This window comes from Sinomonas cellulolyticus (assembly GCF_014656475.1).
Lineage (GTDB): Bacteria > Actinomycetota > Actinomycetes > Actinomycetales > Micrococcaceae > Sinomonas > Sinomonas cellulolyticus.
Genome location: NZ_BNCM01000002.1, coordinates 226,313 through 281,747 on the forward strand (window position 1 = coordinate 226,313; position 55,435 = coordinate 281,747).

General features: G+C 71.0%; 52 protein-coding genes, 1 tRNA gene, 1 other RNA gene and 4 riboswitches (2 of these 58 cut by a window edge). Of the genes, 30 read left to right on the plus strand and 24 right to left on the minus strand.

Annotated elements, in window-relative coordinates; translation table 11 throughout:
- Window positions 1-559 carry the 3' portion of a TetR/AcrR family transcriptional regulator gene (locus IE231_RS03215; RefSeq protein ID WP_189692505.1) on the plus strand. It extends 86 nt beyond the left edge of the window, so the window shows 559 of its 645 coding nt (coding positions 87-645); its start codon lies off the left edge, out of view; it ends in the stop codon at window positions 557-559.
- Window positions 560-630: 71 nt separating this feature from the next.
- Here the strand turns inward: IE231_RS03215 and IE231_RS03220 are convergent, their stop codons facing one another.
- Together IE231_RS03220 and IE231_RS03225 are read right to left on the minus strand one after the other, a co-directional pair.
- Window positions 631-1,269, minus strand: a complete 639-nt coding sequence (locus IE231_RS03220) for a LytR C-terminal domain-containing protein (protein ID WP_189692506.1) — start codon at window positions 1,267-1,269, stop codon at window positions 631-633.
- A gap of 7 nt (window positions 1,270-1,276) precedes the next feature.
- Window positions 1,277-1,576 carry a type II toxin-antitoxin system VapB family antitoxin gene (locus tag IE231_RS03225; protein ID WP_189692507.1) on the minus strand — a complete coding sequence of 100 codons (300 nt, stop codon included), beginning with the start codon at window positions 1,574-1,576 and terminating at the stop codon, window positions 1,277-1,279.
- A 116-nt stretch (window positions 1,577-1,692) separates the two neighbouring features.
- Between IE231_RS03225 and IE231_RS03230 the strand changes: the two genes are divergently transcribed.
- On the plus strand, window positions 1,693-2,583 hold the full coding sequence (locus tag IE231_RS03230; protein ID WP_189692508.1) for a Cof-type HAD-IIB family hydrolase: 891 nt from the start codon (window positions 1,693-1,695) through the stop codon (window positions 2,581-2,583).
- Between the two features lie 58 nt (window positions 2,584-2,641).
- On the opposite strand, the gene IE231_RS03235 is transcribed toward IE231_RS03230, so the two are convergent.
- On the minus strand, window positions 2,642-3,127 hold the full coding sequence (locus tag IE231_RS03235) for a DUF4188 domain-containing protein (protein WP_189692509.1): 486 nt from the start codon (window positions 3,125-3,127) through the stop codon (window positions 2,642-2,644).
- A gap of 62 nt (window positions 3,128-3,189) precedes the next feature.
- Here IE231_RS03235 and IE231_RS03240 point away from each other — a divergent pair, with 62 nt between their 5' ends.
- A complete protein-coding gene (locus IE231_RS03240; RefSeq protein WP_189692510.1) occupies window positions 3,190-3,765 on the plus strand; it encodes a TetR-like C-terminal domain-containing protein in 576 nt (191 codons plus the stop codon).
- Window positions 3,766-3,844: 79 nt separating this feature from the next.
- Here the strand turns inward: IE231_RS03240 and IE231_RS18170 are convergent, their stop codons facing one another.
- The 4 genes from IE231_RS18170 to IE231_RS03260 all read right to left on the minus strand — a co-directional run bounded on the left by IE231_RS18170 (window position 3,845) and on the right by IE231_RS03260 (window position 7,567).
- Window positions 3,845-5,122 (minus strand): M23 family metallopeptidase, encoded by a 1,278-nt coding sequence (locus tag IE231_RS18170; RefSeq protein ID WP_201896921.1) that lies wholly within the window; start codon window positions 5,120-5,122, stop codon window positions 3,845-3,847.
- 177 nt (window positions 5,123-5,299) lie between these two features.
- Window positions 5,300-5,384, minus strand: a tRNA-Ser gene (locus tag IE231_RS03250).
- Window positions 5,385-5,504: 120 nt separating this feature from the next.
- On the minus strand, window positions 5,505-6,848 hold the full coding sequence (locus IE231_RS03255; protein WP_189692511.1) for a sensor histidine kinase: 1,344 nt from the start codon (window positions 6,846-6,848) through the stop codon (window positions 5,505-5,507).
- On the minus strand, window positions 6,845-7,567 hold the full coding sequence (locus IE231_RS03260) for a response regulator transcription factor (RefSeq protein ID WP_229866464.1): 723 nt from the start codon (window positions 7,565-7,567) through the stop codon (window positions 6,845-6,847). Before IE231_RS03260 ends, IE231_RS03255 begins: the two co-directional genes overlap by 4 nt.
- A 112-nt stretch (window positions 7,568-7,679) precedes the next feature.
- Between IE231_RS03260 and IE231_RS03265 the strand changes: the two genes are divergently transcribed.
- From IE231_RS03265 to IE231_RS03290, 6 genes are all read left to right on the plus strand, one after another.
- The gene (locus IE231_RS03265) at window positions 7,680-8,315 is read left to right on the plus strand and encodes a hypothetical protein (protein ID WP_189692513.1); all 636 of its coding nucleotides are present in this window, start codon (window positions 7,680-7,682) and stop codon (window positions 8,313-8,315) included.
- Window positions 8,316-8,358: 43 nt separating this feature from the next.
- Window positions 8,359-8,455, plus strand: an RNA gene (gene ffs, locus IE231_RS03270) — signal recognition particle sRNA small type.
- A 51-nt stretch (window positions 8,456-8,506) separates the two neighbouring features.
- The gene (locus IE231_RS03275) at window positions 8,507-11,695 is read left to right on the plus strand and encodes a DNA polymerase III subunit gamma and tau (RefSeq protein ID WP_189692514.1); all 3,189 of its coding nucleotides are present in this window, start codon (window positions 8,507-8,509) and stop codon (window positions 11,693-11,695) included.
- 9 nt (window positions 11,696-11,704) lie between these two features.
- Window positions 11,705-12,304, plus strand: coding sequence for a recombination mediator RecR (gene recR, locus IE231_RS03280; RefSeq protein WP_189692515.1), 600 nt, complete (start codon window positions 11,705-11,707; stop codon window positions 12,302-12,304).
- An 81-nt stretch (window positions 12,305-12,385) separates the two neighbouring features.
- Entirely contained in the window at window positions 12,386-13,411 is a 1,026-nt protein-coding gene (locus IE231_RS03285; protein ID WP_189692516.1) for an isopenicillin N synthase family dioxygenase, read from the plus strand.
- A 115-nt stretch (window positions 13,412-13,526) separates the two neighbouring features.
- Window positions 13,527-14,840 carry an aspartate kinase gene (locus IE231_RS03290; RefSeq protein ID WP_189692517.1) on the plus strand — a complete coding sequence of 438 codons (1,314 nt, stop codon included), beginning with the start codon at window positions 13,527-13,529 and terminating at the stop codon, window positions 14,838-14,840.
- Window positions 14,841-14,920: 80 nt separating this feature from the next.
- Here the strand turns inward: IE231_RS03290 and IE231_RS03295 are convergent, their stop codons facing one another.
- Entirely contained in the window at window positions 14,921-15,151 is a 231-nt protein-coding gene (locus IE231_RS03295) for a hypothetical protein (RefSeq protein WP_189692518.1), read from the minus strand.
- A gap of 69 nt (window positions 15,152-15,220) precedes the next feature.
- A complete protein-coding gene (locus IE231_RS03300; protein ID WP_189692519.1) occupies window positions 15,221-15,445 on the minus strand; it encodes a hypothetical protein in 225 nt (74 codons plus the stop codon).
- Between the two features lie 79 nt (window positions 15,446-15,524).
- Between IE231_RS03300 and IE231_RS03305 the strand changes: the two genes are divergently transcribed.
- From IE231_RS03305 to IE231_RS03315, 3 genes are all read left to right on the plus strand, one after another.
- Window positions 15,525-16,001, plus strand: coding sequence for a MarR family winged helix-turn-helix transcriptional regulator (locus tag IE231_RS03305; RefSeq protein ID WP_189692520.1), 477 nt, complete (start codon window positions 15,525-15,527; stop codon window positions 15,999-16,001).
- A gap of 105 nt (window positions 16,002-16,106) precedes the next feature.
- Entirely contained in the window at window positions 16,107-16,622 is a 516-nt protein-coding gene (locus tag IE231_RS03310; protein ID WP_189692521.1) for an SSI family serine proteinase inhibitor, read from the plus strand.
- A gap of 62 nt (window positions 16,623-16,684) precedes the next feature.
- Complete coding sequence (locus IE231_RS03315; RefSeq protein WP_189692522.1) at window positions 16,685-17,632, plus strand: 3-methyladenine DNA glycosylase; 948 nt, start codon at window positions 16,685-16,687, stop codon at window positions 17,630-17,632.
- 230 nt (window positions 17,633-17,862) lie between these two features.
- Here IE231_RS03315 and IE231_RS03320 read toward each other — a convergent pair whose 3' ends face one another.
- Complete coding sequence (locus IE231_RS03320; RefSeq protein ID WP_189692523.1) at window positions 17,863-20,973, minus strand: S8 family serine peptidase; 3,111 nt, start codon at window positions 20,971-20,973, stop codon at window positions 17,863-17,865.
- 302 nt (window positions 20,974-21,275) lie between these two features.
- Here IE231_RS03320 and IE231_RS03325 point away from each other — a divergent pair, with 302 nt between their 5' ends.
- On the plus strand, window positions 21,276-21,425 hold the full coding sequence (locus IE231_RS03325) for a hypothetical protein (protein ID WP_189692524.1): 150 nt from the start codon (window positions 21,276-21,278) through the stop codon (window positions 21,423-21,425).
- A 144-nt stretch (window positions 21,426-21,569) separates the two neighbouring features.
- Here IE231_RS03325 and IE231_RS03330 read toward each other — a convergent pair whose 3' ends face one another.
- Both IE231_RS03330 and IE231_RS03335 read right to left on the minus strand, forming a co-directional pair.
- Window positions 21,570-21,995 (minus strand): YchJ family protein, encoded by a 426-nt coding sequence (locus tag IE231_RS03330; RefSeq protein WP_189692525.1) that lies wholly within the window; start codon window positions 21,993-21,995, stop codon window positions 21,570-21,572.
- Window positions 21,996-22,108: 113 nt separating this feature from the next.
- Complete coding sequence (locus IE231_RS03335; RefSeq protein WP_189692526.1) at window positions 22,109-23,776, minus strand: exo-alpha-sialidase; 1,668 nt, start codon at window positions 23,774-23,776, stop codon at window positions 22,109-22,111.
- A 162-nt stretch (window positions 23,777-23,938) separates the two neighbouring features.
- Between IE231_RS03335 and purS the strand changes: the two genes are divergently transcribed.
- The 4 genes from purS to IE231_RS03355 all read left to right on the plus strand — a co-directional run bounded on the left by purS (window position 23,939) and on the right by IE231_RS03355 (window position 29,800).
- Window positions 23,939-24,217 (plus strand): phosphoribosylformylglycinamidine synthase subunit PurS, encoded by a 279-nt coding sequence (gene purS / locus IE231_RS03340; RefSeq protein ID WP_189692527.1) that lies wholly within the window; start codon window positions 23,939-23,941, stop codon window positions 24,215-24,217.
- 1 nt (window position 24,218) lies between these two features.
- Window positions 24,219-24,995, plus strand: coding sequence for a phosphoribosylformylglycinamidine synthase subunit PurQ (gene purQ, locus IE231_RS03345; protein WP_189692528.1), 777 nt, complete (start codon window positions 24,219-24,221; stop codon window positions 24,993-24,995).
- Complete coding sequence (gene purL / locus IE231_RS03350; protein WP_189692529.1) at window positions 24,992-27,304, plus strand: phosphoribosylformylglycinamidine synthase subunit PurL; 2,313 nt, start codon at window positions 24,992-24,994, stop codon at window positions 27,302-27,304. Before purQ ends, purL begins: the two co-directional genes overlap by 4 nt.
- A gap of 156 nt (window positions 27,305-27,460) precedes the next feature.
- Entirely contained in the window at window positions 27,461-29,800 is a 2,340-nt protein-coding gene (locus IE231_RS03355; protein ID WP_229866465.1) for an HAD-IC family P-type ATPase, read from the plus strand.
- Here IE231_RS03355 and IE231_RS03360 read toward each other — a convergent pair.
- Both IE231_RS03360 and IE231_RS03365 read right to left on the minus strand, forming a co-directional pair.
- The gene (locus tag IE231_RS03360) at window positions 29,778-30,800 is read right to left on the minus strand and encodes a zinc-dependent alcohol dehydrogenase family protein (protein WP_189692530.1); all 1,023 of its coding nucleotides are present in this window, start codon (window positions 30,798-30,800) and stop codon (window positions 29,778-29,780) included. The two genes, IE231_RS03355 and IE231_RS03360, sit on opposite strands and share 23 nt — an antisense overlap.
- Window positions 30,801-30,929: 129 nt before the next feature.
- A complete protein-coding gene (locus tag IE231_RS03365; protein ID WP_189692531.1) occupies window positions 30,930-34,076 on the minus strand; it encodes a pullulanase X25 domain-containing protein in 3,147 nt (1,048 codons plus the stop codon).
- Between the two features lie 116 nt (window positions 34,077-34,192).
- On the opposite strand from IE231_RS03365, the gene IE231_RS03370 reads away from it, so the two are divergent.
- Genes IE231_RS03370 through IE231_RS03380 form a run of 3 tightly spaced genes read left to right on the plus strand, consistent with a single transcriptional unit; the run spans window position 34,193 to window position 35,332 of the window.
- The gene (locus IE231_RS03370; protein ID WP_189692532.1) at window positions 34,193-34,636 is read left to right on the plus strand and encodes a helix-turn-helix transcriptional regulator; all 444 of its coding nucleotides are present in this window, start codon (window positions 34,193-34,195) and stop codon (window positions 34,634-34,636) included.
- Between the two features lie 10 nt (window positions 34,637-34,646).
- Window positions 34,647-35,057, plus strand: a complete 411-nt coding sequence (locus tag IE231_RS03375) for a VOC family protein (RefSeq protein ID WP_189692533.1) — start codon at window positions 34,647-34,649, stop codon at window positions 35,055-35,057.
- Window positions 35,057-35,332 carry a hypothetical protein gene (locus IE231_RS03380; protein ID WP_189692534.1) on the plus strand — a complete coding sequence of 92 codons (276 nt, stop codon included), beginning with the start codon at window positions 35,057-35,059 and terminating at the stop codon, window positions 35,330-35,332. The genes IE231_RS03375 and IE231_RS03380 overlap by 1 nt, the downstream gene beginning before the upstream one ends.
- Here IE231_RS03380 and IE231_RS03385 read toward each other — a convergent pair.
- Window positions 35,295-37,016, minus strand: a complete 1,722-nt coding sequence (locus tag IE231_RS03385) for an LssY C-terminal domain-containing protein (protein ID WP_189692535.1) — start codon at window positions 37,014-37,016, stop codon at window positions 35,295-35,297. The two genes, IE231_RS03380 and IE231_RS03385, sit on opposite strands and share 38 nt — an antisense overlap.
- A gap of 111 nt (window positions 37,017-37,127) precedes the next feature.
- Here IE231_RS03385 and IE231_RS03390 point away from each other — a divergent pair, with 111 nt between their 5' ends.
- Window positions 37,128-37,604: a hypothetical protein gene (locus IE231_RS03390; protein ID WP_189692536.1), complete on the plus strand. Its 477-nt coding sequence runs from the start codon at window positions 37,128-37,130 to the stop codon at window positions 37,602-37,604.
- Between the two features lie 61 nt (window positions 37,605-37,665).
- Here the strand turns inward: IE231_RS03390 and IE231_RS03395 are convergent, their stop codons facing one another.
- From IE231_RS03395 to IE231_RS03405, 3 genes are all read right to left on the minus strand, one after another.
- Window positions 37,666-37,959 carry a DUF503 domain-containing protein gene (locus IE231_RS03395; RefSeq protein ID WP_189692537.1) on the minus strand — a complete coding sequence of 98 codons (294 nt, stop codon included), beginning with the start codon at window positions 37,957-37,959 and terminating at the stop codon, window positions 37,666-37,668.
- 50 nt (window positions 37,960-38,009) lie between these two features.
- Entirely contained in the window at window positions 38,010-38,921 is a 912-nt protein-coding gene (locus IE231_RS03400) for an oxygenase MpaB family protein (protein WP_306341553.1), read from the minus strand.
- A 94-nt stretch (window positions 38,922-39,015) separates the two neighbouring features.
- Window positions 39,016-39,561, minus strand: a complete 546-nt coding sequence (locus IE231_RS03405) for a flavin reductase family protein (RefSeq protein WP_189692538.1) — start codon at window positions 39,559-39,561, stop codon at window positions 39,016-39,018.
- Window positions 39,536-39,647, minus strand: a riboswitch (SAM riboswitch). It overlaps the preceding gene by 26 nt.
- Before the next feature lie 139 nt (window positions 39,648-39,786).
- Window positions 39,787-39,879, plus strand: a riboswitch (SAM riboswitch).
- 5 nt (window positions 39,880-39,884) lie between these two features.
- On the opposite strand from IE231_RS03405, the gene IE231_RS03410 reads away from it, so the two are divergent.
- The 4 genes from IE231_RS03410 to acs all read left to right on the plus strand — a co-directional run bounded on the left by IE231_RS03410 (window position 39,885) and on the right by acs (window position 45,037).
- Window positions 39,885-40,724: an ABC transporter ATP-binding protein gene (locus IE231_RS03410; RefSeq protein WP_189692539.1), complete on the plus strand. Its 840-nt coding sequence runs from the start codon at window positions 39,885-39,887 to the stop codon at window positions 40,722-40,724.
- 62 nt (window positions 40,725-40,786) lie between these two features.
- The gene (locus IE231_RS03415) at window positions 40,787-41,815 is read left to right on the plus strand and encodes an aliphatic sulfonate ABC transporter substrate-binding protein (protein ID WP_189692540.1); all 1,029 of its coding nucleotides are present in this window, start codon (window positions 40,787-40,789) and stop codon (window positions 41,813-41,815) included.
- Window positions 41,812-42,666 carry an ABC transporter permease gene (locus tag IE231_RS03420; RefSeq protein ID WP_189692541.1) on the plus strand — a complete coding sequence of 285 codons (855 nt, stop codon included), beginning with the start codon at window positions 41,812-41,814 and terminating at the stop codon, window positions 42,664-42,666. Before IE231_RS03415 ends, IE231_RS03420 begins: the two co-directional genes overlap by 4 nt.
- Window positions 42,667-42,946: 280 nt before the next feature.
- Window positions 42,947-43,043, plus strand: a riboswitch (SAM riboswitch).
- A 5-nt stretch (window positions 43,044-43,048) separates the two neighbouring features.
- Window positions 43,049-45,037, plus strand: a complete 1,989-nt coding sequence (acs, locus tag IE231_RS03425; RefSeq protein ID WP_306341554.1) for an acetate--CoA ligase — start codon at window positions 43,049-43,051, stop codon at window positions 45,035-45,037.
- A 136-nt stretch (window positions 45,038-45,173) separates the two neighbouring features.
- Here acs and IE231_RS03430 read toward each other — a convergent pair whose 3' ends face one another.
- Complete coding sequence (locus tag IE231_RS03430) at window positions 45,174-45,902, minus strand: NADPH-dependent FMN reductase (RefSeq protein ID WP_229866483.1); 729 nt, start codon at window positions 45,900-45,902, stop codon at window positions 45,174-45,176.
- Window positions 45,903-46,033: 131 nt separating this feature from the next.
- The gene (locus IE231_RS03435; RefSeq protein ID WP_189692544.1) at window positions 46,034-46,513 is read right to left on the minus strand and encodes a hypothetical protein; all 480 of its coding nucleotides are present in this window, start codon (window positions 46,511-46,513) and stop codon (window positions 46,034-46,036) included.
- 94 nt (window positions 46,514-46,607) lie between these two features.
- On the opposite strand from IE231_RS03435, the gene IE231_RS03440 reads away from it, so the two are divergent.
- Complete coding sequence (locus tag IE231_RS03440; protein ID WP_189692545.1) at window positions 46,608-47,597, plus strand: winged helix-turn-helix domain-containing protein; 990 nt, start codon at window positions 46,608-46,610, stop codon at window positions 47,595-47,597.
- 137 nt (window positions 47,598-47,734) lie between these two features.
- On the opposite strand, the gene IE231_RS03445 is transcribed toward IE231_RS03440, so the two are convergent.
- On the minus strand, window positions 47,735-48,949 hold the full coding sequence (locus IE231_RS03445; RefSeq protein ID WP_189692546.1) for an acyl-CoA dehydrogenase family protein: 1,215 nt from the start codon (window positions 48,947-48,949) through the stop codon (window positions 47,735-47,737).
- A gap of 215 nt (window positions 48,950-49,164) precedes the next feature.
- Window positions 49,165-49,273: riboswitch (SAM riboswitch) on the plus strand.
- A 56-nt stretch (window positions 49,274-49,329) separates the two neighbouring features.
- Between IE231_RS03445 and sfnG the strand changes: the two genes are divergently transcribed.
- From sfnG to IE231_RS03465, 4 genes are all read left to right on the plus strand, one after another.
- Window positions 49,330-50,508, plus strand: a complete 1,179-nt coding sequence (gene sfnG / locus IE231_RS03450) for a dimethylsulfone monooxygenase SfnG (protein WP_189692547.1) — start codon at window positions 49,330-49,332, stop codon at window positions 50,506-50,508.
- On the plus strand, window positions 50,508-51,899 hold the full coding sequence (locus IE231_RS03455) for an O-acetylhomoserine aminocarboxypropyltransferase/cysteine synthase family protein (protein WP_189692548.1): 1,392 nt from the start codon (window positions 50,508-50,510) through the stop codon (window positions 51,897-51,899). Before sfnG ends, IE231_RS03455 begins: the two co-directional genes overlap by 1 nt.
- Window positions 51,896-52,402 carry a CoA-binding protein gene (locus IE231_RS03460; protein WP_229866466.1) on the plus strand — a complete coding sequence of 169 codons (507 nt, stop codon included), beginning with the start codon at window positions 51,896-51,898 and terminating at the stop codon, window positions 52,400-52,402. The genes IE231_RS03455 and IE231_RS03460 overlap by 4 nt, the downstream gene beginning before the upstream one ends.
- A 168-nt stretch (window positions 52,403-52,570) precedes the next feature.
- Window positions 52,571-53,974: an NAD-dependent succinate-semialdehyde dehydrogenase gene (locus tag IE231_RS03465; protein WP_189692549.1), complete on the plus strand. Its 1,404-nt coding sequence runs from the start codon at window positions 52,571-52,573 to the stop codon at window positions 53,972-53,974.
- 11 nt (window positions 53,975-53,985) lie between these two features.
- Here IE231_RS03465 and IE231_RS03470 read toward each other — a convergent pair whose 3' ends face one another.
- The 3 genes in view from IE231_RS03470 to IE231_RS03480 are tightly spaced (at most 28 nt apart) and all read right to left on the minus strand, a layout consistent with a single transcriptional unit that may run on beyond the window.
- Entirely contained in the window at window positions 53,986-54,621 is a 636-nt protein-coding gene (locus IE231_RS03470) for a tetratricopeptide repeat protein (protein WP_189692550.1), read from the minus strand.
- Between the two features lie 18 nt (window positions 54,622-54,639).
- Window positions 54,640-55,035, minus strand: a complete 396-nt coding sequence (locus IE231_RS03475; RefSeq protein WP_189692551.1) for an MmcQ/YjbR family DNA-binding protein — start codon at window positions 55,033-55,035, stop codon at window positions 54,640-54,642.
- 28 nt (window positions 55,036-55,063) lie between these two features.
- A protein-coding gene (locus IE231_RS03480; RefSeq protein WP_189692552.1) for a CoA-binding protein crosses the window boundary here: on the minus strand, window positions 55,064-55,435 show its 3' portion. The gene runs 66 nt beyond the window's last position; only the last 372 of its 438 coding nucleotides appear in the window; its start codon lies beyond the right edge, outside the window; its stop codon occupies window positions 55,064-55,066.

Genomic DNA, 55,435 nt, shown 5'->3' on the forward strand with positions numbered 1-55,435 from the left:
CACGCAGGGCCTCCCGGGCCTGACGATGACCGACGTGGCCCGGCAGGCCGGCGTGGGGCGCACGGCCGTGTACAACTATTACGCGGACATGGAAGAGCTCCTCATCGGCTACGCCTTGGACGAGACGGGCCGCTTCCTCACGGAGCTCAAGTCGCGGCTCGCGGACCTCGCAAACCCGATCGACCGCCTCGCTGTCTACATCCGGGCACAGGTCGAGGACCTCTCGCGCCGCCACCTCCCCCCGGGGCCCGCCATGCGGGCAGTGCTCTCCGCGCAGTCCTTCGCGAAGCTCGGCGACCACGTGGGCGAGCTGAACGCGCTGCTGACGGCGATCCTGCGGGACGCGATGGATCAGGGCTACCTCCCGCAGGCGAATGTGGATGAGCTGGTCGGGCTCGTGCACGGCTCGCTCACGGCCAGCGCGGACCGCGGGCGCGGCGAGGATGCGGCCTCGGCGCACGACGCCGACACGGCCCGCCGCACGGACGCCACCGTGCGCTTCATCCAGCTCGGCGTCGGTGCGCGCTTCGACGACGAGGGCCGGCCCGTCCGGCGCTAGGCGATCGCCGGGGCCATGCGGTCCCAGGGGCTGGGGAACCATCCACGGGACGAATGGCCGTGCATTCCCGCTCAGCGGGCGGGGGCCGCCGTCGCGCTGGGGAGGGCGCAGGCGATCTGCCCGGGCGTCTGGTCGACGAGGGCGGGGTCGGTGAGCGCCTGGAACGTGGGGCCGAGGACCAGGTCCACGGTCGCATCCGAGCGGCCGTCCTGGACGTAGATGCTGCCCGGCACGTTCCGCTGGAGCGTGAAGGCCGCCGCCTCCCCGGCGAGGCCTCCTCGGATGACCGCGGCGGCGTCGACGGAGGTCCGCTCGTTGCCCACGGTCTTCACGGCGAACTTGCGGGCCCCGAGCTGCTGCGCGATCTGCGCGGCGAGGCCCTCCTTCCCCGCCGCGTTGAGCACATTGACGGTCACGCTCGGGTTGGGGAGGTAGTCGAAGGTGCCCGTGGGGCAGCTCGCCGCGAGCTCCTGCTTGCCGCCGGGCTGGGGGACCGTGACGCGGCCCGTGAGGACCGCCCATGCCATGCCGATGCCTCCGAAGAGGAGCAGGCCGAGGAGGCAGATCGCCAGAGCGTGCCTGATCCTGCGCGCCCGGCGACGGCGGAGGTCCCGCTCGTCGGGCTCCTCCTCGAACTGCGTTCGGAGCTCGATGCCGTTGACCACATGGTGCCCGTGGTACGTGGTCAGGTCCTGGGGCTTGCGGGCCATCGCTGCCTCACGCGTCGAGGTCGAGGACGCGGGCGTGGATGGCCGTGCGCTGGTGGAGTGCCGTGCGCACTGCCCGGTGGAGCCCGTCCTCGAGGTACAGCACGCCCTTGTACTGCACCACGTGGGGGAAGAGGTCGCCGAAGAAGGTCGAGTCCTCGGCGAGGAGCGCCTCGAGGTCGAGGGTCCGCTTGGTCGTGACGAGCTCGTCGAGCCGGACCGGCCGCGGCGGCAGCGAGGCCCAGTCCTTCGGCGTGGTATAGCCATGATCCGGGTAGGGGCGCCCGTCGCCCACCGCTTTGAAAATCACGCCTCAAGCCTAGGCTCGAGCTGCACTCGGCGGGGGGCCGTGCAGCCCGCGAGGGCCCATTGTGGCCAAACGGTTACGCGTGCAGATGCCCAGAGGCCCGATGGAAGAATGGGCGCATGGAGACCGCCCCGCCCTTCGCCCTGCTGCTCGACGTCGACGGCCCCATCGCGAGCCCCGTGACCCGGACGGTGAAGGCCGAGATCATCGCCCTGCTCAACCGCCTCGGCGGCGCGGGCATCCCGATCATCTTCAACACCGGCCGCTCCGACGCGTTCATCCGCGAGCAGGTCATGGAACCGATGGTCGCCGCGGGCATGCCGCAGGAGCTCATGGTCCACGCCGTGTGCGAGAAGGGCGCCACATGGTTCTCGTTCACCGCCGGGGGCGCCGGAGTGGTGCACGTGGACCACGATCTCGCCGTGCCCGCCGCCTTCGCCGATGACGTCCGGCGGCTCGTGGCGGCGGAGTACTCGGACCACATGTTCTTCGACGAGACGAAGAAGGCCATGGTCTCGGTGGAGCAGCGCGTGGACGTCCCGAACGCGGAGTACCGCGCGGAGCAGGAGCGCTTCGACTCCGACGTCCTTGCGCTCATGGCCCGGCACGATCTGGGCGCCACGCGGCTGGACCACCACGTGCCGGACAGCGACGACGCGGTGGACTACCGCGTCGATCCCACGATCATCTCCACCGATATCGAGTCGGTGCGCCTCGGCAAGGACCTCGGCGCGGCGCGGGCCTGCGAACGGCTCCGACGCGACGGCATCGTGCCGGAGGCCTGGTACACGGTGGGCGACTCGCGCACGGACTATGCGATGGCGGACTGGCTCCACCACAACGGCCACACCGTCACCCACATCGACGTGCGCCCGGCAGACGGGGTGCCCGAGAAGCCGTATGAGATCCAGACTGCGGCGTTCCTGGGCCTGGGCGACGACGTGATCCACGACGACGCGGGCCTCGCCTTCCTCGGGAGCTGGGAGAGCTCGCTCGACCTCACGCGCTGACCCGACGACAGGAAGCAGCCGGTGCCGGCCCGCGACGGCGAGCACGCGCCGTCGTACGTCAGGCCGCCCGCGAGGCGCGGAGCCGCTGCCGTGCCGTAGTGAGCCCGGCGGTGACCGGGACGTGCCCGACCGCCCGTGCGAGACCGAAGCGCGGCATGCCGCTGTAGACGGCCTCGATGCCGGAAGCGGGCACCTGATACGTCTCGTGCCAGACCCCGACCTCGCCCGATCCGGCCAGGGTGCGCATGAAGTCGCGCCAGGGGGCCAGGTGCGGCGCGTCGCGGTCGGCCGCGAAGCGCTGGAGGTGCTCAGGACTCTTCCAATAGCTCACGAGGATGGTGGTTCGGCCCGCCCACTGGTGGTAGCCGAGCATCCCGGCCTCGGGGGTTCGGGAGAGGTAGGCCAGCATCCGGCCCATCGCGGACCCGACCCTGACCACCGTGGGGATCTTCCACCACCGGTTGGCACGCATGCCGATGAGGAACACGGTCGCGCTCTCGCCGGGAGTCGCTGTGTATCGGCCGGGGAAGACGTCCTGTGCCATATCTTGCTCCTAGACCATGCGTAACGATGTTATGAAACGATGTTATGACTATGCTTGTGACCATGGCAAGACCCGTCCTCCACGATTCGGTGCTGCGCGGGCGGCTCCTGACCGTCACGGCCGAGCTCGTGGACCGGGACGGGCCCGCGCGCTTCTCGCTGCGGCAGGTTGCGGCCGCCGCCGGGACATCCACGACGGCGGTCTACTCGCTCTTCGGAGGGAAAGCGGAGCTGCTCTCGGCCGTGCTCGACAGCGCATTCGAGTCCTTCGGCGAGTCGCAGCGGGCCGCGGCGGGTGGGGGTCTCGCGTCTCTCGGGGTTGCGTACCGCGAGTGGGCCCTCGCACACCCGGCGATGTACCGGCTCATGTTCGGCGGGGCCCTCGCGGCCGTGGCAGGCTGCACCCCTGACCCGGGAGTGGCGGAAGACGCGATGGCTCCCCTGCGCGACGCCGTGGCCGCGGGGCAGTCCGCAGGCTCGCTCCGCGCAGCTCCTGTGGAGGTCGTTGCCGTGGCGATCTGGGGGCAGGTGCATGGGCTCGTGAGCCTTGAGCTCGCCGGGATGAGCCCGGACGATGCGGACTGGGGAACCGCCTACCGCGCCGCGCTCGAAGCGGTCGGGCGGGCCTGGGCACCCTGACCCGGTCGTACTCCGACTGAGGAGTCAGCTCCTGGAGGTCACGTCCTGCACATCGGCCCAGCGCCTCAGCCCGAGTACGTCAGCAGTGCGTGGTCGTGGTGGTTGTGGAGGTTGCCGTAGGAGTCGGTGTGGGCGAGGCGGTCGGTGCCGGCGCGCACGTGGCGGTTGAGGTCGTCGCCGTCCCCGTCGTCGACGTCGTAGCCGTCCCGGTCGCCGATGTCGTCGCCGAAGTCGCCGACTGGGTCGTGGTGCTGGGCGCCGACTGGGTCGTGGCCGTCGGGTCCGCGGTTGGGCTAGCGGTCGGCGTGGGGGTCGGGCTCGAGGTGGTGGGCGCCGGGCTCGAGGTGTCTGTCGGCGTCGGGCTCGACGTAGCCGTGGGGCTCGGGCTCGAGGTGGTCGGCGAGGTCGTGGCACTCGGGGTGGGCGACGCCGCGGGCGACGTGGACTCCGCCGGCGCCGGCCCCGCCGTCGTGCTCGACGGCGACGGGCTCGGCGAACCGGTGATGGTGGGGGCGGCCGCGGGGGGCCCGGCGGGCGTCGGGTCGACGAGCGGCGGAGGCGTCGGCGCGGACGGTGCAGGGGTAATCGTCTCGCCCTGCGTGGGCTCCTGCGCCAGGGCGGGGATGGCCCAGTCCTGCCGGGTGTTGGTCGCGTTGCCGTCCTTCGGCGTGTAGTCCGTGACCTGGACGGTCCCGAGCGAGTCCTTCTGGGAGATGGGGATGAAGGAGAACGTCATCGGGTCCACGTACTTGCCGTCGCGGATGGTCTCGAAGTGCAGGTGGCATCCCGTCGAGGAGCCGGTGGACCCGACGAGGCCGACCACCTGGCCGACCTCGACCGGTTCGCCGGTCTTCACCGCGGCGCCGAGCATGTGGTTGTAGGTCGTGACGAGCCCGTTGCCGTGGTCGATCTCGACACGGTTGCCGCCGCCCCAGGGGTGCCAGCCCGCCGCCCGCACCACACCGGAGTCGGCCGCATAGACAGGGGTGCCGCAGGCGGCGGCGAAGTCCTGGCCCCAGTGGAACTCGCCGATCTGCCCGGTGAGGGGGCTCGTGCGGTAGCCGAAGCCGGAGGTGGGGACGAGCGTGGTGAGGGGCGCGTACAGCTTGCCCGTCTGGGGGCGGACGAGGTCCGCCTGCGCCACGTACACCGGGGAGACGTGTCCTGCAGCCCGGGAGCCCACGTCGGTGCGGTAGAACGAGACGACCGCATGGGGGTCGGCGGTGATGCTGCCCGGGCTCACGTCTCCCGCGAGCGCAGGAGCGGCGCAGAAGACCACCAGTGCGGCGGCGACGGTGAGGGCTCCCGTCAGGCGCGCGCGCAGTCTGGACACGGTGGTGGCGAGAGCACGGCCCATGTCAGACTCCCCAATCAGTCCTGCCGCCGTAGATGGCGAACCATCCAATTGTGTGGTCTTCGTCATTTTTCCGCCAGTGGCGAAATGATGTTTCAACGGAAGACTTTGGGGTTCCAGCGCCTTCTTGCTCTCGGAACGGACGATGCCCCGGTCAGTATGACCGGGGCATCGTCAGCGCGGAGGATGGGGGATTTGAACCCCCGAGGGCGTGAACCCAACACGCGTTCCAGGCGTGCGCCATAGGCCGCTAGGCGAATCCTCCAGGTGCGCTCGTGAAGAGCAGGTACCAGAATACCCGACCGGGGCGTGTGCGCCGAATCGGGGCGGACGACGACGCCCGCTCACCCCGTGCGGGCGGCCGTCACCGGGCGTCGTCGTGCGCTCAGGCGGGAGGCACGCGCAGGGAGAAGAGGGCGCCGCCCTCGGGCGCGCGGCCCGCGCTCAGCGCTGCACCGAGGCGCCCCGCCAGCCGCGCCGCGATCGAGAGCCCGAGCCCGGTCCCGACCTTCCGCTCCCCCGCGTACCGGCGCTGGAGGGCGCCCCGCTCGAAGGCATGGTCGAGGTCGTCGTCCGTCAGCCCCGGCCCCCCGTCCCGAACCTCGAGCACGATCGCGTCATCCCCCCGCCGCCCGGACAGGACCACGGGCGCGCCCCGCGGGACCGCTCGGAGGGCGTTCTCGACGAGCCCGTCGAGGAGCTGCCGGAGCCGGCGGGCATCCGTGACCACGGGGAGCGGCCCGGGAACCTCCGCCCGCATCGCGACCCCGGCCGGTTCCCAGACGCCACGCCAGGCGTCCACCATGGCGTGCAGCAGATCGGCGGCGTCGAACGGGGCGGAGTCGATGCGGAAGTCGTCGGCCTCGAGACGCGCCAGCTCGAGGAGGTCCCGCACGAAGTGGTCGAGCCGCTCCGTCTCCGAGCTGAGGGTCCGGCCCACGCGGGTCACGTCCTCGGCGGGGATGACCCCGTCCGCGAGGGCCTCGGCGTAGCCCTGCAGCGCCGTCAGGGGCGTGCGCACCTCGTGCGAGACGGAGAGGAGGAACTCCCGCTGGCGGGACTCACTGGCTGTCAGGGACGCGTCGAGGCCCGCGAGCGCGTGGGAGACATCCGCCACCTCGGCCGGCCCCGCGCCGTCGACCGCCACACCCCGCTCCCCCGCGGCGAGCCGGCGCGCCGCCCCGGCCAGACGCACGAGCGGGCGCGCGACCCAGCGGGCGACGACAGCTCCGCCGAGCACCGCAGCGGCGAACCCGATCAGCAGCGCCCACAGGAGGCGTGCCACGAGCGGCCCGGCAGCCTGGGCTACCGCGGAGACGGGCTCGGCGAGCACGAGGCCGCCGCCCGCCGCGAGGGGCCGCGCCTCCACGACGACAGGGATGCCGAGCACGATCTCGGTCTGCGAGACAGGCTGCCCCGCGAGGACCTTCTTCACCGCCCCGGCGCTCACGAGCCGGCGCCCGGCCCCGGTCACGGTGCCGTCCGGTGCGACGAGCGCGATGCGGCCGGCCTCGCCGAACGCGAGCTCGCGCAGGGACGTCAGGTCGGTGACGCTTCCGGAGGCGCTCAGTGCGGTGGCCTCCCTCGCGAGCCCGGCGCGGGCCTGGTCAACGGCGGCGGAGCGGATGAGCTGCGCCCCGACGAGGCCCGCCACGAGGGTCGCGACGGCGGCGACGGCCGCCATCACGAGCGTGACGCGTGCGTGCAGAGAGCGGAGCCAGCGCCTCATCGTGGCTCCGGGGCTGGGCCAGCCGCCTCGGAGGAGGCGCTGTACCCGATGCCGCGCGTGGTGCGGATGGGGCTCGCGGCGCCCAGCTTGGCGCGCAGCTGGGCCACGTGCACGTCCACTGTGCGTCCCCCGCCGTAGTCCGCCTGGCCCCACACCGTGGCGAGGAGCTGCTCGCGGCTGAACACGCGCCCCGGCTGGGACATGAGGTGGGCCAGGAGGTCGAACTCCATGGCCGTCAGCGAGACCGGGCGGCCGTCCGCCTCCGCGGAGCGCCGCCCCAGGTCCAGCCGTACGCGGCCCACGCTCAGGGCAGCGGGAGCCGCTGGGCCCGCGGCCCGGCGCAGGAGCGCGCGGACGCGGGCCACGAGCTCGCGCGGGGAGAACGGCTTGGTCAGGTAGTCGTCGGCGCCGAGCTCGAGGCCCAGCACGCGGTCCACCTCGTCGTCCCGGGCGGTCACGAAGATCACGGGCGTCCAGTCGCCGTCCTCGCGCAGCCGGCGGCAGACCTCGATCCCGTCCAGGCCGGGCAGGCCCACGTCGAGGACGATCGCCACAGGCCTCAGCTGCCGGATCCGGGCCAGTGCCTGGGCGCCGTCGTGCTCGACGTGCACCCCGTATCCGGCGCGGGCGAGGTACAGGCGCTCGAGGTCCGCAATGGGAACCTCGTCCTCGACCACGAGCACAAGCCCGCGCGCCTCGCCGGTGCTGCGCTCTTCCACCCCCTCATTGAAGCGCACGACGCCGGGCCGGGGCCGGGTGCCGCGGCGCGCCTTACATTCTCCGAACATTGGCCGAACGGTGTGCTTGCGCGGCGGCGGCACCATGGGTGCCATGACGACGAAAGGCACTCCCATGGATCCGCAGCAGTCCACCACTCCCGTCCCCACCCGCCGGCGCCGTTGGGCGATCGGTGCCGCTTGCGCGGCGGCCGCCGCACTTCTCGTGGGCGGCGGGGCAGCCGCCACGGCGGCATCCTCCCCCGCCTCTGCGGAGCCGGCGGCCGTGGTGGCTCCGGCGGCGGCAGGCACCCCCTCCCCCTCGGCGACGCCCGGCTCCTCCTCCGCGGCGAAGGGCTCGGCGAACCACAGCGTGCGGGTCGCACTCAGGCGGGCCCTCGCCGTCGTGATCCGGCAGGACGGCACCCCCGACTACGGCCAGCACGCGCAGGCCGCGGCGCGCGCCGTGGTGAACCGCTACCCGGCCGCGTTCCGGCACCTGCCCGAGAAGCTGCGCCGGGACCTCTGGACGCTCGCGGGCGCCGCCGCGAGTGACGAGGCCAAGGACGCCCAGGCGATCAAGGCCCACGCGCTCGACGGCACGTACGGAGCCGCAGTCCAGAAGGCTGCCCAGGCAATCCAGAAGGCGCCGGCCACGTCCGGCGGCACGGGGAAGTCGGCGACACCGAAGGCGACGACACCGCCGTCGACCGCCCCGGCGCCCACCCCGAGCCCCTCCAGCGGGAGCTGAGCAGCCCGGTTCGAGGCACGCGCCGATCTCCGCTACGATGGAACCCGGCCCCTCATGTGGCGTCATCCTGCTGAACTCCCCCAGGACCGGAAGGTAGCAAGGGTAAGTGGGCTCTGGCGGGTGCATGAGGGGCCTTTAGTACCTGTGGATAACCCGGGCCCCTCCGGCCCCGATTGGTAGGGTTTCTTTCCGTGACTGCTCCCGCTGCCCTCTACCGCAGGTACCGTCCGGACACGTTCCAGGACGTGATCGGCCAGGAGCACGTCACCGAGCCGCTCATGACCGCGCTGCGCAAGAACCGCGTCAACCACGCCTACCTCTTCTCGGGCCCGCGCGGCTGCGGCAAGACCACCTCGGCGCGGATCCTCGCCCGCTGCCTCAACTGCGAGCAGGGCCCCACCCCTGAGCCGTGCGGTGTATGCCCGAGCTGCGTGGAGCTCGCCCGCGGCGGCGCCGGATCGCTGGACGTGATCGAGATCGACGCCGCGAGCCACGGCGGGGTCGACGACGCGCGCGACCTCCGCGAGCGTGCGACGTTCGCACCCGTCCGCGACAGGTACAAGATCTTCATCATCGACGAGGCCCACATGGTCACCTCGGCGGGCTTCAATGCGCTCCTGAAGATCGTCGAGGAGCCGCCGGAGCACATCAAGTTCATCTTCGCGACCACAGAGCCGGACAAGGTGATCGGCACCATCCGGTCCCGCACGCACCACTACCCTTTCCGGCTCGTGCCCCCGGAGCCCCTCATGGCCTACCTCGAGCAGCTGTGCGCGTCGGAGCACGTGCCGGTGGCACCCGGCGTGCTCTCCCTCGTGGTCCGCGCCGGCGGAGGTTCCGTGCGCGACTCGCTGTCCGTGCTGGACCAGCTCATGGCGGGCGCCGGGTCGGAGGGCCTCGACTACGAGCTCGCGGTGGCCCTCCTCGGGTACACGCACGCTGCACTGCTCGACGACGTGGTGGACGCGATGGCGGCCGGCGATTCCGGGACCGTGTTCCGCGCCGTCGACCGGGTGATCCAGACCGGCCACGACCCGCGCCGTTTCGTCGAGGACCTCCTCGAACGGTTCCGGGACCTCATCATCGTGCAGGCCGTGCCCGACGCCGCCGAGGCGATCCTGCGGGGCGTCCCCGCGGACCAGCTCTCCCGGATGCGCGTCCAGGCGCAGAATCTCGGCGCGGCGGAGCTGTCCCGCGCCGCGGACGTCACGAATGAGGCGTTCAACGAGATGACCGGCGCGACGTCGCCCCGCCTGCACCTCGAGCTGCTCTGTGCGCGGCTCATGCTCCCGGCGGCCGACGCGGGCGAACGCGGGTGGGCCGCCCGGGTGGACCGCCTCGAGCGGCGTCTCGCCTTCGCGCACGACGGCGCCGGCGCGCCTGCCGCCGCGGGCGCGCCTGGCGCCGCGGGCGCGCTTGGCGCTGACGGCACGGCACCGCAGGCGGCGGAGCGGAGCGCGCCGTCTCCTGCGGCCGAGCGGGATGCGGCGCCCACCGCACCGGAGCGGACTGCTCCGTCGCCTGCCGCCGGACGGAAGACGCCACCTCCGGCCATGGAGCGCAGCTCTGGCTCGGGCCCGGCTGAGGGGGATGCTGCCTCGTCGGCAGCGGAGGGGACTGCTCCGTCGCCGGCCGTCGAGCGGAGTACGCCAGCCCCGGCGGTCGAACGGACTGCGGCGTCGCCGATAGCGGGGCGGAACGCACCGTCGCCCGGCCCGGAGCGCCGGCCCTCAGCACCGACATCGGCGCCTGACCCGACGTCCGGGTCCGGGCGCGAACCCGCGCGCGCGGCCTCGCCCGCCCAGGCCCCGGCGCAGACCGGCGGCGCCGGAAGCGTGGAGATGTTCCGCCGCGCCTGGCCGGAGATTTTGGACACTCTCGCGAAGGTCAAGCGCAGCACGTGGGCTCTGGTGGGCCCCAATGCGTCGGTGTCGGGCTTCGATGGCCGGACCCTCGCACTTGCGTTCGGCACCTCCGGCCTGGCCGCCGCGTTCACGCGAGGCGACCACGCGCAGAACCTGCACAAGGCCATCCAGACAGTGCTCGGCGTGGACTGCCAGATCGATGCCGTCACGGGCGGCAACGGCCCAGGCGTCGCACCCACGGCTGTAGCGCCGATGGCGGGGGGCGACCAGCGCCCAAAAGCACCGGCTGAGCCGCACCCGGGTACCCCCGTGCCCGCTGCCGCCCCGCCGGCCGGAAACCGCACGGCGGTTCCCGAGAATCGCGAGGCATCGGCTCTGCCTCCGTCTCAGCCCCTGTCTCCCTCATCCAGCCGGGCTGCCGCGCCTGCACCGGAGGCACGCCAGGCCCCGTCCGCCGCGGACGTGGCGTGGGGCCTCGCGCCCGCAGCAACGGCGTCTCCTGCCGCAGCAGCCCCAGCGCCCGCAGCAACCCCCGCGCCCGCAGCAACCTCCGTGCCCGCAGCGCCGCCCGCGCACGAGGCGGAGGCGCCTCAGCGGGAGGAGCGCGAGCCAAGGCCGGCAGCGCAATCGCCCGCGAGCACGACTCAGGCCAGCACGCCTGAGGCTGGCCCGGAGGATCGGCGGCCATCGGCTCACGCGGAGAACACAGCCTCGGCTGCGACGCTCGGAGCTCCAGCCCCCTCGCCGTACGACGGGATCCCCTATGCGGACGAGGAGCCGCCCGGCGAGTGGGACGAGCCCTACCCGGAGGACGCCAGTTACTCGCGCGGCGCGCCGGATCGGCGAGAGGCCTCGTCGCCTCAGACGCCTTCAGCCCGGGAACCGAAGGCGCCCGAATCCGACGTGCGAGACCGCGCCGGGGCGCGAGACCGCTCCGATGTGTCCGACCGCCCCGGCGTGCGAGACCGCGCCGGGACCACCGCTTCTGGGGCGCACCCGGGGACGGCGTCCGCAGACGACCCGTGGTCATACGCCCGGGAGAGCACGCCCGGCGTGTGGAGCATCGGCACGGAGACCAACGTCCGCACGGCTGGCGGCAGTGTCCCGTCGGGGGCCCGCATGCAGCCCGGCGTCGGGGAGGCAGAGGAGCGGGAGCCGGCGGCAGCACCGCCGTCGTACGAGCCGGCCGCCGCCCAGCACCCGGCTCCCGCGCCATCGGACCGCACCTCCGCCATCCCCTCCGGACCGCAGCGGCCGCAGGATCCGGGACGGAAGCTGAGCATGTACGAGCGGCTGAGCCAGAAGGCGGCCGCTGAGCGGTCCCAGGCGCAGCATCCCTCCAGCCAGGGCGGCCGGGACCGCGCGCCGGAGTCCTACGTCGAGGACGTCCCGAGCGCCGACGACGAGACGATTGAGAACTCGGCACTGTTCGGGCGCGCGGCGGTGGAGCGCATCCTCGGCGGCAGGCTCGTCGAGGAGCGCGGCCTGGACGGAACTGTCATACCGCCGCGATAGCGTAGTGGGGTGTATGAAGGCGCAGTCCAGGATCTGATCGACGAGCTCGGCCGGCTGCCCGGCATCGGCCCCAAGTCCGCGCAGCGGCTCGCCTTCCACATCCTCGAGGCGGACGCGGAGGACATGAAGCGGCTCGCCGCGACGATCGTGGGGGTCAAGGAGCGCGTCAAGTTCTGCCAGATCTGCGGGAACGTCTCGGAGCAGGACACGTGCGCCATCTGCCGCGACACGCGGCGGGATCCGAGCGTGATCTGCGTGGTCGAGGAATCCAAGGACGTCCTCGCCATCGAGCGGACGCGCGCCTACCGAGGCAGGTATCACGTGCTCGGAGGCGCGATCAACCCGATCGCGGGCATCGGGCCGGACCAGCTGCGCATCCGCGAGCTCCTCACCCGGCTCAACGACGAGACGGTCACGGAGGTCATCCTCGCCACCAACCCCAACCTCGAGGGCGAGGCGACGAGCACCTATCTGGCGCGGATGCTCAAGACGATCGGCGTGAAGGTCACCCGCCTGGCCTCCGGGCTGCCGGTCGGCGGCGACCTCGAATACGCCGACGAGGTCACGCTCGGCCGGGCGTTCGAGGGACGCCGCAGCGCGATCGGCTGACCTGGAAGCGGAATGATAGGGCTGCACGCCCTCTGTGACAGATTGTTAAGCGTCCGTCGTCGGCTGGCGCATGCTGGATTCATGAGCACTGCACGCACCTCCATCCCGGTCCTCGACCTCTCGGCGGCGAGGGGCGCGGACGGCACCTTCACCCCCGAGTTCCTCGATGCGCTGCGCGACGCGACCCACAACGTGGGCTTCTTCCAGATCGTGGGCTACGGCGGCCGCCCGGGCCAGGACCAGCAGCTGCTCGACACGGTCGCCGAGTTCTTCCGCCTGCCGCTCGAGGACCGCCTCGCCCTCGACAACCGGAATTCGGCCCAGTTCCGCGGCTACACGAGGCTCGGCACCGAGGTGACCCGCGGCAGGGCAGATGCCCGGGAGCAGATCGACTACGGCCCCGAGCGCCCCGCGCTCGACGACGTCCCGGCCGACCAGCCGTACCTGAAGCTCCAGGGCCCCAACCAGTGGCCCGCGGCGTTCCCCGCCCTCGAGAAGGCCGCCATGGAGTGGGCCGAGCTCATGTCCGGCGTGGGCGCCGAGCTGCTCGCCGCGATCTCGGTCTCGCTCGGCCTTCCCGAGGACCACTTCGCCGAGCCGTTCCACGGCACTCCGGCGTGGATGGGCAAGCTCGTGCACTACGTGGGAACCGGCGTGGTGCCCGAGGCCGGGAAGCAGGGCGTGGGCCTGCACGCCGACTACGGCTTCGTCACCCTCCTCCTCCAGGACCAGGTGGGAGGCCTCGAGGTCCAGCCCTACGGCCAGGAGGAATGGATCGACGTCCCGCCGACCCCCGGCGCGCTCGTGGTCAACCTCGGAGAGATGCTCGAGGTCGCGACCGACGGCTACCTCATGGCCACGATCCACCGCGTCACCGCCCCGCCGGCCGGCGTGGACCGCTACTCCGTGCCGTTCTTCTGGTCGCCCCGACTGGACGCGGTCATCGACAAGGTCGAGCTCCCCGCCGACCTCGCGGCCGAGGCGCGCGGAGTCTCCGATGACCCCGACAACCCCATGCTCGCCTCCTACGGGCAGAACGTCCTCAAGGGCTGGCTGCGGGCCCACCCCGCGACGGCGCGGCTGCACTACCCCGAACTGGTGGGCTGACGGGCAGACTCCCCTGGCGTCCGCGGTGCGGTCACAATTCCTCCGCCTGTGACGGCGCGGCGTAAACTGTCGGGGACCATCCCCGTAGTCTCTAGCCCCCTGTGAGTGTGCCCGCATGTCGTTGCCCCTCGAAGTGCCCGCCCGGCAGCTGATCGTCCAGAAGTTCGGCGGCTCGTCCGTCGCGGACGCCGCCGGCATCAAGCGGGTGGCGCAGCGCGTGGTGGACACGCAGCGCGCGGGCAACGAGGTCGTCGTCGTGGTCTCCGCCATGGGCGACACGACGGACGAGCTCCTCGACCTATCAGCCCAGATCACCGACGAGGCACCCGCGCGCGAGATGGACATGCTCCTCTCCGCCGGCGAGCGCATCTCGATGGCGCTCCTCGCGATGGCGATCAACAAGCTCGGCGCGAAGGCCCGGTCCTTCACCGGCTCCCAGGCCGGCATGATCACGGACGGCATCCACGGCAAGGCGCGCATCATCGACGTGGACCCGCACCGCGTGCGGACCGCGCTGGACAAGGGCGCGATCGCGATCGTGGCGGGCTTCCAGGGCGTGAGCCGCGAGTCGCACGACATCACGACGCTCGGGCGAGGCGGCTCCGACACGACAGCGGTGGCACTGGCTGCCGCGCTGGACGCGGACGTGTGCGAGATCTACACGGACGTGGACGGCGTCTTCACCGCCGACCCCCGAGTGGTCCCGGCGGCCAAGAAGATCGACCGCATCTCGAGCGAGGAGATGCTCGAGCTCGCCGCCTCCGGCGCCAAGATCCTCCACCTGCGCTGCGTCGAGTACGCGCGCCGCTTCGGGGTGCCGCTGCACGTGCGCTCCTCGTTCAGCCAGCACGAGGGGACCTGGGTGATGCCCAGCCCCGACGACAAGATCACGATCAGCGAGGGAGTCGCCTTGGAACAGCCCATCATCTCCGGCGTCGCGCACGACCGCTCCGAGGCCAAGGTCACCGTGGTGGGCGTCCCGGACATCCCCGGCAAGGCCGCCGCCATCTTCCAGGTCATCGCGAAGGCGCACGCCAACGTGGACATGATCGTGCAGAACATCTCGACGTTCGGCCGTGGGAAGACGGACATCTCCTTCACGCTGCCCATCGTCGAGGGCGCCGAGGCCCTCACCGCGCTCAAGGCCGCGCAGGACGAGATCGGCTTCGAGGACATCGAGTACAACGCCGAGATCGGCAAGCTCTCCCTCATCGGCGCCGGCATGCGCTCCAACCCGGGTGTCTCGGCGACGTTCTTCCAGGCCCTCTCGGACGCCGGGATCAACATCAACATGATCTCGACCTCTGAGATCCGCATCTCCGTCGTCACGCGCGCAGACCTCCTCGACGCCGCCGTCCGCGCCATCCACTCGGCCTTCAACCTCGACGCCGACTCCGAGGCCACCGTCTACGGCGGCACGGGCCGCTGACACCATAGCGACGGCCGGCCACCTTCCGCGGAGGGTGACCAGCCGTCGTCGTGCCTGAAGGGCGGATGGGGCCGCCGAGGCTAGTGGTGCGTCATCGGGGGCTTCTCGTCGCGGCGGAACGCGTAGTGGTGTCCTTCGGAATCGGTCTCGACCTCGAAGGTCTTCAGCTCGGCCTCCGAGGCTTCCTCGTATGCGTCGTGCTTGTGCACCACGGGCGCGGTGGGATCACTGTGCGAGGCAGGGCCCCAGACCGCCCCGGCGCGCTCGGCGACATGCATGAAGGTGTCGAGAACCTTGTGCGTATGGGGCATCTCATATCACCCCCTTCCGGTACCGGCCATTGTACGCCCGGTGTGACGCGGATCTCAGGGGTGGCGGGTCTACCGCAGGGACTGGTCGCCGGGATTCTTGGGCACCACGTAGGTGCTGCCGTCCGGTCGGGTGATCGTCTCGAACTGCTGGGCCTCGGCCTCACGCTGCACCAGGAGCCGCTTGTTCTCCTCGGTCATCTCATGAGTGGCCGAGCTGCGGTTCGCCGGACCGTAGAAGAAGCGCAGCTTCCCCGTCACGCGCATGAGCATCTGGGCGAAGTTCTCCCCGGACATGGCATCTTCCCTTTCCTGCAAGGTGCTTGTAGAAGATAGTACCCTGACTATTAGTGCACTAAGAAACGAAGGATGCGTGATGGACAGCACCGACGACGACCTCCTCCTCGAGCGACAGCTCTGCTTCGCGCTGGCGCTCGCGAGCCGGAGCGTCATCGCGTCCTACCGCCCGGTTCTGGACCGGCTCGGGATCACCCATCCCCAGTACCTCGTGATGCTTGCCCTGTGGGAGCGTTCCCCCCGCACCGTCAAGGACATCAGCGAGGCGCTCCTTCTCGAACCGGCCACCGTGACCCCTTTGCTCAAGCGGCTCGAGGAAGCAGGGCTGGTGACCCGCGCCCGCCAGCCGGGCAACGAGCGCGCGCTCGACGTCGCGCTCACACCACGCGGAGTCGCCCTCCGGGAACAGGCCCTGTCCGTGCCGACGACCATGATGGCCCGGCTCGACATCAGCCGCGAGGAGGCAGCCGACCTTCATGGGTCGATGATGCGCCTCATCGCGGCGGCACAGGCCAGCAGGGCGGCGGACGCCGCGGCGCCCCGGGGGCAACGCTGAGACCGTCCGCGGGCGGCATGACCGTCGGCGGGCGGCATGACCGTCCGCGGGCGGCATGGCCGTCGGTCACTGGCAACGGTTGTGCCGGTATGGGACGGTTGAGCTGTGCAGCCTCTGACCAGTGCGGTAGTGCTGAGGCGACGCCTGTCCCTCGTCTGGAGGCTGGTCGCTGGCACCGGCCTCGTCGCACTCCTTGCCGCGTGCGCGGTCGGAGCCGGAGGGTCGGGCGCCCGATCCTCGAACGGCCCCTCTCTTCCTGGGTCACCGAGTGGCACCCCCGGTGCGCCGACGGCGGACCTCGAGGTCGTCGTCGTGCGCGCCCCGGGCGAGCCGGGGCAGCGGTGGACCCTGCGCTGTGCGGGCGGGGATCCGCTTCCCGGGAGCACGCACCCTGCCGCGGCGTCTGCCTGCGCGCTTGTCGCCGCGCACCCCGGGCTCCTGGGCCCGCCACCCAAGGACCGCGTGTGCACCCAGCTGTACGGCGGCCCGGACGTGGCGACGGTGAGCGGAACGGTCGACGGCGCCCCCGTCAGTCGGCAGTTCACGCGCACCGATGGCTGTGGCGTCGCGGACTGGGCCGCGGCGCAGGCCCTGCTCGGCCCTCCCGGGGACGCCCTCTGACCCCGGGTCACCTCCCTGCCACACGGGTCACCTCCCTGCGCGCCCTCAGGGATAATCGATAGGTGCCCCTCCCCCTCCATCCGAGTCGCGACTCGGCCCGCCGAGTCCTCGCCGAGGACGAGTGGCTCCCCCGCGCCCGGGCCCACGCGGAGCGGGTCGCCCGGTTCGCCGAGCCATTCGTGGCACGCCGCAACGCCGGGAAGAAGCACCCGATCGAGGACTTCCTGTTCACCTACTACACCCACAAGCCCGGGCAGCTGGGCCGCTGGCATCCCGGCGCCGGGACAGCGCTCACCGGAAACGCAGCCGAGGAGCGGCTCGGCTGGAAGCACTATCGCGCCCTGACCGACGCCGAGCGGGAGGCGGCCGGGATCGAGGCCGATGCGACCGCCGTCGTGCTCGACCTGCCGGCATACGCCGCCGAGCGCGAGGAAACCATCAGATTCTGCGCACTCATCCTGCGTGGCACGATGTCGCGCCCGGCGAACTTCGGCTGCTTCGGGCTGCACGAGTGGGCGATGGCATACCGCTCGGCGAAGTTCGGCGTCCGGCACGAGTACCTCCCCCTGCGCCTCGGCGCCGACGGCACGGACCGCGTGCTCGAGGAGCACCGGATCCGCTGCACGCACTTCGACGCGTTCCGCTTCTACACGCCAGACGCCGCGCCGCTCAACGAGCTCCAGCCCACCCGTGCCACCCAGCGCGACCTCGAGCAGCCCGGGTGTCTGCACGCGAACATGGACCTTTACAAGTGGGCGTACAAGCTCGGGGCGGCCGTTGCCGGTGAACTGCTCATGGACTGCTTCGAGCTCGCGTGGAGGATCCGCGCCATGGACATGCAGGCCTCGCCCTACGACCTCACCGCCTGGGGGTTCGAGCCGATCGCCATTGAGACGCCGGCGGGCAAGGCCGCCTATGTCGAGGCGCAGCGCGGGTTCGCCGCCGAGGCCGCCGTGCTGCGGGAGCGGCTCACGACGGCGCTCGCTCCCCTGGAGGCGGCGCTCGCCTGAGACCTGCTCGCGCCTCAATGATGTGCCCGTGCACGAGGATCTCTTCGGGCAGCGGTGACGGTGGACGGGACCCCACAACCGGCCGGACGGGACCCCGCAACGCGCCGGACGGGACCCCGCAACGCGCCGGACGGGACCCCACAACGCGGCTGCCCCGCCTCCGCCGTCCGTGAAGGACGACGTCAACGGGGCAGCCGTGGGTGCGTGATGCGGGTGAATGGCCCGGCTGATTACCGCCCGGGCACGGAGTCCACAGACGCCATCGACGGAGCGCCTGCCGGCGCGGCGGTGGCCGCACCGGAGCCGACAGTCAGGTCGACCCAGCTGCGGATGCCGTTGGCACCGAATGAGAGTCGGCCCATGTAGGCACCTTGCGAGAGTCCGTTCCAGGACAGGGTCTCCGTGGCCTGGGTGCCGTTAGCGGCCATGATCGGGTTGGGTGCCACGGTGGCGTTGCCCGCGTCGCCCGCCCACGCCGCTGCCTGGATGACTGCATCCGTGGCGGTGCTGCCCGGCGAAGCGAACAGATTCGCGATGACGTAGTACGTGCCCGCGATCGGGTTCGGGACCACGAGCGACTCGCTCGCGGATCCCGTGGCGGCAGTGAACTGCTTGAGGCCGCCGGAGCCGTTCGGGCCGAGGACGTACAGGTCCCAGTCGCTCTGGTCATTGGCAGCGTTGAGCACGAACCGCGCCGCCTTCTGACCGGCCGGAATCGTCACGGCGACGACGCCGTTGGAGGCGTCGTTGGCCCAGGCGAGGGAGCCCGGGACCTTGGTGACGGCCTTCTGGGAGACGGGCGCGAGGCCCTCGATTCCCACGGGGATCGGGCTGTCCGAGCCGGAGGTCAGGGTGAACGTGCCGGAGCCGTCGCCGGTGGCCGAGGAGAAGCTGTACGACGGGGACACCTTGGCCTCGACCGGACGGATCGCGATCGGCGACGTGACAGTGCGCGGGCCGACCCACGAGAGCGAGCCCGTGGTGAACTTCCCGTTCTGTGCGGAGATGTTCTTGATCGTGATCGTCACCTCGCGGGTCTGGCCCGCCTTGGAGAAGTTGAGCGCCTGGGGTTCCACGTGGAAGTCGATCCCGGGCAGGTTCACCGTGGGGCGGTAGAGGCCCGGGACGAGCGCGGTGATCTGGCGCTTGACCTGCACCTCCCCCACGAGCGAGCCGAGGGCGATCGAGGGCAGGTTCACATCCTTCGCCTCGGTCTGGCCGCTGATGAACGCGTTCCAGTCCTTCGCGCCGGCGTTGTAGACGAGGCCGGGGTCGGTCACCCTTGTCGTGTCGACGTGGCCGGCACCCCCGTCGAACGGGTTCCTGTTGGGCGCACCGTCCGCAGTGACGAGCGGGTACGCCGTCGTCATCATCGCGGACTTGACCATCGCGGGAGTCCACGTCGGGTTCTTGCCGAGCACGAGCGCTCCCACGCCCGCGATGTGCGGGGACGCCATCGAGGTGCCGGACATGAAGCCGAACTGCTCGCCGCCGCTCGCAATCGGCGAGACGCCCGCGAGGACGTTCACGCCCGGTGCCGAGATGTCCGGCTTGAGCAGGTCACCGCCGGAGGCGAGCGACGGGCCGCGGGAGGAGAACCCAGCGATCTGCGGGGCCGGCGCAGCCGGCTTGCCCGTCAGGTCACCCTTGACGAGGCTGAGCGTGAGAGTCGGGTCGGCAGCGACCTTGCCCTTGAGCTCGGGGCCCTCGGGGGCGTTGACGTGGATGGTCGGAACCGAGTGGAGGTCGGAATCCTCCGAGCTCGGCGTGAGGTTGACGAGCACCATGCCCACGCCCCCGGCCCGCTTGACCTCGGCGGACTTCTCGACGCGGGCATTGACGCCGCGGTCGCAGATGACAATCTTCCCGGAGACCTTCGCCGGGTCGAGCGTCTCGGGCAGGCAGAGGTTCGCGTCGGCGGCACCGGGCAGAGCGGCGTCGGCGGCGATGACGGGCTGCTTGTTCGTGACCTCGCCGCTCATCACCGTGGCACCGCGGTACTTCGAGCCGTCCGAGAGGAGCACGGTGCCCACCAGATCGCCCGGGAAGGTGCTCGCGGCGACCGACGTGACCCACGGTGCGGCGTGGTTGACCGTGGACGGCGTCGGGCCGGAGTTGCCGGCCGAGTTCGCCACGAAGATGCCCGCGGAGGCCGCGTTCAGGAAAGCGAGCGCCACCGGGTCGGTGGTCGAGTTCGTGTTCCCGGAGATGGAGTAGTTCAGGACGTCCACGCCGTCGAGGATGGCAGCCTCGATCGCCTGGACGGAGGCAGAGGAGTAGCAGCCGCCCGTGTTCGGGTCGGTGTCCTCCCAGCACACCTTGTACACGGCGACCTTGGCCGCCGGCGCGACCCCGGAGCTGACCCCGAAGTCGGTTCCCGCGATGCTCATCTTCACGTCCGCGTTCCCGGCGGCCGTCGATGCGGTGTGGGTGCCGTGCGAGCCGACGTCCACCGGGGAGATGAGCTCCTCGGGCGACCGCTTCTCGGGAGGGACGCTCTTGAGGAACGCGTCGGCGAAGTAGCGGGCGGAGAGGACCTTGGAGTCGCAGGCGCTGCCGTCGAAGGAGGCCCCGGTGCCGGTGCCCTTCTGGCACTCGCCCTTGAACGTCTGGCCGTCGCCCTTGAGCATGGCGATGGTTCCGTCCCCGTCCAGGTAGGGGACGCCGATCTCCGGCTTGGCGCCCTTCGCGAGGGGCCCGACCTGCTCGCCGGCGAGGAACGGGTTGTCGGGGGTGTAGCCCGTGTCGATGACCCCGACGACGGTGCCCTTGCCAGCGCCCTCCTTGCCGCCGAACTGGGTAGCCCACGCGCCCTGCTGCCCGGTGAGCTTCATGAAGTCGTTGCTCGTGTAGTCGGGGGCGTGCTGCTCATCCTGGGCCACGGTGAGGACGGCGGCGTCCTTCGCGAGCCGGGCGGCCTGCTCACCGGTGAGGTCTGCGGTGAAGCCATTGAGAGCCGTGGTGTACTGCTGGCCGACGCTGATCCCGTGCTTGCCGGCGAGGTCCCTCTGGGCCTTGCGCAGGTGGGCGTCGTACGCCTTGACGCTCGGCGAGCCCGCGTCCACCTTGCGGCCCGTCTCGGGCTTCGTCGCCGCATAGCCGGGAGTGCCGCCGTCGTACGCCGCGACGGCCTCCTCGGCGAGGACCACGATGTACCGGCCGTCGGGGTAGACCTTGCCGGAGTCGGCGGCGGCGGGGGAGGCGGCCGGAGCACTGGGGGTGATGTCCGGAGCGGCATGGGCGGGGAGTGCGAGCGCGCTGAACGCAAGCGGGAGGCCGACGGCGAGCGCCGCCAGGCGCTGCCGGCGTGGCCCTGCGCCGGCGAGTGGTTGTCTCTTCACGCGGGAGACCTTTCATGGGGCGAGGATGTGATCTCCGCCACTGGCGGAGTCCGGCCCAAGCTACCCGAAACGTGTGCTTCATACCAGTCAATTGGCAGGAAATTCCCTGCTGGATAACAGGCTGGCTCCAGCCTCCGCCAAATGATCACCGCGGACGCTCGAGACGACCGCCCCGAGATGCTTGGGGAGGACGGTCGTTCTGAATAACGGCACAAAACAATGTGCCATTGACACGGTTCTTTCGCCTCTAGCGAGGAGTAAATTTCCGGGTACGCGATCGAGGACCGCAAGGAGCTGGGGACATGTCCGGGAAGCCCAAGAGCGGATTGCCCGTCATCATGGCCTTTGCTGTCACCGTGGGACTGACGCGTCTGGTTCTCCAGAAAGTCAAGGATGACAAGGAGGCAGGCAAAGCGCAGGAGATGGACACCGGGACACCGCCGCAGGGCTGAGAGGCCTCGAGCCCCACGCGGTCCGGACACCCAGAGGCCCGAATCCGTAGAAACTCATCACAGAAAGCCACACGCGATGAGGGGCGCGCCGCAGACGGCGCGCCCCTCTTTCCCTGCCGGCCGCCGAGACGGAAGCCCGCTCGCCTAGTCGACGTCGCCGTCGAGGTAGAACCAGCGTCCGCCCTCGCGCACAAACCTCGAGTGCTCGCGCAGCACGCCGCGCCGACCGCTGGGACCGCCCTCCCGCCAGTGGGCAGCGAAGTCCACGGTGCCTTCCGTGTCGAACGGGCCGCCCGCCGTCGTACGCACGACGTCGAGGCGGCGCCATTGCGTCTCGTCGTCGAGTTCCAGCGCCGCGGGGCGGGTGGACGGATGCCAGGTGGCGAGCAGGTAGTCGGCCATGGCAGTGCCGCCCACCGCGAACGCTGTGTAGCGCGAGCGCATGAGCGCTTCCGCCGTCGGGGCTCCGGCCCCGTCCCCCATCCGGGCCGCCTCGTGGTAGCGGGCGCAGCAGGCGGCGTACGTGTCGCCGGCGCCGCACGGGCAGCGCGATTCGGGGTCGAGGGTCACGTGGCCAGCTTAGCCAGCCCTTGAGGGGTCACATCCCCGGTGAGGGGTCACATCCCACGGGTGCCATGTGACCCCTCACCGGGGAAATGACCCCTCAACGTGGGGTGGGTGGGCTACGGGGTGACCGTCACCGGCACCTTGGCGTTGAGGTGGCCCTGGGCCGCCGTGAACTCGGCACGGGCCGTCGCCGTTCCGGGAGCAGCACCCGTCGGAGCAGCGACGTGAACCGTCACCGTGGCCGACTCACCCGCCGGGAGGGCCGGGACCTCTGCAGGGTCCGAGGTCCAGCCAGCCGGGAGCGACAGGGAGACCGTGCTGCGAGAGAACGCGTGGTCGTCGCTGTTGGTGACCGTGAACGTGACGTCCGCAGACCCGCCCGGGGCAACCCGCGCGCCGTCGGATGTCAGGGAGCCGCACAGCGGGCCGAGCCACTGCTCGTCGAAGGACGCGAAGGTGATCGTGTTGGCCGCGCCCTCATACAGCACGCCGTACCGGCCGTTCCCGAGGGGGGTCACGGTCGAGTAGCTGGTAGGCAGGCCGGGCGCGAACGCCCGCGAGGTGCTCCAGCTGGTGCCGTTGTCGCACGAATACCGGATGGTGCCGTTGATGCGGGCGAACGGCGGGTTGTCCGCATTCGAGAACAGCAGCTTCGCAGCGTCCGCGGACCCCTCCGGCGCGTCCGGGAACATCCGTGTGATCGATGCGTTGTTTCGCGGGTCGGTGAGCGTCGAGTCGTAGGTGACGGAACCATACGTCTCGCCGCCATCGTGGGAGATGGCGACCTTCCGGCCGCCGCCGCCCCTGCTGTCGCGGGAGTTGAGCATCACGTCGCCGTTGGAGAGCTCCACGACCTTGTTCTCGTCCATGCCCGTGCCCACCGGACGGCCCATCCTCCAGCTCTTGCCGTGGTCGTCGGAGTAGACGCTGTAGGCCTGGATCTGCTTCGAGCCGTCTGGCTGGATGATGGTGCCTGCGAACTGCTGGATGAGTCGCCCCTTGTGCGGACCGTACTGCAGCTGAATGCCCTCGCCTGATGAGGCGAACTGGCCCACGACGCCGCCGACGTTCGCCACGCCGTTCACGGTGGTGCCCACGGGCTTGACGACGTCCGTGATGAGCGGGCCCGCGAACCCCGAGTACGCGGATCCCGCCGGGTACGACGACGGCGTAGGCAGCGCGGGCTGGTTTGCGGGGTCCGTGGACCAGGTCAATCCACCGTCGGTGGAGACGGAGACCTCGGAACTGATGACCATACGGTCCGCATCGTCGTCGCCCAGGCGGCTCGCGGCGAACCCGGCGTCCTTCGAGTAGACGTGGAAGTTGAAGACGGTTCCCGTCTCGCGGTCCACCACGTAGCTCGGGTCCGAGAAGCCGTAGCGGAGGACTCCGGGGGCTGCGAGCTGCCCCCGCGCGATGAAGGTCGGCGAGCCCCAGGTCCTGCCGCCGTCGGTGCTGCGGCGCTGGATGATCGAATTCGGCGAGGGCGAGTCGCCGCCGTCCGGGCGACCGTCGTAGGAGGCGAGGACCACGCCATTGCCGAGGCTCGCGATGCCGGCGATCCGGTAGTACTTGCCGAGGACGGGGTCGATCGCGTTGTCGCCGTTGGACGCGAGGACTTGGCTGCTGAAGTGCCCGGCAGCATCATCGTTGCCCGTTCCGGGGATGGCCTGCGCCGGAAGCGCGCCCCCGGTGAGGATCCCAGAGGCGAGCACGACGGCGCCGAGCGCGGCGAGCGTGCCGCGCGGCCGCCTTCGGACGCTGGTTGCAGTGGAGATGTCCATCTCTTCCCTTCATAGATTCGATGTTGGACATCCCACAAACTACCTATGATCCACATCACTGTCGATACCCGTGCACTCGGTTTCCGCTTCCGGTCACCGTCGCCTTGAGCCGCTCCGGTAGAATCGGGGTGCAATCCCCCCTACGCACAGGAGCCCTTTTCGATGCCGCGGATCGTTGTCGACGTCATGCCCAAGCCAGAGATTCTCGACCCGCAGGGGAAGGCCATCGTCGGGGCACTGCCGCGCCTCGGCTTCACCGCGTTCAGCGGCGTGCGCCAGGGCAAGCGCTTCGAGCTGACCGTGGAGGGCCCCATCACCGAGGAGATCCTCGAGCAGGCGCGCAACGCCGCATCGACGATGCTCTCCAACCCGGTCATCGAGGACGTGGTCAACGTCGAGGTCCTCGACGAGGCCAGCACGCAGGACGCCGAGGCCAACTGACATGGGCGAGACTCCACTCATCGCTGACCTGAGCGGGCCTGAGCCGGCCCCGCTGACGGGCGCCAAGATCGGCGTCGTGACCTTCCCCGGCACCCTCGACGACCGCGACGCCGCGCGCGCAGTCCGCCTCGCGGGCGCCACCGCCGTGCCGCTCTGGCACGCCGACGAGAGCCTGGACGACGTCGACGCCGTCGTGCTTCCCGGGGGCTTCTCCTACGGTGACTACCTCCGTGCCGGGGCGATCGCGCGTTTCGCGCCGCTCATGGGCAAGATCGTCAAGGCGGCATCCGGCACGGCGTCCTCGAACCCCTTGCCCGTCCTGGGCATCTGCAACGGCTTCCAGGTGCTCACCGAGTCCCACCTGCTCCCCGGCTCGATGGTCAAGAACGACCACCTCAAGTTCATCTGCCGCGACCAGGTGCTGCGCGTCGAGAACAACCACACGGCCTGGACCAACCAGTACGAGGCCGGCCAGGAGATCACCATCGTCCTGAAGAACCAGGACGGCCAGTACGTCGCAGACGAGAAGACCCTCGACGAGCTCGAGGGCGAGGGCCGCGTCGCGTTCCGCTACGTGGGCTGGAACCCCAACGGCTCGCGCCGCAACATCGCCGGCATCACGAACGCCGCGGGCAACGTGGTGGGCCTCATGCCGCACCCCGAGCACGCTGTCGAGCCCGGCTTCGGGCCGCTGGATCCTGACACCGCCGGCTACTCGACCGACGGGCTCGGGTTCTTCACGTCCGTCCTGACGACCCTCGTGGGAGGTTCCAAGTGACCGAGACTGCCCGGAAGTTCAACATCGACACGGTCGAGCACGCCGCCGAGACCCCGGACACGGAGCTCCCCTGGGCCGAGCTCGGCCTGAAGCAGAACGAGTTCGAGGAGATCGTCAAGCTCCTCGGCCGCCGCCCGACCGCCGCTGAGCTCGCGATGTACTCCGTGATGTGGAGCGAGCACTGCTCCTACAAGTCCTCCAAGGTGCACCTGCGCCAGTTCGGCGAGAAGCTCACCGACGAGATGAAGAAGGACATGATGGTGGGCATCGGCGAGAACGCCGGTGTGACCGACCTCGGCGACGGCTGGGCCGTGACGTTCAAGGTCGAGTCCCACAACCACCCCTCCTTCGTGGAGCCGTACCAGGGCGCCGCGACCGGCATCGGCGGAATCGTCCGCGACATCATCTCGATGGGCGCCCGTCCCGTGGCCGTCATGGACCCCCTGCGCTTCGGCGCCATCGACCACCCGGACACCGCGCGCCTCGTGCACGGGATCGTCTCGGGCATCGGCGGCTACGGCAATTCCCTCGGCCTGCCCAACATCGGCGGCGAGGTCGTCTTCGACTCGGTCTATCAGGCCAACCCCCTCGTGAACGCCCTCGCCGTCGGCGTGCTGCGGCACGAAGACCTGCGCCTCGCCAACGCCTCGGGCGAGGGCAACAAGGTCGTGCTGTTCGGCGCCCGCACGGGCGGCGACGGGATCGGCGGCGCCTCGGTGCTGGCCTCGGAGTCCTTCGACGACTCGAAGCCGAGCAAGCGCCCCGCCGTCCAGGTCGGCGACCCGTTCGCAGAGAAGGTGCTCATCGAGTGCTGCCTCGAGCTCTTCAAGCACTCCCTCGTGGAGGGCATCCAGGACCTCGGCGCCGCCGGCATCTCCTGCGCCACCTCCGAGCTGGCATCCAACGGCGACGGCGGCATGCGGGTCGAGCTGACCAGCGTCCTCCTCCGCGACCCCACCCTGACCCCCGGCGAGATCCTCATGTCGGAGTCTCAGGAGCGCATGATGGCGATCGTGACCCCGGAGAACGTCGAGGCGTTCGAGAAGGTCATGGAGAAGTGGGACGTCGAGTACTCGTGGCTCGGCGAGGTCACCGAGGACGGCCGGCTCATCATCACCTGGGACGGCGAGACCATCGTGGACGTGGACCCGCGCACGGTTGCCCACGAGGGCCCCGTGTACCACCGGCCGTACAACCGGCCCGAGTGGCTCGACGGCGTCCAGAAGGACACGTTCCGCGCGTCGGAGGCGGCCAAGGCGCTCCCCTCGACGGGCGAGGACCTCAAGGCCGCCGTGCTCGAGCTCATGGCGAGCCCGAACATGTGCGACAAGTCCTGGGTCACCAGCCAGTACGACCGCTACGTGGGCGGCAACACGGCCCTCGCCTCCCCGGACGACGCCGGCGTGGTCCGCGTCGACGAGGAGACCGGGCTCGGCGTGGCGATCTCCACCGACGCGAACGGCCGCTACGCCTACCTCGACCCGTACACGGGCGCCCAGCTGGCCCTCGCGGAGTCCTACCGCAACGTCGCCACGTCCGGCGCCGTGCCGATGGCCGTGACCGACTGCCTCAACTTCGGCTCCCCCGAGGACCCGGAGGTCATGTGGCAGTTCGCGGAGGCCGTGCGCGGCCTCGCCGACGCGTGCCAGGTGCTCGGTATACCGGTCACCGGCGGCAACGTCTCGCTCTACAACCAGACGGGCACGACGCCGATCCACCCCACCCCCGTGGTGGGCGTCCTGGGCAAGTTCGACGACGTTGCGCGGCGCACGCCCTCGGGCTGGCAGAAGAACGCTGACGGCCAGGCCATCTACCTGCTCGGCACCACCCGCGACGAGCTGGACGGCTCCGAGTTCGCGAACCTCCGCGGCCACCTCGGCGGCCTCCCGCCGACGGTGGACCTCGAGGCCGAGAAGACGCTCGGCGCGATCCTCATCAACGCCTCGCGTGACGGCATGGTCGACGCCGCCCACGACCTCTCCGAGGGCGGCCTCGCCGCCGCGCTGGCCGAGATGGCGCTCCGCTTCAACGTCGGGGCCCGCGTGGCCCTCGACGAGCTGTGCGAGCGGGACGGCGTGGACGCCTTCACTGCGCTCTTCTCCGAATCCCAGGGCCGCGCGCTCGTGGCCGTGCCCCGATCGGAGGAGGTCCGGTTCAACGACATGGCGGCAGCCCGCAGCTACCCGGTGGCGCGCCTCGGCGTCGTGGACGTCCTCGCAACAGACCTCGAGGTGCAGGGCCTGTTCAGCCTGCCGCTCGCGGAGCTGCGCGAGGCCCACGAGGCAACGCTCCCGAAGTACTTCGGCTGAACCGACGCTGACAAGGCGGGAACAATGGCCCCGGCACAGGACCGACTGCGTATGAACGCGGCGTCCCCGCCGGGGCCACCGCCGTCTGGGCCACCGCCGTCCGGGCCAGGGCCGTCTGGCGTCGCAGCCGCCGAGCTGGGCCTGGACGACTCCGCCGTGGCGTCCAGGACCTCCGCGGGGCTCGTCAACACCCTCGAGCAGCGCACGTCCCGCTCGGTCTGGGACATCGCCCGCAGCCACCTCCTGACGGTCTTCAACCTCATCCTCGGCACGTGCGGCCTCATTCTGGTGGCGCTGGGCCGATGGCTGGACCTCGTGTTCCTCGCAGCGGCGGTGGCGAACGTGGTCATCGGCTTCCAGCAGGAGCTCCGGGCCAAGCGCAGGCTGGACCGGCTCGCGGTGCTCAAGCGCAGCCCGGTCCGCGTGCTCCGGGGCGGCGCGGAGCGTGAGGTGCCGCCCGAGACGGTGGTGATGGACGACGTCGTGCTCCTGCGGCGCGGCGATCAGGTCCCGGTGGACGGGACCGTCCTGACCGCGGCGGAGCTCGGCCTGGACGAGGCGATGCTCACGGGCGAGTCCGAGCCGGTGGCGAAGCGGGCGGGAGATGCTGTCCTCTCCGGCTCCTCGGTCGTCTCGGGACACGGCACCTTCCGCGCCACGGCCGTTGGGCCGGGGGCGCACGCGGCGCGGCTGACCGCCGAAGCGCGGCGCTTCACCGAGGTCAGCTCCGAGCTGCGCTCGGCCCTCGACCGGGTGGTCCGCTGGATCACCGTGGCCCTCGGGCCCATGATCGCGGTGGTCCTCAACGGCCAGATGCAGGCTGCGGGGGGCTGGCAGGCGGCGGTGGCCTCCGGGGCATGGCGGGACGCAGTCGTGGCCGCGATCGCCTCGGTGACCATCATGATCCCGCAGGGCCTCGCGCTCCTGACCACCATCTCCTTCGCTGTCGCGACCCTCCGGCTCTCCCGCGGCGAGGTGCTCGTGGAGGAGCTTGCCGCCGTCGAAGTCCTCGCGCGCGTGGACGTCCTGTGCTTCGACAAGACCGGGACGCTCACCGAGGGCGGGGTCCGCTTCGACTCGGCCGTCCCTGTGGACGCCGACGCGCCGGCTGGATGGGACCATGCCCTGGCCTGGATCGGCGCTGACGAGGACGCGAACCCGACCGCCGCCGCCCTGGCCGACCGCTTCTCCGACATGCCGGACCGCGCGCCCGCGGGCGTCGTGCCCTTCGCCTCGGCCCGCCGATGGAGCGCCGTGGCCTTCGAAGGCGGGAACGCCGACGGCGCGTGGCTGCTGGGCGCCCCGGAGGCCCTCCTGGACGGCTCGGCCGCAGCGGCCAGGGCACGGGTCCTCTGCACTGAGGCCGCCGACCGCGGGCTGCGGGCCATGGTTCTGTGCCGGGCGGACCGGCTCCCCCAGGGCTCAGAGCCGCCCACCCAACCGCAGGCGCTGCAGCCCGCCGTCGTGCTCACGTTCCGTGAGCGCCTGCGCACGGATGCCACCGAGACGCTCGACTACTTCCGCCGCGAGGGCGTGGCGCTCAAGGTCGTCTCGGGAGACAGCCCACGGACGGTCGCCGCGGCCGCGCGGGCAGCGGGCCTGGACGACGCCGAACCGGTGGACGCGCGGACCCTGCCCATCGACCCCGTGGCGCTTGCCGACGCCGTCGAGCGCCACAGTGTGTTCGGGCGCGTGGGGCCGGAGCAGAAGAAGGCGATGGTCGAGGCCCTGCAGTCCCGCGGGCACGTCGTGGCCATGACCGGCGACGGCGTGAACGACGCCCTCGCGCTCAAGGCCGCGGACCTCGGGATCGCGATGGGCAACGCCGCACCCGCCACCAAGGCCGTGGCCCGGCTCGTGCTCCTCGACGGGCGCTTCTCGCGGCTGCCGGCCGTGGTCGCGGAAGGGCGGAGGATCATCGCGAACATCGAGCGGGTCTCCCAGCTGTTCCTCACCAAGACGGTCTACGCCTTCCTCCTGGGCCTCGGGTTCGGCGCGCTCGCGTGGGCCTTCCCCTTCCTTCCGCGGCAGCTCTCCACCTCGGACTTCCTGATGATCGGCTTCCCCGCCGCAGTGCTGGCCCTCATGCCGAACACCCGCCGGTACCGCCCGGGCTTCCTGCGGCGGGCAATCGTCACCGCGCTGCCTTACGGGCTCGCGATGGCAGCCGCGATCCTGGGCCTGTACGCGTACGGGCACTGGGGGACCGACGCGAACCAGGAGCAGATCGAGGCGGCCGCATTCCTGACCCTCACCGCCGCTGGCCTCTGGGTCCTGGGGCTCGCGGCGCGGCCCTTCAACCGGTGGACCGCCCTGCTCCTCGCCGCGATGTACGCGGGGATGGCCGCCGTGCTCACGGTCCCCGCGTCGCTCGCGTACCACCAGCTGACCCTGCCCGGACCGTCCCTGACCGTCGCGGCCCTGCTGTTCGCCGCCGGGGCCTGCGCGCTCATCGAGGCGGCCCACCAGGTGATCAGGCGGCGCCTCCGGGACTGACCTCGAGCACCGCAGCCCCGGTGATCCTGTCCCCCGCGAGGTCCGCGAGCGCGAGGCCGGCGTCCTCGAAGCGGTACGGGGCGGTCGTCGTGCGCACGGGGATCTCGGCGGCGAGACGGAAGAACTCCTCGCCGTCAACGCGCGTGTTGGCGGTGACGCTGCGGAGCTGGCGCTCCTGGAAGAGGTGCTCCTGGTAGTCCAGGCGGGGAATGTCGGAGAGGTGGATGCCCGCCACCGCGAGGGTCCCTCCGCGGTCCAGGGCCGCGAGCGCTGGCGGCACGAGCGTGCCCACGGGGGCGAAGAGGATGGCCGAGTCGAGCTTCTCGGGCGGCTCCTCGTCCGCTCCCCCCGCCCACGCGGCACCGAGGTCGAGCGCGAGCTCACGGGCCTCGGGCGACCGCGTCATGACGTACACCGCGGCACCCCGGTGCAGGGCCAGCTGTGCGGTGATGTGCGCGCTGCCGCCGAATCCGTAGATCCCCAGCCGGCCGCCGTCGGGCATCGCCGCCCGCATGAGCGCGCGGTACCCGATGATCCCCGAGCACAGCAGCGGCGCGGCCTCGCGGTCGCTGAACCCCTCGGGAATGCGGTACGCGAAGTCCTCGCGCACGACGGCGAGCTCCGCATACCCGCCGTCGTCGTCCCACCCTGTGAACCGAGGTGCTTCACAGAGGTTCTCGCGGCCCGAGGTGCAGAAGCGGCACGTGCCGCACGTGCCCCGCAGCCATGCGATGCCGACCCTCTCCCCCGGCTCGAACCGCGTGGCGCCCGGGCCGAGCGCCTCGACGCGGCCCACGGCCTCGTGGCCCGGGATGACCCCGTGGCGGCGCGGGGCGAGGTCGCCCTCCGCGAGGTGCAGATCGGTGCGGCACACGCCGCACACCCGGACCCGCACGAGGACCTCGCCCGGCCCGGGGATGGGGTCGGGCCGCTCGCCGGACACAAGCGGCCCCGGGCTCGCGCCCGCCGGACCGGGAACGTCTACCCACCATGCGCGCATGGCGCCATTCTGCCGCGTCGGTGCGGGGCGGGACAGGGCCCGGCGACCCCACGGGCCCGTTGAGGGGTCACATCCCCGACCCCACACCGCAGGGAAGTGACCCCTCAACGAGTAGGTGGCGGCGCGGGCTCAGCCCGAGACGATGGTGACGAGGTGGGTCGTGTGGTCGTACCGGAAGGCAATCGGGCCGCCCGCGTGGTCGAACCCGATATTCGGCCCGCTCTGCGCACCGTTCGTGCCGTAGTTGACGTCCCAGGACCCGTTGAGGGCCACCTTGAACGAGTAGGAGCCAGCGGGAAGCGAGGCGAGCCGCAGGATCCAGCCCTGCGACCGCTCGTCCCACGCGGCGGACGTCGCGGGACAGGCCGGATCCCAGTCGCCCACGCAGCCGGCGAGATGCTGGTACGTCCCCGGGAAGTTGACGGACGACGGCTGCGTCACGGGCCAGCCGGCCGTGACGAGGTGCGTCGAGTCGTTGTAGCTGAACACGACCGTCCCGCCCGGGTGGTCGAGCCCGATGTTCGGCCCGTTCACGGCCCCGCCGACCCCGTAGTTCACGTCCCAGGACGTGTTGAGCGCGGCCTTGTACGAGTAGCTGCCCTGCGGGAGGGTGTAGGTCCCGCGCCAGACTCCTTGCGCGGCGTCGAACGTCAGCTGGGCCTGGGGGCAGGCAGGATCCCAATTGCCGGCACACCCCATCGCGGTGTTGAGCGTTCCCGGGACCGAGACCGCGGACGGCTGGGCGGCGTGCTCGGAGACGGTGGTCAGGTGCGTGTCCTGCCGGTAGGTGAATGTGAGCTTCCCGCCCGGGTGGTTCAGCGAGATGTTCCCGCCGTCAGGGGCGCCGCCCTGGCCGTAGTTCTCCTTCCAGGAGCCGTTGAGCGCCGCCTTGAACTGGTAGGTCCCGGCGGGCAGGTCCAGGGTGAGCCGCCATTCGGAGGCGATGGGGTCGTACTGCGCCATCGTCGCCTGGCACGCGGGGTCCCAGTCGCCGCCGCAGCCCGCGAGGTGCTGGTAGTCGCCGGCGATCGTCACCGAGAGCGGCTGCGGCGCCGGGCCCTTGGGGGCATCCGGGTCCACCGGGTTAGGCACGACGCCGGAGACGGTCGCCGAGGTGGCCGTGTGGCCCGCGTTGTCGAGGGAGACGGCCCGGTATTCGAGTGGGGTTCCCGGCGTCATGCCCTTCGTCGCGTGGAACACCTGGTACGGGTAGGTGTCGTCGGTGCCGATGTTCTGCCACTGGCCCTCGGGCCCGGCCGCGCCGGGAACGCGGGCCTGGAAGGTGACCTCGTAGAACGAGTCGTGCGGAAGGTCCGCCGTCACGTTGACGCGCGTGTTGTCCCCGCCCGTTGCGGTGGGCGTTCCGATGGCGGGCACCGGGGCGGCCGCCGAGTCCGGGATGCGCCCCGCCGACTCGTACACGACAGCCGAGAAGGCCGGAACGGTGACGGCCAGGTTCTTGTCGGCGCGGGTCTTGAGCCGATCGGCCACCGTGGCGTCGCCGAAGACCTTCGCGAACGGCCGCTGCGCGATGTACGTCGGCACGGCCGCCGTGCGGGCGGCGTCGGTGTTGTTCAGGGCCACGACATACTCGCGCTGGGCCGTCGCATCGATCCGCGAGAACGCGTAGACCCCGGCGGTGGACTCGGCATACCGGTCCTGGTGGGCGCCCGAGCGGAGCGCCGGGTTGTCCTTGACCACCTTCGCGAGGTCAGCGATCGAGGTGTAGAGCGGATGCGTGGTGACGTAGTTGTCCTGGGCATGGGTCGCCGTCGTGCCCAGCAGCGGGTCCGCGAGGTACTCCGGTGTCTTGGACGCGAACATGTCCTGCCGCGCGAGCTGGTCGCCGCCCGTGCCGGTGAAGCCCTGCTCGTCGCCGTAGTAGACGATCGGGTTGCCGCGCGAGAAGTACATGAGCTCGGTCGCGAGGCGGTCGCGGGCCACCTTTTCGGCGTCGCTGGCCCCCGGGTTGTCAGTGTTGATAAAAGAGCCGATCCGGCCCATGTCGTGGTTCCCGAGGAACGTTGGCAGCTGGTACACGTTGGAGTTCGCGGTCGTGTACCAGTCGTCGCCCTGGAAGAGCTTCTGCAGTGTGGTCGCCGGCGAGGACGCCGAGGCGTAGGAGCGCGCCGCCTGCTGGAAGGGGAAGTCGAGGACGGCCTGGACGCCGTCCGACGTCGTGAACTTCGAGGTGAAGTCGCGCGACGTGTCGTAGACCTCGCCGAACATGAAGAAGTCCTTCTTCCCGACCGAGTGCGCGTACTGCAGGATCGCTGGCGAGAACTTCTGCCAGAACTGGTCGTTGACGTGCTTCATCGTGTCGATCCGGAAGCCGTCGATCCCGAAGTCGCCGATCCACTTCTCATACACGTCGATGAACCCGTTGAGGACCTTGGGGTTCTCGGTGAACAGGTCGTCGAGGCCCGAGAAGTCACCGTAGCCGGCACTCTCCCCCGCGAACGTCGAGTCGCCGCGGTTGTGGTACAGGCTCAGGTCGTTGAGCCAGGCGGGAACCTTGAGGTTCTCGTCCCCGGCCGAGACGTACGGGTGGTAGGGGAACGAGGTCGCCGGGTCCATGGCGGGGAAGCTCGGCTGGTCGGCGACAGCCGCGTCGTCGAACGCAGTGCCCGCGGCGTCCTTGTAGGGCGAGACGGTCTTGCTCACGTAGGGCATCCGGTCGCCCTCGGTGTACTTGATGACGTCCGCGGTGTGGTTGGTGATGATGTCGAAGTAGACCTTCATGCCGCGCGCGTGCGCCTGGGTGATGAGGTCCCCGAGCTCGGCGTTCGTGCCGAGGTGCGGGTCGATCTGGGTGAAGTCCGTGATCCAGTAGCCGTGGTAGCCGGCGCTGTGGTCCTCCAGCTGGACGGCCTTGTTCTTGAAGCTCGGGGTGAGCCAGATCGCCGTCGTGCCGAGCCCCTGGATGTAGTCGAGCTTGCCGGTGAGGCCCTTGAGGTCGCCGCCGTGGTAGAAGCCCTTGTTGGTCGGGTCGAAGCCGGAGACCATCGGGTCGGAGCCGAGCCCGCCCTGGTCGTTCGCCGCGCTGCCGTTCGCGAACCTGTCCGTCATGACGAAGTAGTAGTTCTCCTTGCCTGCGGCGGTGCGGTAGGAGTGGGTCGCCCCGCTCGCGGGGTCCGGGGGCGACGGCGGCGGGGCGGCGAGCGCTGTCGCCGTGCCTCCCGCGAGGAGGCCGGCCACGAGCACGACGGCGGCCGCGGCGGCCCCGGCACGGTGCCGGCGGCCGGCAGGTCGGAGCGGGGCAAGGCGGAGCTGCATGGAGACCTCCCAGAGTGCGGTGACGCGGCCAACTATGTCCTACGTCACAGGATATGACAAGAGGGTCACACGAAAGTCACTCGACAGCATGGCCCCCTCCTGCCACGATCAGGGACATGACCACGGGATCCTTCCACGACCCGCGACTGCGCGACCTTGCCCTGCTGCGCAGGGTCCGGGACAGGATCGACCGCGAGTACGCGCAGCCCCTCAATGTCGAGGCCCTCGCCCTGGGCGTGCACATGTCCGCGGGCCACCTGAGCAGGCAGTTCCGGGCGGCGTACGGCGAGTCCGTCTACCAGTACCTCATGACGCGGCGGATCGAGCGCGCCATGGCGCTGCTGCGGGTCGGCGAGCTGAGCGTCACGGAGGTCTGCTTCGAGGTGGGCTTCTCGTCGCTGGGCACGTTCAGCACCCGCTTCGCGGAGCTCGTGGGGGTGCCGCCCAGCGTGTACCGGGACCGGGGAGCGTACGTCACCGAGGGCATGCTGCCGTGCCTCGCCAGGCAGGTCACGAGACCGGTCAGGAATCGAGAAGCGTGGCCGGCGCGCAGTCCGTAGCGTGGACGCCATGGAACTCACCATTCACGCCAGCGCACTTCCCCACGTCGACCCCGAGGAGTCCCTCGCCTTCTACCGCGACGTGCTCGGCTTCGAGGTCCGCCAGGACGTCGGCCAGGGCACCATGCGGTGGATCACCGTCGGTCCCAAGGGCCAGCCGGACACCTCGATCCTCCTGGCCCCGCCCGCCGTCGACCCCGGCATCACCGACAGCGAGCGCCAGACCATCTCCGAGATGATGGCCAAGGGCACCTATGGCTGGATCCTGCTGGCCACGCCGGACATCGACGAGGTCTTCGACAGGGTCCAGGCCGCCGAGGCCGAAGTGATCCAGGAGCCCACCCTGCAGCCCTACGGCCTCAAGGACTGCGCCTTCCGCGACCCGGCCGGCAACCAGATCCGGATCCAAGAGATCCGCTGATGTGCCACCCCGCGTGGGGACCGGCGCGCGCGCCTGCCCCCTACCCGCGCGAGCTCGTGCGGGTGCGGCGGCTGCGGGACCTCGTCGACCGGGAGGCGCACGACGGCGGCGCGTCGCCGTCCGCCGAGGTCGCCGCCCTGGTCTCCCGCACTGGGGTGACGGCGGAGGGCCTGGCCGTCGAGGTCGCGCTCGCCTACGGGATCTCCCTGCCCGACTACATCGCGTCACGCGGGCTGCTCACCGCAGGACGACGAGCTGCGCCTTCCCATCCGTGAAGAACTCGTCGCCGCTGCCGTTGCGACCCATCTGCGGGTGGGTGATCGGCACGAGCTGTTCGGGATAGCCGAGGGAGCCGATGATGAAGGCGCGCTCGGCGTCGATGTTCGGGTCGATGTGGTGGGTGGGGACCTTCGCGGCGCCCGCGAACTCGATGCCGTCGTCGAAGCTCGCGGTCGCCTCCCAGACCGGGCGCCCGTCGGGTGCCGTGAAGCCCGTGCGCCAGATGCGCGTGTGGTGCCGCTGCCGCAGGGAGTTCGAGGCGGTCGCCTTCTGGAACGCGATGGCCTCAGGCTCGCCGGCCATGAACGCCGGCGTCACGGGGGCAGTCGGATACTGGCCCCCCTGGAACCCGACCGCGAACGCCCGCAGCGTGTTGGCGAACGTAGACGGGTCGGCGCGGTCCCACCCGTGGCCCTCGAAGGCGCCCACGAGCTGCTCCTGGGTGCCGACGAAGACGAAGTTCGCCGGCTCCATGTGCTCGCCCGTGAGGGTCTCGCTGTACAGGGGCAGCCGGGCCAGCGACGCGGCGTCGAGCGCGGGCAGCGGCTGGGTGGCCTGCTGGGCAGGGTGCTCGTGCGGCTGGATCAGGAACGGTGCCGTCGCCACTGCGAACACGATCCCCACCGCGGGCACGACGGCGAACACGCGCCCCACGCCGCGGTCTCGCCGCGCGTGACGGACCACAGGGAAGCGGGCCGCGATCTCGAGGAAGCCGATGAGCGCGGCAAGCAGGGCGGCACCGAACAGCATCCCGCCCCACACGTCGCCCACGAAGTGCACGCCGAGGTAGACGCGGCTCATCCCGACGAGCAGGACCACCACGAGGTAGGCCGCGACCGTGAGGGCGCGCGCCGTGACCGAGCGGTACGCCCGCACAAGCAGGTACGCGAAGAGCCCGTAGACCACGGTGGCCCGGATGGCGTGTCCGCTCGGGAAGCTGAGGCTGGTCTCATGGATGAGCGCGAGCGCGGCGTCGGGACGGTGCCTGCCGAACACGAGCTTGGCCAGTGTCTCCAGCAGCGCCTGCCCCAGCACGGCACCGACCACGACGGCGGCCAGGAAGCGCCGCCGCTGCCACCACAGCAGCCCCGCCGCGGCGACGGTCAGCAGCGTGAGCGTCTGCCAGTTCACGAGCATGGTCGCCGCGGCGAAGAAGGCAGTCTCGCCGGGCGTGCGCACCGCGGGCATGAGGTTGGCGATGCGCTCGTCGATCTGCGCGATGGTCCCGCCCGTGGCCACGCCGTAGGCCACTCCGAGGAAGCTCGCGAACGGCCACGCGGCAACCACCACGGTGGCGGTGAGCCATATCCCGGTGGGCGTGCGACGCCGGAGCCGCGCCCGCACCCATCTCATCGGCCATGCGCTGCTCGTCCTGGCCCGCACCACGTAGGCATTCGCTTCGAGACCTACCCATGCGGAGGCGCCGAGCGAGCGCAGCACCTCGCCCGGGAGGGTCAGCGCCCGGACCACGGCGAACACGAGCACCGTGAGGAACACCGCTTCGAGGAACACCGCCGCGAGGAACAGCATCGGCGAGACGAACAGTGTCAGCGTCCGGACCGCATACAGGCCGGCGAGCGCGAGGACCAGCGCGATCAGGGCCACCAGGAGGTGCGCTCCCGCGCCCCTCCGCCGTCCGGGAGCGGTTTCGGGCAGTTCACGTCCGGTGTCCAAGGCCATAGGGCAGATTCTGCCCGCTTACCTGAACAGTTCCTGAGCATCCGTCGCTTCAGGGTCAGCTCAGGGTGAACCCGGAGGACGCCGGAAGGGGTCCCGGGCGATAATCGAACGGTGAGCAATCCCGGCCCTGCCCCACGGCGGAACCCGTACCGGGACCCGAGTGCCTACTGGCCTGAGGGTGTCCCGCCCCTCGGCGTGTCTGCCGCAACCGGCCAGCGCGGCGAAGCGCGCCCCGGCCATGGCGAGTTGGTCCGCCATGGCGAGCGTGCGGCGTCGCCCGTCAGCCCTCCCGGCTCGAGCCCGGGCTCCGGCCAGCGCCGCTCCCGGCAGCCGCGCGAGGCCAAGCCCGTCTCGCGCCTGGCGACGCTGCTCGGCGGACTCTCGCTCGGTCTCGGGCTCCTTGCGTTCACGCTCGGATTCGCGCCGTGGATCGGCGCGGTGCTCGCCGCACCCCCGCTGGTCGGATCGGTCGTCAGCGCCTGGGGATCCTTTGCGCGCTCCAAGTTCCGGGCCGCGCGCATCTCGGCGATGGCGGTCGCCGGCGTGGCACTGAGCGCGCTGCACGTCGTCATGCTCTTCGTGCGCTGAGTCCCCGTGCCCTCGCGGGTCGGGCCTCGCTTGTCAGTCCTCGCTTGTCAGTCCTCGCCGGTTAGTCCTCGCTGCTCGCTTCGCGGCGCCGCACGCTGAGCAGCTCCACCTCGGGCCGCGCGGCCACGAGACGCTCCACGGCCTCCATGACCTCGACCGTGTGGGCACGGTCTGCGGCCACGATCGCGGCACCCACGCGGGCCCGGCGGTGGAGGTCCAGATCGCCGACCTCGGCCGCCGCGACCTCGAACCGGCGCCGCAGCTCGGCGACGATCGGCCGCACCACGGAGCGCTTCTCCTTGAGGGAGTGGACGTCCCCCAGCAGCAGGTCGAACTCGATCCATGCGATCCACATGCGCCCATTCTCCGCCCTCAGGGCCGCCCGGCTCAGAGGAGCCGCCTGGCTCAGAGGAGCCCGAGCCTCGCCAGACGCCGTCGGGCGGCCGCCTCGCTCGGTCCGATCGGCCCGAGGGCCCGCCCGATCACGGCCAAGGTCCCCCTCGCCGCGGCGGCCATCGGCAGGGGCACCGGGCCCAGATGCGGGCGCGTGAGCCCGAGCAGGTCAAGATGCCGCTGCGGCATGGTCTCGAGCACCGCGCCGAACAGCACCGCGTAGCCGGGCCGCAGAAGGGGGTCGAGCGGCGGGTGCCGCAGGAAGGCCACCACCTCGTCCACCCGCGGGCCGCCGCTGAGCTGCCCCGCGGCGTCGTACTCCTCGATCCGGGCCCGCAGCGCCGCCTCGGTCCGGGGCGGATCTGCCACCCCCATGAGCTCCCCCGCGATCGCCCACTCGGACACGTAGGAATCCGCACCGCCCGGTACGGGACCCTCGAACGCCTCGTATGCGCGCAGGAAGGCGTCCGTGAACGCGATGTGCACCCATTCGGCGAGGGCCGGGTCGTTGGCGGAATAGGGCAGGAACTCTCCCCTGCTGGACACGTACGTTCCCGCCACCGCGGAATGCACATGCCGTACCCGCTCGCAGGCGCGCCGCGCCGCCGCCGTGTCCCCGTAGGTGACCGTGAAGATCCAACGGATCGTGCCGGCGAGGCGGCCCAGCGGGTCCGAGCGGTAGTTCGAGTGGTCCACCACGCCCGCCAGGACCCCCGGGTGGAGCGCCTGGGTCAGGAGGGCCCGGATGCCGCTGGCCACCGGAGCCATCGAGCTGTGGACCGCCCAGACCGCGGAGTCGGGCGCGAAGTAGCCGGCGTCGTCGCCCTCCTCAAGGGCGGTCTCCCACGCCGGGATGCCCTCGGACTGGCCGGAGAAGGTCAGCCGGAGGCGCGTGCGGAGGGGACCCAACACGTCAATGGACACAGGCCCAGCCTACGGCGGGGTGCCCGCCGTGAAACAGGGTCAGCCGCTGGGGCCCCCTCCGGTGCATCGGAGCCGGGGCCCCAGCAGGTGGGGTCTACTTTGCCCAGTACACGTGGTTCGTCAGGGGGCGGAAGTCGTCCTGGCCCGAGATGCTGACCACCTCGCCGATCAGGATGACGTGGTCCCCCGCGTCCACCCGCTGCCAGAGGCGGCACTCCACCCGGGGGGCGTCGTCGGCCACGATCGGCGAACCCAGGACTCCGGGCTCCCAGTCGAGGCCGGCGAACTTGTCCGTCCCCTTCGCCGCGAACCGTGCCACGAGGTCCCGGTGGGACTCGGACAGGATGTGCACGGCGTAGTTGTCGGTGGTCACCCAGGTCTCGTAGGAGCTGGACTTCTTGTCCACCGCCCACGAGACGAGCGGCGGGTCGAGGCTGATCGACGTGAAGGAGTTGCTCACGAGGCCTGCGAGGGAGCCGCCATCCGAGGTGGTGATGACCGCGATCCCCGTGGCCCAGCACCCCATGGCGCGGCGCAGGTCGGCACCGGTCACGAGGTCGAGCGGGGTAGCAGTCATGAGTCCCTCCAGCAGTGGCAGGACGCCCACGGCACGGGCGCCGTACTTGCCGCGGATGGCCACCGCGGCCGGATCCTCATCTGGGGCACCCCACTACGGGAGAGGGTTGCCGCCCGGCCAGCCAGAGCTTCACGCCGGGACTCTTGATCCTGGCTTCCACGGTACGGAAGCCGCGGAAGCGCCGTCCAGCCTCAGGCCGATGAGCCGACACACTCCGACACATTGGCCTTTGTTACGCGGGGCGTCGCGCCCGTGTTGCGCCGAGGGGTCCCGTGCGGCACAGTGAAGCGACCATCCCGAGCGGCCGAGAGATCTGGCTCAGTGACGCCGCAGCAACCATGGACTACCGTCCACAGGTGCTTCCGCCAGAACCGATGGAGCTGCACATGTCTTCTGCTCTGGCCGAGCCCGCACTCGCCTCCTCCGCACCCACCGCCGCCGCGCTCGAGTTCCGCGGCGTTGCGCAGGCGTTCGCCGCCCGAAGCGGGACGGCCCGCGGGACGCACGACGGCGCCACGCAGGTCCTACGTGACATCCACCTTGAGCTCGCGCCGGGGGAGATCCTTGCGCTGCTCGGCCCCAGCGGCTCCGGCAAGTCCACGCTCCTGCGCATCGCCGCCGGCCTGGACTCCCCGAGCGCCGGTGAGCTGCTCGTGGGCGGGGCCCCGAGCACGGGCATCTCGCCCCTGTGCGCCGTCGGATTCCAGGAGCCGCGCCTCCTCCCGTGGCTCAGCGTGCACGACAATGTCGCGCTCGGGCTGCCCAAGGGCACGGACAAGCGCGAGGGGCGCGCCGCCGTCGTACGTCTGCTCGCCCTCGTAGGCCTCGAGCACTGCGCGGACTACCGCCCCGCAGAGATCTCGGGCGGCATGGCGCAGCGCGCCTCCCTGGCCCGGGCGCTTGCGCGGCGTCCCGGCGTGCTGCTGCTCGACGAGCCGTTCGGCGCCCTCGATGCCCTCACCCGCCTCAAGATGCAGGACCTCCTCCTGCGGGTCCATGAGGCCGAGCCGACCACCGTGCTGCTCGTGACGCATGACGTCGACGAGGCCTTGGCCCTGGCTGACCGGATCGTGGTCCTCGGCTCGGAGCCCAGCATCCCTGGCGCGACGATCCAGCACGTCCTCGAGGTCCCCGGCGACCGCCCGCGCGACCGGGCCGACGTCGAGCTCGCGACGCTGCGCGGCACGCTCCTGGCCACGCTCGGCGTGGACCCGCATCGCCGCTGACGCGTTCGCGACCCGCGCCTGTACCACCCGCACACTGTCCCACCCTGTAGAAGAGGTCCCCCATGCCCGCCGCGCCCACATCCCGCCGCTCCTTCCTCGCCCTCGGCCTCGGCGCCGCCGCCCTGAGCCTGAGCGCCTGCGCCGGGGAGGGCGCCGGCGGTACCGCCGCTGCGGCCGCCGCTGGCGGCGGCAAATCCGGCACCCTGAACATCGACTGGGCCACCTACAACCCGCTTTCAGTGGTCATCAAGGAGAAGGGCTGGCTCGAGGAAGCCCTCAAGCCGAAGAACGTGGCCGTCACTTGGGTCCAGTCGGCCGGATCGAACAAGGCCAACGAGGCGCTGCGCGCCGGCGCCATCGACGTCGGCTCCACGGCCGGCTCGGCGGCCCTCCTCGCCCGTGCCAACGGCTCCCCCATCAAGACGATCAGCCTCTACTCGCAGCCTGAGTGGGCGGCCCTCGTGGTCGGCAAGGACTCGAAGATCTCCTCGGTGGCAGAGCTCAAGGGCAGGCAGATCGCCGCCACGAAGGGCACCGACCCGTACTTCTTCCTCCTCCAGGCTCTCGAGGCGAACGGCCTCAAGCAGAACGACGTGACCGTGCAGAACCTCCAGCACGCAGATGGCCGAACGGCCCTCGAGAACGGCTCGGTGGACGCCTGGAGTGGCCTCGATCCCATCATGGCGGCGGCCGAGCAGAATGGCGCGCGCCTCATCTACCGCAACATCGACTTCAACACGTACGGCTTCCTCAACGCGACAGAGTCGTTCATCAAGGAGCGCCCCGAGCAGGCGCAGACGGTGGTCGACGTGTACGAGAAGGCCCGTGGGTGGGCGGCGAACAACCTCGAGGAGACCACCGCCCTGCTCGCTAAGGCCGCGAACATCTCCGACGCCGTGGCCGGCAAGGTCATCAAGGAGCGCACCCGCCTGGCGATCAACCCCATTCCCGGCGACGCGCAGCTGGCCGTCCTGAAGAAGGTCGGACCGATCTTCGTCGCCTCCGGCGACGTGTCCGGGCAGGACAAGATCGACGCCGCCCTCTCCTCCCTCCTCGATCCCACGTTCGCCTCCAAGGCGGCCACGGCATGAGCACCGCCCAGCCCGAGAGGGAGGTGACGCACGACGCCGCGGAGGCACCCGCCGTCGTGCGCGGCGGGACGCGCGGTGGTCGCCGCGGCGGGGACGCTGGGAACGCCGTCAAGCGAGGGGCGATCGGCGCCGTCGTGCCCCTCGTGCTGCTGGCACTGTGGCAGTGGTCCACGTCCGCGGGCCTGTTCAGCGCTGTGCAGCTGCCGGCGCCCGGCGCCGTGCTGGCGGCGGGCGTGGAGCTCGCGGGCAGGGGCGAGCTGTGGACGCACGTGGGCATCTCGACGCAGCGGGTGCTCCTCGGGTTCCTGATCGGCGGGGCGCTCGGACTCGCGTTCGGGTCGCTCGTGGGCCTCTCGCAGTGGGCCGACCGGCTCCTCTCCCCCACGATCGGGGCCCTGCGCGCCGTGCCGTCGCTCGCATGGGTGCCGCTGCTGATCCTCTGGCTCAAGATCGGGGAGAACTCCAAGCTCACCCTCATAGCCATCGGCGCTTTCTTTCCCGTGTTCACGACGGTGTACCTCGCGCTGCGGCACGTGGACCGCAAGCTCGTCGAGGCCGGGCGGGCGTTCGGGCTCACCGGGCTGAAGCTCCTGACCACCATCCAGCTGCCCGCCGTGGTGCCGGCCATCTTCTCGGGTCTGCGGCTCGCCCTGGCCCAGGCGTGGCTGTTCCTCGTGGCGGCTGAGCTCATCGCCTCCTCCATGGGCCTCGGGTTCCTCTTGACGGACTCGCAGAACAACGGGCGTACGGACCGGCTGCTGCTGGCCATCGTGCTGCTGGCGGTGATCGGTAAGGCCACGGACGCCCTGCTGGGCCTCGCCGAGCGGTGGGCCGTGCGGCGCTGGGCGTAGGGGGCGCGGCGGGGGCGGCACCGGCGGGAGAGCCGGACGCCGGCAACGGCAGGGCATCGGGAGTTCCCCAGCATTGACTCCTCCCGGCTGTCTCGTGGGAGAGGGGAACCGCATGGTTCCGCACTCTGGCGGATCGCGCCGGGGTCCTCCCGCCCTGAAAGCTGGGGAGTTGCCTACGCCGCCCTCATCCCGGCCCTCATCCTCGCCCTCGGCAGGCATTTGTTACGCCACCGGCCTCCAGCTTTTGCGCCGGAGCCGCGGATTGCGTGAAGGTTGAAGAAACCCATCCCGAGCGGCCGAGAGATCTGGCTCCCTGACGCCGCAGCAACCCTGGCCCGCCCGCGGGCCACCGGTGCTACCGCCAGAACCGATGGAGATGAGCATGACCTCGCTGACCGACGCCCCTGCCCGGGCCCACGCCGCTGCGCAGACCGACGCCTCTGTCCCGGCCGAGCCCGGCTCGCTGCAGACCGACCCCGAGCGCCTCGCGTTCTGGGAGGACGCCGCCCGTCGGCTCACATGGGAGCGCGAGTGGGACACGGCGCACACGTGGATCCCCGCGGACGTCGAGGCGAACGAGCCGCCGGTGATCCGCTGGTTCGAGGGCGGGCGCCTCAATGCTGCCGTCAACTGCGCCGACCGGCACGTCGCCGCGGGACACGGGGACAAGGTCGCGCTGCACTTCGAGGGCGAGCCCGGCGACCGGGTCACCGTCACGTACGCGGATCTGCAGCGCCGCGTGTCCCAGGCCGCGAACGCGCTGCTCGCGCTCGGGATCGGCAGGGGCGACCGCGTGGTGATCTACCTGCCCGTGCTCGTGGAGACGATCGTCATCACGCTCGCGTGCGCGCGGATCGGGGCCGTGCACTCGCTCGTGTTCGGAGGCTTCTCGGCCGAGGCGCTGCGCTTCCGGGTCGAGGACACCGGGGCGAAGCTGCTCGTCACCACGGACGGCCAGTACCGCCGCGGCAAGGCCGTTCCCGTCAAGGCCAACGCCGACGCCGCGGCGCGCGGCGGAGCGGCAGCCGGGGACAACGCCGTCGAGCATGTCCTGGTGATCAAGCGGACTGGCTCCGAGATCGCCTGGACGCCGGGGCGCGACGTGTGGTGGCACGAGATCGTCGACACGCAGCCCGAGGTGCACGAGGCCGAGGCGTTCGATGCCGAGACCCCGCTGTTCATCATGTACACGTCGGGCACGACGGGGAAGCCGAAGGGCCTGGTCCACACGACCGGCGGGTACCTCACGCAGGCCTCGTGGAGTCACGAGTACCTGTTTTCCCATCCGGACCCGGCGCTGCGGGACAACGATGTGCACTGGTGCACCGCGGACCTCGCGTGGGTCACGGCGCACACGTACGAGATCTACGGGCCGCTCTCCAACGGCGTCACGCAGGTGATCTTCGAGGGCACGCCCAACACCCCGCATCCGGGGCGGCACTTCGAGATCATCCAGCGCTACGGCGTCACGAGCTACTACACTGCACCCACGCTCGTCCGCTCGCTCATGGGCTGGTTCCCGGACGGCGTCCCCGCCGAGTACGACTTCTCCTCGGTCCGCGTGTGCGGCACCGTCGGCGAGGCCGTGAACCCGGAGGCGTGGCGGTGGCTTCGCTCGACCGTGGGCCGCGGTGAGGTGCCGATGGTGGACACGTGGTGGCAGTCCGAGACCGGCGCGACCGTGCTCTCGCCGCGCCAGGCGGACACGGCGTTCAAGCCCGGGTGCGCCACAAGGGCGCTGCCGGGCCTCGCCACGGCGATCGTGGACGACGACGGCGCCCCGGTCGCGCCGGGCGTGCAGGGGAACATCGTGGTCACCGCGACCGGCCCCGCGATGGCGCGGACGGTCTGGGGCAACCCGCAGCGGTACCTCGACTCGTACTGGCGGAAGTACGCCGAGCGGGGCTGGTTCCTCGCCGGCGACGGCGCGCGGTACGACGCCGACGGCGACACGTGGATCCTCGGCCGCACCGACGACGTGCTCAACGTCTCGGGCCACCGGCTCTCGACGATCGAGATCGAGTCCGCGCTCGTGTCGCACCCGGCCGTGGTCGAGGCGGGCGTTTGCCCGGTGACGGATGCGGTGACCGGGCACGCGGTGGCGGCGTTCGTCGTCGTGAATCCGGCGGCCGTGGCGGCGCTCCCCGGCACCCTGGACGAGGCCTTGCGGGCCCACGTCGCGAAGGAGATCGGGCCGATTGCGAAGCCGCGCGACATCGTCGTGGTCCCGGACGTGCCCAAGACCCGCTCGGGCAAGATCATGCGCCGCCTGCTCACACAGCTGTTCGAGGGCACTGCCCTCGGCGACACGACGAGCCTGCAGAACGAGCCGTGCATCGCGGAGATCGAAAAGGTCCTCGCGGACCGCTGACCAAGGACCCCGCAATAAGCCGCCAGGGACCCCGCAACGAGAAGGACCTGACCCCTCAGCGTGAGGGGTCAGGTCCCTTTCGTTGCGGGGTCCCTGCCGGACCGTTGCGGGGTCCCTGCCGGACCGCTGCGGGGTCTCAGACCGCGGCGGCCTCGAGCTCGAACTCGCCCGCACGGACCTTCGCGAAGGCGACGGTCCAGGCCACGAGCTGGTCCAGCATCGGGTCGACCGATGCGGCCTGCATGTCGGTGGGCTTGAAGGTCGAGAAGTTCTCGAAGTCCCCGAACAGCGAGAACATGCCGGTCTTCTGCACGTGGGCCACCTGCAGCTCGGACAGGATGCCGCGCAGGTGCTCGACCGCGCGGGCGCCCATCGCCGAGCCGTAGCCCACGATCCCCGCGGCCTTGTTCGCGAACTCCGCGTTAAGGAAGCTCAGCGCGTTGGCCAGGGCCGGCGTCGTCGAGTGGTTGTACTCGGGGGTGACGAACACGAAGCCGTCGAACCCGGCGATCGTCGCCGCCCACGCCTTGGTGTGCTCGCCCTGGTAGTTGGCGTACGCGGCCGGGTAGGCCTCGTCGAGCAGGGGCAGGTTGAACGAGTCGATGTCCACGAGCTCGAACTGCGCATCGCCGCGCTGGTTCGCGCGGGCCACGAGCCACTCCGCGACCTGGAGGTTGTTGCGGCCCGGGCGGGTGCTTCCGGTCACCACGGCAATGCGCGGCGCGCCTTCACGCACGACGGCGGCGCTCGCCTCGGCGGGGGCCGCCGCCGGGGCGGCGGGAGCCTCAGGCTTCGCCGGGACCTCCGCGCGGTGGGCGGCGGACGAGTCGGACTTGCCGAAGAGCTTCTTGAGCCAGGACATGATGCCTCACAAGGGAAGTAGTTGATGTTTCAACCACAACTCTACAGGACAACTAGTTGATGCATCAACTTCCACCGCGTCTGCGCTCCGGAGGGACCAGGCCGGCCACGCAAGAGCAGCGGGGTGACGGCATGTCAGCCGAGCCGCAGGGGGTTCGCCCCGGCCCGTGCCATCGCCACCGAATCCTCCTCCCGCCGCCCGGCAACCCGGGCATCGATCTCCGCGGCCGCCCGTACCTCGCGGATGATCCACGCCCACGCGTGGCGCAGTGCACGGCGGAGCCCCGAGAGGTCGGGCAGCCCGAGGAGGTCGCCCGAATGGTCGGGCACCACGGTCGGCGGCACCGTCCGTAGGGCGGCGGGGGCGTGACCTGAGCGCAGCGGGACGCGAACCGACGACGCCGCCCGCCCGGCCGCCGTCGTGCGCTCCCCGAGCCCCCCGGTGGGTGAATGCGGTGCACGCGCGGGACGGCGCCGAACCGGGCGGAGGGGGTGGAGGAGCCGGTCGTCGGCAGGTGACGGCGCGCGGCCGGCACTGCGGGCCTCGACGGCATGGGGGTCGGGGGCGATCGGGTGGGTAGCAGAGGCGTCGGTGCGGGTGGTGTTCGTTGCCATGCCCAGCAGTCTGCGCCGCCCCACGAGGAGTCAAAACGATTCGGTTCTGCCCGAATCCTCGCCCTGCGGCGGCCCTGAAACCTACCCTGAGTCCATGTTCATCACGCTCACGAGCGAGGACCTCACGAAGGTCCACTTCGAGGCGTCGCCGCTGTGGGAGACGGTGACCAGCCTGCGGGCGCTGCAGGCCGGAACGCCGCTGCACCGGCCGTGGATCGCGGAGGCGCGGCAGCGCATCACGGCAGACCAGGACCCGCTCGGGCGCGAGCACCTCCGGATCCTCACCACGCTCGTGCAGCCCAAGGGCTACATCGCCGATTCGCTCACCCCCACCCCAGACCGCGCGGACACGTTCGCGGACGCGCTCGACGCCGTCCGCGACGTCCCCGCCGAGCTGTGGCTGCGCGACCTCGACTGCCTCGAGAAGCTCGCGCCGACCGGCTACGTGCGAGCGACCCTCGACGAGCTCCGGGCCGACATCGCCGGTGCCGTGCCCCGCATCGTGGCGGCGCTGCGCTGGTACTGGTCCACCGCCGTCGAGCCCTACTGGCCCAAGCTGCGCTCAGTGCTGCTCGCGGACATCGACTCCCGCCTCGATGAGCTCTCCCGCTACGGCATCCAGGAGGTCTTCAAGACCCTCCACCCGAGCGTCCGTCCGACCCCCACCGGCCTCGAGATCACCCGCGGCTGCGAAGCGACGGACCTGCCGAAGCCCGGCAGCGGGCTGATCCTCGTGCCGAACGCGTTCGTGTGGCCCAACACCCTCGTGCTGAACATCGCCCCGTTCGTGCCCACGATCACGTACGCGCCGCGCGGGGTCGGCCGGCTGTGGGAGACGACGCGGGAGACGCGCGAGTCGCCGGTCTCACGGCTGCTCGGCCGCACCCGCGCGCAGATCCTCGCGCAGCTGGACGTGCCGATGACGACGACGCAGCTCGCCTGCGCGCTCGACCTCGCCGCGGGGACGGTCAACTCGCACCTGAAGGTCCTGGCCGATTCCGGCCTGGCCGAGGCCCTGCGGGCCGGCCGCGAAGTGTTCTACCAGCGCGGCCGGGTGGGCGAGGAGCTGCTGGCGCGGGGATGATCCCTGCAGGGACCCCGGGCTGCCAGGGACCCCGCAACCGCCCGCGAGAGACCCCGCAACCGCCCGCCAGGGACCCCACAACCGCCCGCCAGGGACCCCGCAACCGCCCGCCAGGGACCCCGCAAGCGCGGGGCGGGCTACGCCGTCGTCGCCGTCGCCTCCCCGATGCTGTGCAGCGCCACCGGGGACACGCGGTTGACGAACCAGTCCCCCAGGCCTCGCGCCTTGAACGCGACCGGATTGTGCGTCGCCACCGTCCGGGCGTTGCGCCAGTGCCGGTCGAGGGCCTTCCCCCGCGATACGGCGGAGGCGCCGGCTGTGTCGAAGAGCTGCTGCGCGGCGTCGATCACGAGCGGCGGCACGGCAACCTGGGCGAGGTCGACGGCGACCGCGCCCCGCGCGTAGCGGTCCTCGGCGGAGGCGTCCGGACCGAGGGCGAGCGCGGCGTCGAGTTCCCGCGCCGCGGCGAGCACTGAGGACTCCGCCGCGAACGACTTCGCCGCGAGCTGGCCGACGAGGTTCAGGATGAGCGGATCCTCCCGGAACAGCTGCCCTGACCCGGTGGAGAACGTGCGCGTCCTCTTCGCCACGAGCGCCGACGCATCCCGCACCACCGCCTGGCCGATACCCGCGAGCACGGACAGGAGCATGAGCTGCAGGAACGCGGGCTCGTGCGTCGTGGACTCGGTCCGCGGCACCGCGTCCTCGGCCGGGATGGGAACCTCGCGGAACACCGCAGTCCCGGTCCCGGTCATCTGCTGCCCGAACCCGTCCCAGTCGTCGCGGATCTCGACGCCGGCATGGCGGGTCGGCGCGATGGCGTACAGCCGGGACTGCTTGCCTTCCGGGGAGGCCATGACCGCCACGTAGTCGGCGAAGATGGTGCCGGTCGTGTAGTACTTCTCGCCTGTGAGGAGCCACCCGCCGTCCGCGGGGACGAGCCGGGTCGCGACGGTGCCGAGGGCGTTCCCGGACCGCTCGGTCGCGGCGTTGCCGAAGATCACGCCGTCCACCACACGGCCGAACCACCGCGCCCGGAACGCCTCGTCCTGGAGCGAGATGGTCTCCACGAAGGCGAAGTGCGAGCGGAGCAAATGCCCCACGGACGAGTCCGCGGCGGAGAGGCCGACGAGCAGCCGCACGAGTGTCTCGACCGATGCGCCGAAGCCCCCGTACTCCGCCGGCACACGGATCCGCCCGAATCCTGCCTCCTTGAGCCAGCCGACCTGCTCGAAGGGCAGGGTCCGGCCGAGCTCGCGCTCGAGCGCCCCCTCCGCAATCCGGGCGAAGACCGGCGCGAACCGTTCGGCGAGTTCTGTGTACGAGCCGCCGCTCGGCGTCGTGCTTCCCATGGTTCCCCTCCTTCAGGTGCGCCGCGGCAGAGGCGCACGTCTCGAACCTAGACGCCTCCCGGCGGCGTCGCCGCGGTTGCGTTGCCTCCGGTTACGAAGCACGACGGCGATCGGTCGCCCGCGTGCGGCGTCGAACCATATTCGGCGATCGAGGCGAATGTCGGAGTGTGACGGAACAATTTGCATCGTTACGCCCTGTTTGGCGACAATCGGAAGGACCATCCCGAGCGGCTGAGAGATCTGGATCTGTGACGCCGCAGCAACCATGGCCCGGTCGGGACCCTGACCGGAAGCCACAGGTGCTACAGCCAGAAGCGATGGTGAGTGCTCCGACGCTGCGGCCCGGGCCCCACGTCGCGCCCGCGCGTAAGGAGAGCACTATGTCCGGCCACGTGATCGACCTTGAAACCCCGCTGAAGTTCGCCTATTGGGTGCCCAACGTCTCGGGCGGCCTCGTCGTCTCGACCATCGAGCAGCGCACCAACTGGGAGTTCGAGTACAACAAGAAGCTCGCCCGCATCGCGGAGAACTCGGGCTTCGAGTACGCCCTCACCCAGACCCGCTACGCCGCGAGCTACGGCGCGGACAAGCAGCACGAGGCCACCTCGTTCAGCCTCGCCCTGCTCATGGCCACGGAGCGGCTCAAGGTCATCTCGGCCGTGCACCCCGGCATGTGGCACCCGGGCGTCCTCGCGAAGTTCATCATCACGGCGGACCACCTCTCCGGGGGCCGTGCGGCGGTCAACATCGTCTCGGGGTGGCTCAAGGACGAGTTCGTGAACTTCGGCCTCGAGTGGCTCGAGCACGACGAGCGCTACGTGCGCACCGAGGAGTTCATCAACGCCCTCCGCGGGCTCTGGACCCAGCAGGGGTACTCGCAGTCCGGCAAGTACTACAACATCAGCGACTTCACGCTGAACCCGGCGCCGCTGGACGTCCCGGGCCGGGCACACCCCGAGATCTTCTTCGGCGGCAACTCGACCGCCGCGCAGGCCGCCGCGGGGCGCACCGCCGACTGGTACTTCTCGAACGGCCGCGACCTGGAGCCGTTCAAGGACAACATCCGCGGCGTCCTGGCCGCCGCCCAGGACGGCCGCACGGCCCCGCAGGCGCCGCGGTTCGGCCTCAACGGCTTCGTGATCGCCCGCGAGACGGAGAAGGAGGCCCAGGACACCCTCCGCGAGATCATCGCCAAGGCCCACAGGCCCGCCGTCGAGGGCTTCGCCGCCGCCGTCAAGGAGGCCGGCCAGTCGACCAAGGACGGCAAGGGCATGTGGGAGGACTCCACGTTCGAGGACCTCGTCCAGTACAACGACGGCTTCCGCACCAAGCTCATCGGCACCCCCGAGCAGATCGCCGAGCGGATCGTGGAGTACAAGAAGATCGGTGTGAACCTGTTCCTCACGGGCTACCTGCACTTCCAGGAGGAGGTCGAGGCGTTCGGCCGCGACGTGCTGCCGATCGTGCGCGAGCTCGAGGCGGACCTCGCCCGCAAGAACGGCACCGAGCTGCGCACAGATCTCCTTCCGGTCACGAGCTTCGCGGAGGTGAACGCCTGATGGCGGAGCGCCAGTTCGGCTTCCGTACGCGCGCGCTGCACGCCGGTGGAACGCCCGACGCCGAGCACGGCGCCCGGGCTGTCCCGATCTACCAGTCGACCTCGTTCGTCTTCAAGGACTCGGACGACGCCGCGAACCTCTTCGCGCTGCAGAAGTACGGCAACATCTACTCCCGCATCGGCAATCCGACCGTGGCGGCGTTCGAGGAGCGCATTGCCTCCCTCGAGGGCGGCATCGGGGCGGTCGCGACGTCGTCGGGCATGGCCGCGGAGTTCATCACGTTCGCCGCACTGACCCAGGCCGGCGACCACATCGTGGCGTCGAGCAAGCTGTACGGGGGCACGATCACCCAGCTCGACGTGACGCTGCGCCGCTTCGGGGTCGAGACGACGTTCGTCGACACCATCGACCCTGCGGACTTCAAGGCCGCCCTGCGTGAGAACACCAAGGCGATCTACACCGAGGTGGTGGCCAACCCGTCCGGCGACATCGCCGACCTGGCCGGCCTCGCCGCCGTCGCCCATGAGCACGGCATCCCGCTCGTCGTCGACTCGACGCTGACGCCGCCGTACATCCTGCGGCCGATCGAGCACGGCGCCGACATCGTGATCCATTCGGCGACGAAGTTCCTCGGCGGCCATGGCACGACCCTCGGCGGCGTGGTCGTGGAGTCGGGCACGTTCAACTGGGGCAACGGCAAGTTCCCGTCCATGACCGAGCCCGTGCCCAGCTACGGCAACGTCTCCTGGTGGGGCAACTTCGGCGAGTACGGATTCCTCACCAAGCTGCGTTCCGAGCAGCTGCGCGACATCGGGCCGTCCCTCTCGGCGCAGTCCGCGTTCCAGCTCCTGCAGGGCGTCGAGACGCTCCCGCAGCGCATGGACGCGCATCTGGCCAACGCGAAGCGCGTGGCCGAGTGGCTCGAGGCCGACCCGCGGGTCACGTACGTGAACTACGCGGGCCTGCCCTCCCACCCGCAGCACGAGTACGCCAAGGAGCTCCTGCCGCTCGGCGTGGGGTCGGTGTTCAGCTTCGGCGTGAAGGGCGGCCGTGAGGCAGGCGCCCGGTTCATCGAGGCGCTGCAGATCGCCTCGCACCTGGCCAACATCGGCGATGCGCGCACACTCGTGCTGCACCCTGGCTCGACCACGCACCAGCAGCTCTCGGCGGAACAGCTGGTCGCGGCCGGCGTCCCGGCCGACCTCATCCGCCTCTCCGTGGGACTCGAGGACGTCGAGGACATCATCTGGGACCTCGACCAGGCCTTGGCTGCCTCGCAGGAGATCCAGGACCTGGAGCAGGAGTTCGCTGCACCGACGTACGACGGCGAGGCGTGCGCGCTCCCGCCCGTCGCCTCTGCTTCCACTGCACACAAGGAGGCCAGCAAGTGAGCGCCGGAACGAGAGAGGCAGTGCGCACCTGGGTGGGCCCGACCGCCCCGGAACGCCTGAAGATCCTGCGCGAGACCAAGGTCATCGCCATCGTCGGCGCCTCCGACAAGCCGAGCCGGGCGAGCTACTTCGTCGCGACGTACCTGCTCTCCTCGACGCGGTACAAGGTGTACTTCGTGAACCCGGTCGTGAAGACGATCCTCGGCCAACCGGTCTACGCCTCCCTCGCGGACCTGCCGGAGACGCCGGACCTCGTCGAGGTCTTCCGCAAGCACGACGACCTCCCTGGTGTCCTCGACGAGGCCAAGGCCGTGGGCGCGAAGACCATCTGGCTGCAGCTCGGCTCGTGGCACGAGGGTGTCGCAGCGGACGCAGAGGCGGCCGGGATGAAGGTGGTCATGGACCGCTGCGTGAAGATCGAGCATGCCCGCTTCCACGGCGGCCTGCACCTCGCGGGCTTCAACACCGGGGTCATCTCGAGCAAGCGCCAGACGCTCGCCTGACCGCCTCCCCCTCCCACCCGTTGCGGGGTCCCGTCCCACCCGTTGCGGGGTCCCTCGGGACCCCGCATGCAACCGGACGGGACCCCGCAACGGGAGGCACAGTGGTGACCACCCGGCGTCGTGCTTAAGCACAGTGATGTGCGCCACGAAACGCGGCAAGATGGTGCCATGACTAGCACCGCGAGCACTTCAGCCGAGCCCGGATACCGCGTCCTGAACCCCGCCACGGGCGAGGTCGTCGAGACGTTCCCGACCGCCACAGACGCCGAGATCGAGAGCGCGATCGCCTCCGCGACCGAGGCCTACGCCTCGTGGCGCGAGACCCCGATCGAGGACCGCGCCAAGGTCGTTTCCCGCATCGCCGAGCTGTTCACCGAGCGCGCCGACGAGCTGGCGGCGATCATCACCACCGAGATGGGCAAGCCGCTCTCCCAGTCCAAGGGCGAGGCAGAGTTCTGCACCGACATCTTCAAGTACTTCGCCGAGGAGGGTCCCGCCCTCGCCGCGGACCAGGAGATCAGGACGTTCTCCGGCGGCCGTGCCGTGGTGCAGAAGCTGCCCATCGGACCGCTGCTGGGCATCATGCCGTGGAACTACCCCTATTACCAGGTGGCCCGATTCGCAGCGCCGAACCTCATGCTCGGCAACACGATCATCCTCAAGCACGCCGAGTCGTGCCCGCGCTCGGCGCTCGCGATCCAGCAGATCATGGACGACGCCGGCGTGCCCCGTGGCGCATACGTCAACGTGTTCGCCTCCCACCAGCAGATCGCAGACATCATCGCGGATCCGCGCGTCCAGGGCGTCTCCCTGACCGGGTCGGAGCGCGCCGGCGCCATCATCGGGGAGCTGGCCGGCAAGAACCTCAAGAAGGCCGTGCTCGAGCTCGGAGGATCGGACCCGTTCGTGGTCCTCGATGCAGCTGACCCGAAGGCCCTCGCGGACACCGCGTGGGACACCCGCATGGAGAACACGGGCCAGGCCTGCAACTCCAACAAGCGCATGATCGTGGCGGAGGACGTCTTCGACGACTTCGTCGCCCAGCTCACGGCCCGCGCCCAGAGCCTCAAGCCCGGCAACCCCGCCGAGGACGCAGACGGCACGTTCGCTCCGCTCTCTTCCCGCGCCGCCGCCGAGGGCCTCGCCGCGCAGGTGCAGGACGCCCTCGACAAGGGCGCCACCCTCCACGCCGGCGGCGTCCTCTCCGAAGGCGACGGCGCGTACTACTCCCCCGCAGTCCTCACGGGCGTCACCGCCGAGATGCGTGCGTACAAGGAGGAGCTGTTCGGCCCGGTCGCCGTGGTGTACAAGGTCAGCAGCGACGAGGAGGCCCTGCGCCTGGCCAATGACACCCCGTACGGGCTCGGCGGCGCTGTCTTCTCGGAGGACACCGCGCGCGCCGAGAAGGTCGCGCAGCGCCTCGAGGTGGGCATGGCGAACGTGAACACGCCCGCCGCCGAGGGTGCTGAGGTGCCGTTCGGCGGGGTCAAGCGCTCCGGGTTCGGCCGTGAGCTCGGCCCGCTCGGCATGGACGAGTTCGTCAACAAGCGGATGTACTTCGTGGCCGACTGATCGGGCCCGCGTCAGCCGCCCGCGGCGCGGCAGGCCTCGACGCCCTCACGGGCCCATTCCTCCTGGGCGGGCGTGCCCACGCGGGCGGCCCACTGCTCGGCGAGCTGGAATTCGACGAGCGCCTGGGCGGGCTCGCCGGCGTCCAGGAACAGCCAACCGAGGTTCCCGTGCAGCGAGACGCACCACCGCTGCGCGCGGGCGCTGTGGGCGCCTCGCGCGTACTCGATGCCGGCGCGGGCCCAGGACACGGCGTGGTCGGCGTCGGCGATCGAGAGCATGTGGAAGGCGTCCGCCGCGAGGAACTCGTCACCGAGGTGCTCGCCCAGCTCGGCTGCCTGCTCGAACAGCGGCACGGCCATGGCCGGGTGCCCTGAGGAGTTGAGCAGGCGGCCGCGTTCGAGGAGCACGCGCACGCCGATGGTGGGGTCGGGCTCGGTGTCGATGCCGTCGAGGAGGGCGTCGGCTTCCTCGAACCGCCCCTGCAGGCCGATCGCTCGGCCTAGCTGGGTGGCGAGCTCGCGCCGCTCGGCCTCGTCGAAGGCGCGTCCTTCGAAGGCACCGGCCTCGAGCGCGGAGCGGAAGCGCTGCTCAGAGGCGGCAGGATCGGCGAAGTCCCAGAGCGTGTCGAGCGTGGTCTGATCCAGCACGCTCCCACCCTAACCCGCTCACCGCGCGAGCCGGCTCCAGCCGAGCGCCTCGCGGTGCGCCCTCGGGAGGCCGGCCACGACGAGGTCGTAGGAATCCTCCACGAGGTCCCGCACATCGCCGTCGGAGAGCGCTCCGTCCAGGCGCACATCACTCCAGTGCGTCTTGTTCATGTGCCATGCCCCGGTGATCTCCGGGTGCGCGGCCCGCAGCTGCACGGCCAGAGCAGGGTCGCACTTGAGTGCAACCCGCAGCGGCGAGAGGTCCAGGCTGGACAGGGCGAACATCTTGCCCGGCCGCTCCCCGGCGCCGGAGGGCGCGCGCACCTTGAACACCGAGGCCTCAGGGCCGAAGGGGAAGTCCTCGTACGCACCCGGGAACGCGAGGCACAGCTCGCGGAGCGCGGCGCCGTCCATCACGCACCGCTCACGCCGATGGCGCCCATCAGGCGGGCCTGCCCTTCCGCCAGCGCCAGATCTCCTGTTCGGGGCACCGGTTCATGACGACGTCGAGCCCGGCCTCGAGCGCGCGCTCCGCCGCGGCGTCGTCCACCACTCCGAGCTGCAGCCAGACGGCCTTCGCGCCGACGGCGATCGCCTGGTCCACGATGTCGCCCACCTTCTCGGAGTTGACGAAGCAGTCGACGACGTCGATCGGCCTCAGCTCCTCGGGGATGTCGGCGAGTGTCGCGTAGCCGGGTTCACCATGCACGCTTTCGGCCCGGAGATTCACCGGGATGATCCGGTTCCCCATCGTGTCGCGGACGGTCAGCGCCACGGAGTGGGCGGCCCTCCATTCGTTCCGGGTGAGGCCGAC

Excerpts from the sequence above, each read along its gene's own strand:
- IE231_RS03435 (WP_189692544.1), bottom strand. The coding sequence starts at position 46,513 with ATGGCAACGAACACCACCCGCACCGACGCCTCTGCTACCCACCCGATC.
- purQ (WP_189692528.1), top strand. The coding sequence starts at position 24,219 with ATGGGCGAGACTCCACTCATCGCTGACCTGAGCGGGCCTGAGCCGGCC.
- IE231_RS03295 (WP_189692518.1), bottom strand. The coding sequence starts at position 15,151 with ATGCCCCATACGCACAAGGTTCTCGACACCTTCATGCATGTCGCCGAG.
- IE231_RS03360 (WP_189692530.1), bottom strand. The coding sequence starts at position 30,800 with ATGCGCGCATGGTGGGTAGACGTTCCCGGTCCGGCGGGCGCGAGCCCG.
- IE231_RS03365 (WP_189692531.1), bottom strand. The coding sequence starts at position 34,076 with ATGCAGCTCCGCCTTGCCCCGCTCCGACCTGCCGGCCGCCGGCACCGT.
- IE231_RS03255 (WP_189692511.1), bottom strand. The coding sequence starts at position 6,848 with ATGAGGCGCTGGCTCCGCTCTCTGCACGCACGCGTCACGCTCGTGATG.
- IE231_RS03475 (WP_189692551.1), bottom strand. The coding sequence starts at position 55,035 with ATGGACGGCGCCGCGCTCCGCGAGCTGTGCCTCGCGTTCCCGGGTGCG.
- IE231_RS03385 (WP_189692535.1), bottom strand. The coding sequence starts at position 37,016 with ATGGCCTTGGACACCGGACGTGAACTGCCCGAAACCGCTCCCGGACGG.
- IE231_RS03325 (WP_189692524.1), top strand. The coding sequence starts at position 21,276 with ATGTCCGGGAAGCCCAAGAGCGGATTGCCCGTCATCATGGCCTTTGCT.
- IE231_RS03455 (WP_189692548.1), top strand. The coding sequence starts at position 50,508 with ATGGCGGAGCGCCAGTTCGGCTTCCGTACGCGCGCGCTGCACGCCGGT.
- IE231_RS03395 (WP_189692537.1), bottom strand. The coding sequence starts at position 37,959 with ATGTGGATCGCATGGATCGAGTTCGACCTGCTGCTGGGGGACGTCCAC.
- IE231_RS03290 (WP_189692517.1), top strand. The coding sequence starts at position 13,527 with ATGTCGTTGCCCCTCGAAGTGCCCGCCCGGCAGCTGATCGTCCAGAAG.
- IE231_RS03300 (WP_189692519.1), bottom strand. The coding sequence starts at position 15,445 with ATGTCCGGGGAGAACTTCGCCCAGATGCTCATGCGCGTGACGGGGAAG.
- IE231_RS03220 (WP_189692506.1), bottom strand. The coding sequence starts at position 1,269 with ATGGCCCGCAAGCCCCAGGACCTGACCACGTACCACGGGCACCATGTG.
- IE231_RS03410 (WP_189692539.1), top strand. The coding sequence starts at position 39,885 with ATGTCTTCTGCTCTGGCCGAGCCCGCACTCGCCTCCTCCGCACCCACC.
- IE231_RS03415 (WP_189692540.1), top strand. The coding sequence starts at position 40,787 with ATGCCCGCCGCGCCCACATCCCGCCGCTCCTTCCTCGCCCTCGGCCTC.
- IE231_RS03465 (WP_189692549.1), top strand. The coding sequence starts at position 52,571 with ATGACTAGCACCGCGAGCACTTCAGCCGAGCCCGGATACCGCGTCCTG.
- IE231_RS03265 (WP_189692513.1), top strand. The coding sequence starts at position 7,680 with ATGACGACGAAAGGCACTCCCATGGATCCGCAGCAGTCCACCACTCCC.
- IE231_RS03235 (WP_189692509.1), bottom strand. The coding sequence starts at position 3,127 with ATGGCACAGGACGTCTTCCCCGGCCGATACACAGCGACTCCCGGCGAG.
- IE231_RS03375 (WP_189692533.1), top strand. The coding sequence starts at position 34,647 with ATGGAACTCACCATTCACGCCAGCGCACTTCCCCACGTCGACCCCGAG.
- IE231_RS03230 (WP_189692508.1), top strand. The coding sequence starts at position 1,693 with ATGGAGACCGCCCCGCCCTTCGCCCTGCTGCTCGACGTCGACGGCCCC.
- IE231_RS03445 (WP_189692546.1), bottom strand. The coding sequence starts at position 48,949 with ATGGGAAGCACGACGCCGAGCGGCGGCTCGTACACAGAACTCGCCGAA.
- acs (WP_306341554.1), top strand. The coding sequence starts at position 43,049 with ATGACCTCGCTGACCGACGCCCCTGCCCGGGCCCACGCCGCTGCGCAG.
- IE231_RS03335 (WP_189692526.1), bottom strand. The coding sequence starts at position 23,776 with ATGGACATCTCCACTGCAACCAGCGTCCGAAGGCGGCCGCGCGGCACG.
- IE231_RS03380 (WP_189692534.1), top strand. The coding sequence starts at position 35,057 with ATGTGCCACCCCGCGTGGGGACCGGCGCGCGCGCCTGCCCCCTACCCG.
- purS (WP_189692527.1), top strand. The coding sequence starts at position 23,939 with ATGCCGCGGATCGTTGTCGACGTCATGCCCAAGCCAGAGATTCTCGAC.
- sfnG (WP_189692547.1), top strand. The coding sequence starts at position 49,330 with ATGTCCGGCCACGTGATCGACCTTGAAACCCCGCTGAAGTTCGCCTAT.
- IE231_RS03440 (WP_189692545.1), top strand. The coding sequence starts at position 46,608 with ATGTTCATCACGCTCACGAGCGAGGACCTCACGAAGGTCCACTTCGAG.
- IE231_RS18170 (WP_201896921.1), bottom strand. The coding sequence starts at position 5,122 with ATGGGCCGTGCTCTCGCCACCACCGTGTCCAGACTGCGCGCGCGCCTG.
- IE231_RS03420 (WP_189692541.1), top strand. The coding sequence starts at position 41,812 with ATGAGCACCGCCCAGCCCGAGAGGGAGGTGACGCACGACGCCGCGGAG.
- IE231_RS03285 (WP_189692516.1), top strand. The coding sequence starts at position 12,386 with ATGAGCACTGCACGCACCTCCATCCCGGTCCTCGACCTCTCGGCGGCG.
- IE231_RS03305 (WP_189692520.1), top strand. The coding sequence starts at position 15,525 with ATGGACAGCACCGACGACGACCTCCTCCTCGAGCGACAGCTCTGCTTC.
- IE231_RS03240 (WP_189692510.1), top strand. The coding sequence starts at position 3,190 with ATGGCAAGACCCGTCCTCCACGATTCGGTGCTGCGCGGGCGGCTCCTG.
- IE231_RS03370 (WP_189692532.1), top strand. The coding sequence starts at position 34,193 with ATGACCACGGGATCCTTCCACGACCCGCGACTGCGCGACCTTGCCCTG.